This window comes from Psychroserpens jangbogonensis (genome assembly GCF_000797465.1).
GTDB classification, from domain to species: Bacteria; Bacteroidota; Bacteroidia; order Flavobacteriales; family Flavobacteriaceae; genus Psychroserpens; species Psychroserpens jangbogonensis.
Window position 1 is genome coordinate 1 of record NZ_JSWG01000011.1, and the last position, 57671, is coordinate 57671.

Genomic DNA, 57671 nt, shown 5'->3' on the forward strand with positions numbered 1-57671 from the left:
TCAGGACGGGTCAAAATGTTGCACAACGTGTTCGTGTATGGTTAGTTGCGTTGGCAAGCAACTAAATTAGTAAAAGAAAACGAACCAGATGAAATTCCGTAGGAATTTCCAAGTAGGCTAAAACCAAGCAATTGGTTATACACGTTGTTGGCAATAGTTATTTAATTTATGTACATTTTAGTGTTTTCATTCCTAAAATCTAAAACTATTTCTTTTTCAGAAATAAAGCTATTTGTTAATTGTTCATAATTGTTGTCAATTAGCTCGTTTCGTTTATTTAATTCTCGTTCGAAAAGTATAATTGATTTTAATTCAATGTCAATTATTGCTGTTAAATCTTTATCGTTCCAATTAACTTTTTCTTTATGCAACCTTAAATTTTCGATAAATTTGTAATTTAGTTCTGAATTTAATTTCAGAGTTTTATTTTCAAAATCCAATTTATTTAGTTTTTTTATTTCATCCATATCGTTAAATGATAAGTCATTAGTTGAAATTTTCATTCTAAACTCAATTAGTTTCGCAAGTTTAAATAGGTTATGAGAAAACATTGCATTTTCAATATTGTATATAAAACCTGATTCTTTATATGATTTTATTGTTTTATTTGCGGATTTCTTTGAGCTTATTTTCCATTCAGTTTTTTCAAGTTTAACCTTTTGTGAAGCTTCTTCTGCTAAAGTATAGTACTCTAACTTTATTTTTCTTAAATCATAGATTATTCTATTTATTTCTGAAAATTCAGTACTTCCATAATTACATTTTAATGCTAATTTCTGCAAATCTTCATAAGCAATTTTTAAAATCACTTCCCTTTCTAAATGATGAAGCCTTAAAATGTCATTTAATTTCTCTTGAATTGAATTAAGTTGTAGAGAAATGTTTTTCATATAAGTTTGTCCTACTGCAAGGCTCAAAAGTTGAAAAGCGATTAAAGGTGTAAAAAATGTACTACCAGCTTCTAAAAAGCCAGCAGAACCGCCAATTTTATTTCCATTCATTACAGCAGAACCTAATCCACCATCTTTTAATTTCATTAATAGTTCTGTATTCGTAGATGCTTTAAATAGTCCATTAGTTGCTTGAGAAGCAATTCCAACAGTTGCACTCGAACTAACCAAATTGGAAACAAAACCATTTATGTTTTTTAGGTCATTATCTTTTAACTCAACCGAATTCCAATTTTGAATATTTGTTATCGATGGAATAAGTTCAAAATGAAGTTGTTCATTATTTTCATTCGAAAAACCAAATGATGTCATTGTAGTATTACTTGTTTCATCTAATATTAGATTTTCCTGCACTGTTTTTTCAGCAGGTTTTTTTTTTTTGATACCTAATAAGTTCAAAATGTATTCTACAATTTTCATTGAAGTTCTCGGTTTTTAATTATTGCCAACTTCCTGCTAAACGCAGTTCGGCTTTGAAAACGAAGATACAAAAAGTGAAAGATAATTAGAATCGAAAATACTCTACCAAGTATTTTTGGAGCTAATTATATGTCTCGCGTAATAAATTTCCTTAAAAAAAAATTATAAGAGAGTCACTTTATTGTATCGAGAGTTTGAGAAGTCGGATCAAATTGCTTTTAGCAATGGCGATGGCTTACGTTTTCCCTCAATGGGCAGTAAAAGCTGTATTTGGCTATATAAACTTACTTGCAATTTGGTTTAGCAGGAAGATGGAATACATGTACCGAAAGGGTGGGAGCAACACAGTTGCGGAACCATTTTGGTCAGCTTTTCGCTGAATGTATTCCATCGGAATTGTGTATGGTTAGTTGCTTGGTTAAGCAACTAAGTTAGCAAATAAATCACAGATAGAATATTCCGCAGGAATGTTCGTAAGTCGGCAGTGACCCAGCAATTAATTATACACGTTGTTGCAAGTAGTATTTTTTCAATTCAATTTGGTTTTAGGATAGAAACTATACTAAATATTAATAAAAGGCAATCATAACAATAATTTATCAATCTGCATTGAATTTGGAAAATTGTGTTCCAACTATAAGCCCAAGTAAACCACCTATTACAAACAAATAGTTGAAATCATCACCTTTGCTATACATGTAAAATGAAGATATTATGCAGATAGCTAACATTATAAATCCAAAAATAATTTTATGTTTTGGTACAATCAATGCTGGTATAAAAACACCAATGTATCCACCAAAAATTGTAATCAGATAATTATCAAAAAATTCGGTTATTCCTTCAATAGGGCTAAAATAATGAAGTATTTTAGAGAAATAAATTGGAAGAAAAATTGATGCAACTAATCCCAAAGGAATTGCTATTATGTATAGTGTAGTTTTTTTCATAGTTTTTCCAAAGTCATACCTACATATGGTTAGAGTTTATTTATATTACTTGCAACAATTGGATATAGATATTAACTATATCCAGACATTCAAATCTAATAATATTTTAAAGATTATGGTTAATAATGAATACTGAAGTTGAATGAAATTGGAAAGGGTAAATTTGATTTCTGATTTTTAGTTGTCGTCTTTTATATCCCGTTTCTGGTTTACGGTATAAAAAATTGTTCCGACAACAATAACAATTGCAGATATAATGATAATAGAATTCAATTGTTTCAAATTTATATTTTCATTCAACAATGATGCTTCGTTAGATGCCTTATTAACCATAACATGCATACTAGGATCAATAATTTCGTAGGACGTTGACTTCATCATTGTTGAAAATTAAAATATAGTTGTAGAGACAGTATCCAGTGCTGTTTTTGGCTTTGCAAGTAGCTTGATAAAAATTAAAATCATAACCTTTTCCTTTTAAAAACTCTATATGAAAAAACTCATCTGTTTTTCCTTCCATAAGCTCTTTTAGAATCTTTAAGTTTTTTTTCACCGGTTTATCGATAAAAGCATTTTCAATTCTTTCTTGATTGGCTTTGTCGTTGTAATATTTAATTCTGTTTTGAGAATTTGCAAAGCGTTGGTTGCTGCGTTTTGGTACAAATTCTTCTTGTGTTAATGGATCTTTCATAATCTGTCTATGTTTACTGAATTCTCTTTTATAATAGTGTCTATTGCTTTGACCTCATATAAATAAATGTCTCCCATTTTCGTATAGGGAATTACTCCTGTTTCACGATATTTGACAATCGTATTGTTCGATAAATTGAAAATATTTTTCAAGTCACCATTGCGGTAATATTTTTGAGTGCTTTTTTGTACGATTTCGTTACTCATTTTCGATTGAATGTCAGCTAGTCTTTGGTAAATAGGTTGGAGCAGTAGTCTAATGCTCTCAACTGTTGGGATTCTGATTTCTTTTTGGTGTTCCATCATAATAGGTGAATTTAATTGTGAGTATTAGTCATTGTGTGGGTTTTTGAGATACTCAATGGTACCTAGTCGGTTCTTTCGATTTTGTAATATTTCGATTGCTTTGTCAATGAAAATTTTATGTTCTTCTATATTTGCATGTGATGTATGAACTGCTTCTGCATATTCCCGGTTAAAGGATTTAATTTGAACCCTATCTTTCGACGAGTTCTGATAGGTATAGTTATCCTCTAGAAATTTTTTCATATGAAGTCTATTGTTCGAATTGCTGGTTTCGTCGAATACGACTATTCTTTCTTCAATCATGATCCTTTGCAAGTGTGCAATACTTTTCTTATTAAGATTGAAATTACATATGATGTCTTTTTTAATTTTCTGTTTAATTTCTTCACCACCTTCCACTTCTAAATTTTTGAAATCAATATATCGTGCATTAGAATGAAGGGAAAAAACATAATTATGTAAATCACTTACTGCTTCATGATATTTATAGATGGCATAAGAAAGTAGGCCATATTCAAAATCCATTCGCGTTTCATAGTTGTTTAGATTTTTAGTAATAAAATTTAGATAAGTAAATTGATCTCTCTCCACGTTTGTCTCTAGGCTTTGGCCTTGCCTAAATTCATTGTATAAATCTTTTTTTGCATAAGGTGTTTCTTTATGACGTATTATAGGGGCTTTGATTTCTGAATACACTTTTATAATATCCGGTGAATGGATTTTGTATCCGTCGAGACCCTGTATTCGGTTCCAAATACGATCTATCAATTTTTGTAGGTACTCCTCATGATGTATCCCATTTCGTAATAGTTTTATTAGTAGTTGTTTCACATTTTCAACTTGATTCATAAAATAATTTCCATCAATTTCATTAACCCACTTATCGTTCAATAAATAAGCATTATTGATTTCCGAAAACCTAATTTTAAATTTTAATAAACTAAGTAATGCACTATTGGTTTGGTTTACATAATTCATAGTTAATATGTTTTTTTGGTAGTACTCAAAATTATTGCAATATTTTTAGATAAAGTATTGATTATCAAGTTCTATCGGAAATTTTAGTTCTTAATCAATTTTAAATTTCTTTTGCTACATGCTATTAAACATTTAAGTGCTATAATTATCTGAACATCCATTTTTTAATCTTAAAAGGTTTGCCAAGGAAGAATTCATTTTTTTAGCAACTAAAATCATTTCACAAAACTTTTTTTCAAATGTAGAATGCATCTAGTTAAAAGTTTATTGTTTCAAAGGTTTTAGCTGCTCATTTTGACAATTGTAGCACATAAATTATTTCATGAGTATTTATCTCGTAGTTTTTTCATATCCTCAAAAACAGACGAGTCTAAAACTTTGGCATAGTGTTGGGTTTGTTGAATATTAGAGTGTCCCATCATGGCTGATACATTTTCCAATTTAACCCCATTTCCCAGGGTTACTGTTGTAGCGAAGGTATGTCTAGAGACGTACCACGTGAGGTTTTTATTGATACCACAAACATCTGCAATCTCCTTTAGATAGGCATTCATTTTTTGATTAGATAATTTAGGAATGAGTCCTGTTTGTTTTCCCTCATACTTATTAAGGATTCGCAATACGGTTGGAAGCACTGGAACATTGGCACGTATTCCAGTTTTTACTCGATCCGCAATAATCCAAAGATCTCCTTCATTGTTTTTGATTAGATTTTTTTGTGTAAGACTTTGAGCGTCAATAGGAGCGTAGCCAGTATAGCAACTGAATAAGAAAATATCTTTTACTCTGTCTAATCTTTGAATATTGAATGACTTTTCTTCAATCTTATTCAACTCATCTTGGGTAAGATACGTAGCGTCCTTAACTTTTAATTTTCCGTCATATTTTGAAAAAGGGTTCTTCAAAATGAGGTCTAGCTTTATAGCAAAGTTACAGACGGTTTTAAAAGTCTTAAAGTATTTGAATACTGAATTGTTTTTGATTCCAACCTTACCCTTGTAAACACTTTCATATCTTAAATAAGATTCTAGATTATAAATGAAGGAACCAGTGATAGATTTACACGAAATATTATCCTTATTGTATGTTTTCTTTAGAAATAATTGGATAAGATCTTTAGCTCTGTTATATTTTTGAAGAGAAGCTGGTGATCGTTCTCCAGCCTTTACTTTTTTCTCGAAAGCTTCATTATGTATGTCAAATAAATCGATAAGTCCAATTTCTTTTTCCTTCTTTTTAGGTTTTCCAATGATTTCGGTTTTGATCTCTTGAAGATTAACTGCCAAATTATCTCGAACCTTTTCATTGATTTTTCGTTCAAACTTTATGGTCAAATTATCAATAGAAATCTTAATAATCTTCTCTTTTTCCAGCTTCAAAGTATTTCTGAGATTGTTAGTGAAATTCCATCTTTGCTCAGTGATACTCTGTCTTGTACTCATAGTAAGGGATTGATTTTGGTACTTAACTTTAGCATAGATTGGACACTGACCATTTTTCTTTGCTTTTTCACTTTTAATAAAATAGGTGATTTGTAACATTTCTTTGTTTTTAAATTAGACTTGAATTAACCTAAAAACATTTTGAACACCCAGTGTTTACAGCGAATTCGGAGCGAATTCTAAAAGTTCAGTTACCCTATTTTATGAAATTACCCAAAAATGCAATAGGGTAACTCATAGGGTAACTAAACTTTGAGCTTTTATGTGTCTTTTGAAAATAGACAAAAAATAAAAAACCCTTTAAACACTGTGTTTAAAGGGTTTTGTGAAATTTAAAGCTTCATTTGAAACTCGTTTCAGCGGAGAGTAAGGGATTCGAACCCCTGGAGGTGTGACCCTCAACAGTTTTCAAGACTGCCGCATTCGACCACTCTGCCAACTCTCCAAAGTGTCTCATTAGGTTTCCCTAATTGCGAGTGCAAATATAGAACGCTTTTTTAATTCTTTCAAATAAAACCTGATATTTTTAATACAATTTATATTGATATTGATTTTATTAATGATAATGGTTATTTAATTAAAAATTTCAAAGCTTATTTTTGCAATACTAATTTTGATTTACATGAATATTATCGATCATTTAAAATGGCGTTACGCTACAAAGAAATTTGATGCTTCAAAAAAGCTATCTGAAGAGAAATTGCAAATTGTAAAGGAAGCTTTTAATCTTACTGCAACGTCATTTGGATTGCAAACAGTGAGCTTAGTCGTTATTTCAGATACAAATATGCGCAAACAATTGCTAGAGCATTCTTATCATCAGAATCAGGTTTTAGATGCATCGCACTTGTTGATTGTTTGTATTCAAGACGACATTAAAGATACTGATGTAGATAACTTATTTGATTCTGTTGCCGATTTAAGACGAACTCCTAGTGATGTTTTAGAACCTTATAGAAAAGATTTAAAGACTATGATGCAGGATATGTCTAAAACCGAGCGTCAAGAATGGTCTGTAAAACAGGCCTATATTGCTCTTGGTAATTTGATGACTGTATGTGCGGTTGAAAGTATTGATGCTTGTCCAATGGAAGGATTTATTCCTGAAAAATATGATGACTTATTAAATTTAAAAGAGCACAATTTAAAATCGGTTCTTTTATTACCCATAGGATATAGAGCAGAGGACGATAAATTTGCTATGTTTAAAAAAGTCAGAAAAACTATTGATGATGCAGTTATCACTTTATAATTCTAAGAATTGTTTTGAGCGACCTTACTAATATCTTATATTTGTTTCAATCACTTTAATATTAATGCCATGAAAAAAATTGCCGTAATAATCCTACTTATAGTTAGCGTGAATCTTTCAGCACAAACTGATACTCAAAAATGGTTAACTGATTATAAAGAAGCGACTAAAGTTTCAGAAACACTTAACAACCCAATTTTGGTTTTTGTAACAGATAATACATCTGGAGAAAGCTATGATGTTTTGCAAGATCAAGTTTTTAATTCAGAAAATTTCAAGAGATATGCGTCAAGTTTTGTTCTTTTAAAATTAGATATATCAACTGATAGTTATAATAAACGTTTAGCTTTTCATTATACTAAAAGTGATGCTGTTCCAGCTTTAGTTCTTATAGATAAAAAGGGAAATACAATAGAAAAAGCTTTAACTGAAATAAATTCTAAAAACGTTTCAGAATTCATGACTTTTCTAAAGACTAAGACTAAATACTAGTATGCCAGGATTTGAATTATTTGGCGACTTAGAGCGCAAAGAAGTCAATGATGTATTAGATAATGGAGTTCTTATGCGTTATGGGTTTGATGGCATGAGAAATGGCCATTGGAAAGCAAAAGAATTAGAAGAAGAACTTCAAAACTCATTTAAAACCAACCACGTACAATTAGTGTCAAGTGGAACTGCTGCTGTGTCTGTAGCTTTAGCGTCTGCTGGAGTTGGAGCAGGAGATGAAGTCATAATGCCAACATTTACTTTTGTGGCTAGTTTTGAAGCTATAATGATGTTAGGTGCCATTCCAGTATTAGTTGATATAGATGATACACTTACCTTGGATCCAAAAGCCGTTGAAAATGCTATAACTGATAAAACGAAAGCGGTTATGATTGTTCAAATGTGCGGAAGCATGGGAAACATGAACGCGCTTCAAAAAATCTGTACAAAACACAATCTTTTATTTGTAGAAGATGCTTGTCAAGCTATAGGTGGGAGTTATGAAGGAAAACCACTTGGAAGTATTGCAGATCTAGGTTGTTTTTCTTTCGATTTTGTAAAAACAATAACCTGTGGTGAAGGAGGAGCTGTGATTACTAATAATCCAGAATATTATAAAAATGCTGATCATTATAGCGATCATGGTCATGATCATGTTGGTTCAGATCGAGGTGCTGAGACGCATCCATTTCTTGGGTATAACTTTAGAATTTCTGAATTGCATGCAGCCGTAGGTTTAGCTCAAGTGAAACGATTACCAGAATTTATAGCAATTCAGAAAAAAAATTATACCATACTCCGAGAGGCAATTACCGGAATTCCTGGTGTAACCTTTAGAAAAGTACCTGAAGGAGGAGAAGAAAGTTATGCGTTTCTAAACTTCTTTTTGCCAGATTTAGAAGTTGCTCGAAAGACGTCTAAAGCTTTAAAATCAAATGGTGTTGATGTGTGTTGGAATTACTACGATAATAATTGGCATTATATCAGAAAATGGGATCATCTTAAATCCCAAAAATCTCTGTTTCCTTTATCTTCAGAAATGAAACAAGCTCTGGAGAATCTTAAGAATAAATCATTCGAGCAATCCGATCATTACATTGGTCGTAACATATCCTGTTTGATAAAATTATCATGGACAGATGCAGAAGTGAAAGAAAGAGCCTCTAATATGGCGTCTTCTATTACAAAAGCCTTAGAGAGCTAAAGAGTTTTTATATCCAGCTTTAAATTATATTAAAAATTTAAACTGAATTAGTAATTTACATAATCAACAATTTCCAATCCATAACCAATCATTCCTACACGCTTAGTTTGTTGTGTATTTGAGATTAATCGTAGTTTATGAATGTTGAGGTCGTGTAATATCTGAGCTCCAATTCCGAAGTCTTTAGAATCCATTTCAATGCGAGGTGCTTTTACAATTTCACCTTCAACTTGAGTGTCTTTTAAAAGACTAAGACGTTTTAGCAAATTCATAGATTGTGATTGCTGGTTAACAAAAACAATTGCACCTTTTCCCGCATCATTGATAACCTTAAACATATCGTCTAATTTTTCATCTGCATTATTGGTAAGTGTGCCTAAAATATCATTATTTACTAAAGTAGCATTTACTCTCGTAAGTACTGGATCATTCTTAGACCAAGACCCTTTTGATAAAGCTATATGTATTTGATTGTTAGTTGTTTGTTGGTACGCTCTTAAACGAAAACTTCCAAAACGAGTTTCGATATTGAAATCTTCTTTTTTCTCAATTAGCGAGTCATGTTCCATGCGATAAGCGACCAAATCTTCTATGGATACAATTTTTAAATCAAACTTTTTAGCAACTTCCATAAGTTGAGGTAACCTTGCCATAGTTCCATCTTCATTCATGATCTCTACAATTACTCCAGCAGGTTCCAGACCAGCAAGTTTTGCGAAATCAATTGCGGCTTCTGTATGACCAGTTCGTCTTAAAACTCCTCCTTCTCTTGCTACAAGAGGAAAAATATGACCAGGTCGTGCTAATTCAAAAGGTTTAGTATTTGGATCAATGAGTGCTTGAACCGTTTTTGCTCTATCGCTTGCAGATATTCCTGTGGTAACTCCATTCCCTTTTAAATCAACAGAAACAGTAAAAGCTGTTTCCATAGGATCTGTATTGTTGCGTACCATCATGTTTAGATCAAGTTCTTTACATCTACTCTCTGTTAAAGGAGCGCATATAAGACCTCTGCCGTGCGTAGCCATGAAATTGATGGTCTCTGTTGTAATCTTACTTGAAGCTGCTAGAAAATCACCTTCGTTTTCTCTGTTTTCATCGTCAACAACAATAATAACTTTGCCATTTTTAATGTCTTCAATAGCTTCAGAAATGGTGTTGAGTTCTATTTTTGTTGAATTTTTAGTGTTTGTCATTGTTGTTAGCATAACGATAAATTAGAATTGCAAAGATATGGCTTATTTCTTCTAAGCTGAAAAGTCTTCAAATATTTTATTCCGTCTTTTGAAATATACCACTGGGTAAATTAAAAGTCCGAAAATACTCCATAAATTATGTGAGGATAATGTTCGATTAATAAGATTGTACATTTTTTTGAAACGGATGCTTGAAGCTATAGAATACACTAAAAATAAAAGCCCAGAAATAGCTGATAATTCTAAAGTAGCACTCTCCGCAGCTGGTAATTTGTTGTTCTTAAAAACGAAATGTGAAATGAATAAAACTACAGCGATAATAAAGAAAATCAAAGCATAATTTGAATACGTCTTGTAATCATTATAGGCAGTCTTTAAGCCTGCTGTATTTGAAATTTTCTCCTTATTAGTAGAACTGATAACAGTTTTATCACTTCTATTATTGATTTTTAAATCTTCGTTAATCTTTTTCTTTTGAAAAAAGTAGAACAGAAAATATAATGGTAAACCACCAACTGCAAAAACTAAGGCATTGGCAATATTGCTTTTGCCTAATTGTTTGTATAAATTAGAGTTGTCTATAAAGGATTTAATTAGAGTAAACAAATAAATAACTCCAACGACAATGCCACAAACAAACAAAGCTTGACCAGCAGAAGGGAAGCCATTATTTTTTAATATTGCTCCAGGTAGTATTAGTGTTAGCGCGATTGCGTAAAGAATAAAAGCTAATTTAGAATTCTCTTCGTATAAATACTTTAGACGAATTGATTCTTCATAACTATAATCTATAAGATTTCCTCCAAACTTTAATTCTTGTTCGGTAATTCCTCGAGATTCTAACAATTCTAAGGAAGAGTTTTTGAACTCAATTCCATAATCATATTGTCTATAATGCTTTAGAATATCAATTAATTTCTTATCGTCGTAACTGCTTAGTATTTGATAATCTTCAGATTCTTTTGGTAAAAGGTTTGTGTTAGTAATGAGCGTTTTACTTTCTATTCCAAATAGTTTTTTAAGAGGATTTAATAGGCCTTCAGATTCAAACAACTGTCTGTCTTTTGTAGCTCTTCTAGTAAGATAAATACTTAAAGGCAGCATAATAAGTGTTGAGATCCAGGTCGCAAAAACAGGATTTAATGTGCCGTCTAAGGAGCTGTTTTTAGCAAATATTCCAATGAAATGATAGGTCAAAAACAGTAATATAGCGATTACTAACGGTAGACCAATTCCTCCTTTACGAATTAAAGCACCTAAGGGCGCTCCAACAAAAAAGAGAATTATACAAGCGATGCCTAAAAGGTATTTTTCATGTAGTGAAATCACATGCTTACTTAGCCATTTTGTTGTTCCTGAAGCATTTTTCTTATTGGCAACTATAATTTGTCTTGTACTTGATGCTGTATTTGCGGCAAGTGTAAGTATCTGTAATTTGGTTGATGTTTTAAATAAACTGAAAATATCACCTTTAAAAATCGAATCTTTTTTTATTGTAATATTTTGATCTAGATTTTCGAAAGTTGAACGAGCGTAAAGGGTTTCAGAAAAATCTTTTAAGTTATTAGATTTCTTTTGATATAAACTATCAATCGTGTAGTTAAGGCTGCTTACATCAAGCATATTGTAACGATTGTCATAAGTTTTGTCATCTATGTCTACGTCATTTAATCCTTCTAAATCAACATTAATTGTGTATTCTTCAAAATAGCTTTTTGCGTAAGGTTTCTTGTTTCGCTGCTTAGGATCTTTACTGAAGATTTCTTCATAATAATGCCCTTCAAACAATACCAACTGAAGAATGTTTGAATTAGGATTACTCCTTAGTTCTCCAGAATCAGAGATAATGACTGTAGAGTTTCCAGCGCGACGAACTCCTTTTTTATGAATAACTACTTTATGAAGAAATTCACCTTTGTCTCCACTTTTCTTTTCTACTTTTATATTGTAATCTCCTATATCATTAAACTGACCTTCGGCAATTGCCATTGCTGGTTGAACTTTAGCAATATTCTTTCTTAAGTTATAGAAATTGTAATTCGCCCAAGGAATAACATTGTTTGAGAAAATAAAAGTTGTAATACCTAATAATACAATAAAAACACTTAAACTTCTCATCGCCCGTTGAAGCGAAATGCCAGTAGATTTCATTGCTGCAAACTCATAGTTTTCGGCAAATTGTCCGAAAACCATTATAGAAGCTAGTAAAATTGTAAGTGGTAATATTAAAGGAATAAGCGTAGGAGTAACGTATAACAAAAATTTAAGGATGACTCCAACGGCTAAGTCTTTACCTGCTAATTCGCTAATATATAGCCAAATAGATTGTAATACAAAAATGAGCATGAGTATAATAAACACGCTCAAAAAGGTTTTTAAGTAGGTCGTAAGTATGTACCTATCTAGTATTTTCATTGATGGTTGGCCTAATCGAGTCTATTTATATAATAGTCTCCATATTTACTTTTGTCAAATGTAAACAAGGTTTTTGAGATCGGCTCATTCGTTTTAAAAGAATTAACAGTTAACGTAGTTTTTGTCCCGTTTTTTCCAATTTCAATAAGATTATAAATATGTTTTGTATTGGCATCAATACCTAATAAAACTTGCTTTATCTCAGAGTTGGTGTCAATTGGACTTAATTTCACATATTGAACTTTTCTTCCTTTTACATCTTGAACGATATCCATCTCGTAGGTGTATCCTTCTTTGTAAAAGGATAACATCTTACTCGGTGTAATTGTAGTTTCTTCTTCGGAATTATCTGAAGAAATAGTTACTTCTTCATCTTCAGGACTAATTGTATAAAGTGTCTTTCCATCATAAATTTGTGAAATGCCAAGGATGTTTAAAACATATTTGTCTCCCTCGATAACAACGTCTCCACGAGTTTCTTGGTTAATATTTTCGCTTGTATTTTGAAGTACATATTTGAAGTCTATGGATATATTTTCATAAGAATTAGTCTTATCGTAAACTTCATTAAGTAAGGTTTCAGCATCTTGTGCAAAACCAAATGAACTTATTAAAACTACTATTACTATTACAATCTGTTTCATCATCAAAAATAAATGTTAGTTGTTATATAAACTACTTAATTACTATTCGTTTGCTAATAATTGATCGAGAGCTACAAAGTCAGGAACCAAAACTTGTCTAGCTTTACTGCCTTCAAATCCTCCAACGATACCAGCGGCTTCTAGTTGGTCAATTAAGCGTCCAGCTCTATTGTATCCTAGTTTTAGTTTTCTTTGTAATAAAGAAGCAGAACCTTGTTGTGCTGTCACAATAATTTCAGCAGCTTCTCTAAACAATTTATCTCTATCTGCAATATTATTATCAAGACTTGTGCCACTTTCTTCGCCAACGTACTCTGGTAATAAATAAGCGTCAGAATACCCTTTTTGTCCACCGATAAAATCAGTGACTCTTTCAACTTCAGGCGTATCTACAAAAGCACACTGAATACGAGTAATTTCGTTTCCAGAGGTATATAGCATATCACCACGACCAATCAATTGATCTGCTCCAGAGCCATCTAAAATGGTACGTGAATCAATTTTTGAAGTTACTCTAAATGCAATACGAGCTGGGAAATTAGCCTTAATTATACCAGTAATAACATTCACTGAAGGTCGTTGAGTAGCAATAATAAGGTGAATACCTATAGCACGAGCTAATTGAGCCAAACGAGCGATAGGAGTTTCAACCTCTTTTCCAGCGGTCATAATTAAATCGGCAAATTCATCAACCACTAAAACAATGTACGGTAAAAATTGATGGCCATCGTTCGGATTGAGTTTACGTGCTTTGAATTTTGCGTTGTATTCTTTAAGGTTACGACACATTGCATTTTTCAGCATTTCGTAACGATTGTCCATTTCAATACAAAGTGAATTTAAGGTGTTAATCACTTTTGTATTGTCTGTAATAATTGCTTCTTCACTATCTGGTAATTTCGCTAAGTAGTGACGTTCAATTTTATTGAATAAAGTAAGCTCTACTTTTTTAGGATCGACCAAAACAAACTTAACTTCGGCTGGATGTTTTTTGTAAAGTAGTGAAGTTAAAACGGCATTTAAACCTACAGATTTACCTTGACCAGTGGCTCCTGCCATAAGCATGTGAGGCATTTTGGCTAAATCAACAACAAAAGTTTCGTTGCTAATGGTTTTACCAAAAGCAATAGGAAGTTCCATTTCAGATTTTTGAAATTTCTGCGATGCAATAACAGAACGCATCGATACAATAGTTGCATTTTTATTTGGCACCTCGATACCAATTGTTCCTTTGCCTGGAATAGGCGCAATAATACGAATACCCAAAGCCGATAGCGATAAAGCGATATCATCCTCTAAGTTTTTAATTTTTGAAATTCGCACTCCAGCTTCAGGTACAATTTCATAAAGTGTAACAGTAGGACCAATGGTAGCTTTAATACTTGCGATACCAATTTTGTAGTTGCTTAGTGTTTCTACAATTCGGTTTTTGTTTTCTTCAAGTTCCTCTTGATTAATAGTAATCCCTTCAGTATCATATTTTTTTAATAAATCTAAAGGTGGAAATTCAAATTTACTAAGGTCTAGTGTTGGATCAAATTGTCCAAAATCTTCAACCAGTTTATTTGAAAGATTATCAGTTTCTGAAACTTCCTCTTCAATTGTTTTAATTTCAATATTTAACTCTGGTTCAGGTTCAGGCTCTGGTTTAGTAATAGTTACTTTAGGAGTTTCAGCCTTTGTTTCAGGTTTTGAATGTTTTTCTATTGTAGGTTTAGATTCTTCAATGTTTAGTTCAAAAGCCGACTTAATGTCTTCGGCTTCAGCAGATAAATTATTATCTAAAGGAACAACGATTTCCTCGTCTGTGCTTTTGGCAGAATTAATCTCGTCTTTTAATTCTTTATTGACGCTTTTAAAAAGTGATACAATAGCTTCTCCATTGACTTTAAAACGAATCGCTAAATACACAATTAAAATAAAAACAAGTAGGAGTATAGTTCCTATTTTACCTATATAATCCTGAAAGAAGCTATTCATTTCAAAACCTATAGTTCCTCCAAGTGAATCGTATTTGTGAGCAAAAAAGCCAAAGAATATTGAAAGCCAAATAGCGATAAGTGTTCCCCAAATCCAATGTCTTCTCAGCTTAGATTTGTTAATGTCTAATGTAACATATATACCAGAAAGGAATACTAATCCAGAAAAGATAAAAGAAGAAATGCCAAAGGCTTTATTGATAAATAAATCACTTACCCATGCACCAAGTTTGTTAAGCCAATTCTTGGCTTCGATATCTCTTGACGTTAATTCCGAAAGTGTGCTTTGATCTGCTTGACCAGTAAAGAAAAATGACAAGAAAGCGATAAACAATAAGACACCAATAATTATTAATAAACTACCCAAAATCAATTTTTGTTGACTAGATAATTTAAAACTTGGTTTCTTTAGTTTCGGCGTTGCTTTAGCTTTGCTTTTAGTCTTGGTTTTTTTCTTCGCCATTAAAGGTTTCTTAGTGTAAAACAAAAATACAAATTACTAACGTTTATCCTAACTTAAAAGTATTTAAACCTATTAGATATTAACGGAGTTATGAACCTTAAAAAATTTTTGGGATATAAATAACCAATGCAGCAATAGAAGCAGAAACAGCAGCTATAAATACGGCTCCAGCGGCAATATCTTTAATTCTGCCTATACTATCATGTCTGTCTGGATGAATAAAATCTGAAATGTACTCAACAGCTGTATTCATACCTTCTAAGCTCATCACTAAACCAATAAAGGCAATTTGAATGAGCCATTCTGTATTGGAAATGTCAAAATAAAAGCCTGCAATAGTTACTGCAATCGCAATAAAAACCTGAATCTTTATACTAGATTCAGTTTTCACAAGATATACAGCACCTTTAAAAGCATAACCTATGCTTTTTAATCGGTTAACTAAAAAGGAGTCTTTTTTAGACATGATTTACAGAGCATTGAGAGCAGCTTCATAATTTGGTTCTTGACCAATTTCAGGGACCTGTTCAGTGTACTTAACCAAACCGTCTTTGTCTAAGACAATTACACATCTAGAAAGAAGACCGTCAAAAATACCATTTGTCATTAAAAGACCATAATCTTTTCCGAAAGCTGCTTCTTTAAAATCGGATAACATTACAACATCATTTAAGCCTTCAGCTCCACAAAATTGCTCATGCGTAAAAGGTAAATCCCTTGAAATACATAATACTTTTGTATTCTCCAATTCACTAGCTTTTTTGTTGAAAGCTCTAACTGAGTTAGAACATACACCTGTGTTAACACTAGGAAATATGTTTAAAATTAATTTGTAACCTTCAAAATCTTTCATGGTTTTAGTAGAAAGATCAGTAGCCACTAATTTAAAGTCTATTGCTTTAGAATTAATTTCTGGGAGTGTGCCTGTTGTATATACAGGGTTTCCACCTAAAGTAATTGTTGCCATGTTTTATCTTGTTTTTAATGAATGTTAAAATTAAGTATTATTTAAACCTTAAACCCTAAGCTTATATAATATTTTACAATAGTTTAACAGATGAATTTTATGGATTTGATAATTGTCTAAAAGGAACCAACAATACCAATTTGATTGGCACCAAATCTTAAGTTCCATGAAACATGTTTTTCTTTATGAGGATAATCATAAGCTTTTTCACTGAATAAATATTTGTCTATACTATCAACAACTATTATACTAAGTGCTGTACTAAAAACAACATCTGTAATCCAATGTGCATCGTCAATTAATCTAGAAATAGGTGGAATAGCACCTACGGAATAAATACCAATCTTAACCCAAGTGTTTTCAAACTGTTTGGCAATAGCATGCGACATTGTAATTGACAGTGCTGTATGGCCAGATGGAAAAGAATGATACCTTGCTTGATTAGAGAACGGATCGAAATCTAAATGATCTAAATCTGAACCTGGACGTGCTCTACCAACAACAGTTTTTGTAATGGATTGTATTAATCCAGTAGTAATTGAAGATGAAATAATTAGAATGCTCGTTTTTCTAATCTTCTCATTTTTTGTTATTAACCCAAAACCATATAATCCAGCATTAGCCATAAAATAGTTTTGAGGGCTTCCAAAATACCATCCAAAATCTCTTAAAGCTTTAGGGAAGTCGTCTTTATTGTTTTGAAAAAAATCTCTTGTAGGATTATCGGCAACCGTAAGTGCAGCTGTTCCAACAAAGAGTATGCCTAATTTCGCAAAATCATCACCTTGCCAATGTAGTGGACGAGTAAATGAATGACCAACGCCTTTCAAGGTGTATTTTGTGTCGTGCTTAAGTAATGACCATACAGTTTCAGTGCTGTCGGAAGGTTTTATGGTGTTAAGGTTTTGTGCGTAAAAATGGTTTCCGCAAAAAGAAAATAGAAAGAATAAAACGGGTAATAAAAATTTCAATGATAAGCTGTTCTAGTGAATTGTAAAAGTAAAGAATAATAAATTGCTACTTCTTATAAAAAATGCTAAAAAGAAATATGAGTGTTCTAATTTTTTTCTGAGTAAGATGCTAAAATAAGCAGGTATGTGCATGTTAAATCTTTTTCATAGCTTTATAAAGTTATAAACCAACCAATTAATTATGAAAAATTTTATCCGCTTTTACTTTTTATTTAGTTTAATTACTGTAATGTTTTCTTGTTCTAATGATGATAATTCAGAAGAGAGCCAAATTAGAGATGGAGGAGAAATCTTTACTTCTCAATTAGTTACTATAATTTATAATGGAAGTTTGCAAGAGGAGTACACTGGTTCTTTGGGAGCTATTGATGTTAATTTAATAAAAACTACCGATAATGAACTTGTGTTTTTAGTGCCTTCTAATATTGAGCCTGGTAGTACGAGTTTGAAAATTCCAGGTTTAAATGGGTTGCGTGTCAACTACGATATCGTGGCAACAGAGCTTGTAGATTCACCAGAAAATACGGTTGACCAAATGTTAGCAAGGATGGATTTGTTTGTTAATGGTTTAGAGGAGCCAGATGCTATAGATTTATCGCTTTTCCAGTCGGCTTTTGTAGAATCTTTTGATGCGTTGAGCGATAATGAAAAAGAAGTAACAGCCAAATTTTATGTTGCAAATAGTAGTTTTATAAATGAAATTTTAGTGAGTGCTGAACTATCTAGATTTGCAAGCGCAAGTATGTCTAGGTCTATAAATACTAGTAACACAAATTTAATACTAAGGTTTAAAGTTTCTGGAGTAGCTTTTTCAGCAGGAGTAGCTCTTGCTATATTAGCTCCTGAGCCAATAGAGAAAGCTATGGGAGCATTAGTAGCAGCTTATGCTTTAAAAAAGTTTAGACAGTATAAAAGAGAAATAGACTCGCGTAACCTCAAAATTTTTAGCGCTAAAATTGATGGCATTGCTGCAGATTTTGAAAGAAATTCAAGCGCAAATAGTATTGAATTTGTTAATAATGAAGAAAAGACATTAAGTTTTGAAGTAGATCGCAGAGATTTCATTCCTTCTGATATAGATGAAGGTGTAGCCGGTATTATTGATTATGTTAAATCATTTGATATAGTTAGTGAAGCAATAATTAAGTTAAATCAGGTAATTATGTTTGTTAATGATAATGTGTTCTTTTCAAATATTAATCTTTTAGATAATTTAAATGAGAATGATTCAACATTAGAGACAGTAACTGTGACTTCAGAAGATTTTAATGGCTTTCAATTTAGTGTAACAGATTCAAATATCGAAATTTCTTCAATTTCTTTTACTAATGGAGAGTTGAAATTAACCCTTAATATTATTAATGAAAGTTTAATCCAAAATGGAGTTGTAAATACTAGATTAAAGTATAATTATAATGATGACTTTAATTCAATTTCAGGTGGTTTTGATATTTCTATTACTAATAACAATGACGAAAATAACTACCAAGAGCTAATCTTAGGAACGTGGCGTGCCAATTCTGTTCTGTACAATGGCTCTGAAATTTTTAATCCTAGTTGTTATGAAGAGTTAGTGTTTACTTCGTCTAATTTTACTGCTCAAGATTTGGGGACATGTGATGCGCCACAATCTGGAGGAGGTGATTACAGTATCACTGGTAATACTTTAACTGTAAATTTCACAGAAGGAAATGTTTCGGGTAGTGCGTCTCAACAAATTTTAGAACTTACTGATACTAATTTCGTTGTGAGCGAAGGAAGTGAATATGTCTATTCATATGAAAAAACAGATGTTAATATTTTTGGTGAATGGATTTTTGCTGAGAATTCAAATTGTGTTGTTTCAAATGGTGATACGTTTACGGATAATGGGTCTGGTGAACTTTTAACATTAAATGTTGATTATACTGTTGTATTGCCAGACGATTCAAATGGTAATTATTTGACAAATGGTTTTACTTTTGAAAATAATATTTTAACTATAAATTTAAGTTATCAAGATTTTTTCTCGCCAGCGTGTGAAGGTGTTAATTTTCAAACAGCCACAAATTCAATGACTTTAATTTATGATGAAGCTACAGATAGTTTCACAGGCACTTCCCAAAGTAGCAGGAATGATGTAATAGGATCAGATTGCACTAGGTATGGAGAGACTTGTACAGGTACAGTCTCGATGACACGTTAGCAATAGTAAAAGATAAAAAAAAACCTTTTCATTTCGAAAAGGCTTTTTTTTTTTATCTTAATTCAGCTCCTAATTGTTTTTCAAAATTAGTTTGAAGCTTGCTCATGATTTTATCAATCTGCTTGTCTGTTAAGGTTTTCTTTTCATCTTGAATCGTAAAGCTTACAGCGTAACTTTTCTTTCCTTTAGGAAGGTTCTTTCCTTGATAGACATCAAAAAGATCTACATCTTTTAGCAATTGCTTTTCAGTTTGCATTGCAATTTTATCAATATCTTCGAAAGTCACTTTTTCATCAAGTAATAAAGCAAAGTCACGACGTACTTCAGGATATTTAGGAATATCCTTAAACTTTATGTCGTTGTGTTCTGCAAGTTTAACAACGTTGTCCCAATCAAATTCTGCAAATAACACTTCTTGTGAAATGCCGAAATGTTTTAAGACTTTCTTGTTGATGATACCAAAATCGACCAATTTAGTTTTTCCTACAGATAAACTAATCCCTTCGCTAAAGACATCATTTTTAATAGGCGAGACTTTATATCTTGAAATCCCTAAGCGTTCTAAGGTGCTGTTTATAATTCCTTTTAAATAAAAGAAATCACTTTTTTGCACAGGAGAATTCCAGCGCAAAGTATTCTTGTTTCCTGTTAAAAATACAGATAGTCTTTTGTATTCTTCACGATTTCCATTGTAGTTATGATAAGTTTTTCCAAACTCATATAGCTTCAAATCATCTCTTTTTCTATTAATGTTATAGCTTACTGCTTCCAGTCCTGAAAACAATAGACTTTGACGCATCACACTTAACTCATTACTTAATGGGTTGAGCATTTCTATATTGTGCTCTTCTTTTAATTGCTCACTTAATTCAATATACTTAGGTGTTGTTAATGAGTTAGAAAGCATTTCGAAAAACCCTTGTGATGCCAATTGGTTCCCTATGATGTTTTGAAGTTTGTAATCTTCAAATTTTGAAGTATTTGAAATAGAAGCATTTAGTTTTTCAGTCGTACCAATATTATTATAGCCATACACACGTAAAATTTCTTCTATGATATCAGCTTCACGTTGCACATCGTTTCTGTACGCAGGAACGGTTAGACCTAATCCTGTTTCTGTAACGTTATTTACTTTTATATCTAAAGACGTTAAGATGCTTTTTATGGTTTCCTTCGGAATTTCTTCACCAATTAATTTCTTAGCGCTGTCAAAGCTCATGCGAACTTGAAAGTCTTCAATCTTATTCGGATAAAAATCCATCAAATCACTAGTGATATCTCCACCAGCGATCTCTTGAATTAACAATGCGGCACGTTTTAACGCGTATTCGGTAATATTCGGGTCGATACCTCTTTCAAATCTAAAAGAAGCATCTGTATTCATGGCGTGACGTTTAGCTGTTTTACGAATACTAACAGGATTGAAATAAGCACTTTCTAAAAAGATGCTCGTTGTACTTTCTGTAACACCAGAATTAATTCCGCCAAAAACTCCAGCAATACACATTGGTTTTTCATCATCGCAAATCATAAGGTCTTCCTCGTGCAATTCACGTTCTACTTCATCAAGTGTTATAAATTTCGTGCCTTTAGGTAAAGTTTTTACGACCACTTTGTTTCCAGCAATTTTAGCTGCGTCAAAAGCGTGTAAGGGTTGACCTAATTCATGTAAAACATAATTAGTGATGTCAACTATATTATTTTTTGGAGCTAAACCAATAGCTTTTAGTCTGTTTTGTAACCACAATGGAGAATCTTCTACCTTAATTCCAGAAATCGTAACACCACAATAACGAGGCGCTAAGGTTTTATTCTGAACATCAATATCTATTTTGAGAGTTCTGTTTTCTACATGAAACGAACTAACTGATGGTGTAATTAATTCCGTATTGATTTCTTGTTGTAACAAACCGGCTTTCAAATCACGAGCCACACCAAAATGGCTCATGGCATCAGCACGATTTGGAGTTAATCCAATTTCGAAAACCAGATCATTTTCTACGTCAAATAAATCGGCTGCTTGCGTTCCGACTTTTGTTTTAGATTCAAGAACCATAATCCCATCATGAGAAGCGCCTAATCCTAATTCATCTTCGGCACAAATCATTCCGTGACTTTCTTCGCCTCTAATTTTGCCTTTTTTAATAGTCCAAGCTTCACCTTCATCTGTGTATAAGGTTGTTCCAATAGTAGCGACAGGGACCTTTTGTCCTTTTGCAACGTTTGGTGCGCCACATACAATTTGTAAAGGTGCATCTTTTCCAATATTTACAGTAGTGATTTTTAAGCGATCTGCATTTGGATGTTGCTCACATGTAAGCACTTCGCCAACTACAATACCTTGTAATCCACCTTTAACCGATTGAAAAGAATCTATACCTTCAATCTCTAAACCTAAATCAGTAAGAAGCTCACCAGTTTGTTCAGCTGGCCAGTCTATCTTTAAAAACTGTTGTAACCAATTATAAGAAATCTTCATTTGTGTACTTTAATCAAGCGACAAAGATAATAATACTATGTAGTAATAATAATCGATAATTGTCTTTTCTTTGTAAGAATTATAAAATTGTTCTGACTATTAGTTCATTAATCTCCACATTATGAAATTTTCTCTTACTTTTTTTCTTGTTATGATGTTGTTTTTCTCTTGTAAAACGAAAGAGAGTAATGATTTGAAACTTGGTGTTTGGCGTGCAGAATTGCAGGTAACTCCAGATGAGGTGTTGCCTTTTGTATTTGAGGTAACCTCTCCACAATCTTTGAAAATTTTTAATGCTGACGAAGTGATTTTAGTGAATGATATCATATACTCAAATGATACTATTGTATTTAAAACTCCGGTATTTGAAGGTTATGTTGAAGCTGTTATTCGTAACGGAAGCTTAAAAGGAAGTTTTATAAAAGAAAGTTTAGATCGTGTAGTTCCGTTTTCTGCGGAATTTGGAAATAGTGATCGTTTTAGTTCTGAAACTAATGATACTAGACAAAATGTAGATGGAAATTGGGAAGTTGTTTTTAGTCCAGATATTGAAGCTGATAGATATATTGCTAAAGGAATTTTTAAACAAAACGGAAATAAAGTCACAGGAACTTTTAGAACCACAACAGGAGATTATAGATACTTAGAAGGAATTCTGGACGGAAACACAATGAAACTATCAACCTTTGATGGTGCTCATGCGTTTCTGTTTACTGCCAAAATTAAAGGCGGAACGATGGAAGGTATGTTTTACTCTGGAAATCATTGGCAAGAACCTTTTATTGGACAACGAAACGAATCATTTGAATTGCCAGATGCTAACGATCTTACATTTTTAAAAGAAGGATATGACACTTTGGAGTTTTCATTTCCTGATGCAGAAGGTAACATGGTGTCGTTATCAGATGACCGATTTAAAAACAAAGTCGTTATTGTTCAAGTAATGGGAACTTGGTGTCCAAACTGTTTGGATGAAAGTAAGTACTATTCAGAATACTATAACACTTCAAGTAATAAAGACGTAGAGTTTGTAGCATTGGCTTTTGAATATGCTAAAACTAAAGAAAAAGCTTTCCAAAGTATTAAACGTTTAAAAGAAGGTTTAGGTATTAATTATCCAATTTTATTAGCCCAGTATGGAACTTCAGATAAAGCTAAGGCACAAGAAAAATTACCAATGTTGAACCATGTATTGTCGTATCCAACATCTATTTTTATTGATAAAATTGGTAAAGTGCGAAAGATACATACAGGTTTTAATGGTCCAGCAACAGGTGATGAATATACCGAATTTAAAACGGAGTTTACGACTTTTGTTGACATGTTGGTAAGCGAGTAATAGTATTTTAGAGGTCTCTTACTTTTCTTAAAAAACGTTAATTAACAGTCTGTCAGTGCTTTTTAACGAAACGCTAACAACTGCCATCTACAATCCTGTCTAACTTGTAGACAACAAACTAAACAATCAATCAAAATGAAACAATTCAACACAATCCAATTATTGGTGTGTTTATGCCTATTCGTAGGTTTCCAAACAAACGCACAAATTAACACACCTAGTGTGAGTCAGAAAGCAAAAGTCTCACAACGCGTAGGAGTGTCAAACATTACAATTAAATATTCAAGACCAAGCGTAAACGGTAGAGATGTTTGGGGAAGTCTCGTGCCTTACGGTATGAATAACCTTGGTTTTGGCACATCTACTGCAGCACCATGGAGAGCTGGCGCAGATGAAAATACGACGATTACATTTTCGCATGACGCAAAAGTAGAAGGGAAGCCAATTAAAGCAGGAACATACGGACTTCATATCGAAGTTAAGCAAGATAATAAAGCAACCCTAATATTATCTTATGATACTGATTCTTGGGGAAGTTTCTTTTATGAACAGAGTAAAGATGCATTACGAGCAGATATAATAACTACAACAGTTCCGCATCATGAGTTGCTAACTTATGAATTTAATGAAGTGCTTGCGAATTCAGCAACAGCTACATTAGCTTGGGAGAAAAAAGGATTTCCATTTACAGTATCTTTTGATGTCACTAATATTGTATTAGATGATTGGAGACAGAAAGCAAAAGGACAACCAGGTTTTCAAAGACAAAACTGGGAGCAAGCAGCAAATTTCGCTCTTAATAATGGAGGTGATTTAAATGAAGCTTTAGGATGGATTGACAATGCTGTTGCAGGGCAGTTTTTTAGCCAGAAGACTTTTAATAATTTACAAATCAAGGCTCAAATTTTAAATAAACTAGGAAAAGCTGATGAGGCTACAGCTGCAATGGATGAGGCTTTGCAATTGGCTACTATTTTTCAAGTGCATCAATATGGTAGAACCTTGATAACAAATGGTGAAGCAGATAGAGCGTTTGAAGTATTTTCTTTGAATGTAGAAAAGAATAAAGATCAGTGGCCAGTACATTATGGTATGGCAAGAGCGTATTCAGCAAAAGGGGACTACAAAGCTGCATTAAAGCATTTGAGAAAATCATTAGAGAATGCTCCCAATGATGCTAGTAAAGATAGAGTTCAAGCTAATATTGATAAGCTTGAAAAAAATGAAGATATCAATTAAAAAAACGTTCAGATTTCGTTTTAAAGCTCAACTTTTTCAAAAAGTTGAGCTTTTTTTATCCGTGAATGCTTCCTGATTTTCCGTAACTTTTAATAACCTCTCCTTCAAATTCGACTAAATCTTTCCAGCGTTGGTCGACATCAATGTCTTTTCCGTATTTTCTAGCAAATGTTATAAATGTCGTATAGTGACCAGCTTCGCTAACCATTAAGTCATAATAGAACTTAGACAATTCAGGATCTTTGATCCGTTGTGAAAGCAACTTAAAACGTTCGCAACTTCTAGCTTCAATCATTGCTGAAAATAGTAAACGGTCAACCATACTTTGTAATTGATTCCCGCCTTTATTCATGAATTTATATAACTCATTGACGTAGCTGTCTTTCCTTTCTCTGCCTAATTTATAGCCACGTGTTTTGATGATGTTATGAACCATTTGAAAGTGCTCAAGTTCTTCTTTAGCTAGTTCTAGTAATTCCGTTACAAGGTCTTCGTATTGCGAATTATTAGTAATTATAGTAATAGCATTTGTAGCTGCTTTTTGTTCGCACCATGCATGATCAGTAAGGATTTCCTCAATATTCTCTTCAGCAATAGTTGCCCAACGTGGATCTGTTTCTAATTTAAGATGTAGCATGCTCATAAGATTCGCTTTTTGTAAATATAATTATAAGAGATTTTCTATTTGTTTAAATATATGTTGAGCACTTCTTATAGCGCCTTCCATTTTTCCTGACGCATAAGGGCTTGTTTCTGTGCCAGCAATAAATAAAGTATTGTCTAAATAGCTGTTTTGATATAAAGGATGGCCATTATTATATTGAGGCATTATGTAATCGTCGTATTCTGTGGCTGTATAATTCTCGTCTTTCCAAACTAATTCTTCGTATGAAAGAAAGTCAAGCACTTGGTCGCCATAATAACTTTGCAATTGGTTTAATGCTAATTTAAGCCGTTCTTCTTTAGAATTACTATGGAATGAATTATTCATAAAGCCAACAAGAGCGTGTTGAGTTCCGTCTGAACTAGAATGGTCGTAGAATTCTTGTAAAGGACTAACATTGCTATAAATTGTTCCGCTTGTTCGTTTTTCTTTCCAGAAAGGAGTCTTAAATGTAAATCCAACCTTAATTGATTCTCCCATCCAGGTATGAGTTTTATTCATAACATCAATTAATTCTATAGGTAAAATGGGCTCTATATTGATCGTTTTTTTAAATAAAAAAGGAGGAAGGGTTGAAATAACTCGCTTACACTGAAATTCAAGATTATTTGATTTAACTATAGAGGAATCCTCATTTTTTTGAATAGATTTTATGGTGCAATTCGTTATGATTTGACTGTCTTCCAATCCATTAGCTATAGCTTCAATTATGCTTTGTGTTCCTTTGTTGATACGAAAACTACTATGATTGTTATTCGGTAAATTAACTAATTGTGGAGGATTTGTCTTATCTGGTTCATAAATAGCAGTATTGCCATAATGTTGATCAAAGACATCTAATTTGAGGGCCTTTAAAAGTTTTAAAAGTTCTGAATGCTCATTTGTTAGCCAAGTTGCTCCCAATTCAACTGGTGCTTGGCTTTCGTTGTATTTTGTGTAAATACGACCGCCAATCCGATTTCTGGATTCTACAATTGTAACCGAAAGATTTAATTGCTTTAAGTAGTGAGCGAGAGTTAAGCCAGTTAAACCAGCGCCAATAATAAGAATATCTGTATGTTTGTTTTGCATGTTATGATATATAGTTCCAGATATTCTTGTATTTACTAAGCTGTCGGTAAGTCTGTAAAATAGTTTTATTTTCAACAGAACCTAAGGAAGGGTCACTATTTAAAATACGTTTGGCGTAAAACCGTGAGCTTTGTAAAATATCTTTATCCTTAATAATGTCTGCAATTTTAAGATTTAGAACACCACTTTGTTGAGTTCCCATGATGTCTCCTGGTCCACGAAGTCTTAAATCAACTTCTGCTATTTCAAATCCATCACTAGTTCTGGTCATTGTTTCAAGTCGTGTTTTGCTGTTTTGACTCAGTTTATGTCCTGTCATTAAAATGCAGAAACTCTGTTCGGCACCACGACCAACACGGCCTCTGAGTTGATGCAATTGTGATAAGCCAAAGCGTTCTGCGCTTTCAATCACCATTACTGAGGCATTTGGAACATTAACTCCAACTTCAATAACTGTAGTTGCGACCATAATTTGTGTTTGTCCTTTTACAAAACGTTGCATTTCATATTCTTTGTCTGCAGGCTTCATTTTGCCATGAACTATAGAGATTTGATATTTTGGCAAGGGAAAATCGCGAACAATACTTTCATAACCGTCCATTAAATCTTTATAATCTAGTTTTTCGCTTTCTTGTATTAATGGGTAGACGATGTAAATCTGTCTTCCTTTATCAATTTCATCACGAATAAAACGCAATACTTTAAGTCGGTTTTTGTCGAATCTATGAACCGTTTTTATTATCTGTCTTCCAGGAGGTAATTCGTCAATAATTGAGATGTCTAAATCGCCGTAAACAGACATTGCTAAAGTTCTAGGAATTGGCGTTGCTGTCATTACCAAAATGTGTGGAGGAGAGGTGTTTTTTTTCCATAATTTTGAACGTTGAGCAACACCAAATCGATGCTGTTCATCAATAATCGCAAGTCCTAAATTTTTGAATTTCACCTTATCTTCGAGTAGCGCATGAGTGCCAATTAAGATTTGTAAATCGCCATTTTCTAACGATTCGTGAATTTTTCGTCTTTCTGAAGCAGTACTTGAGCCAGATAGTCTTGAAATACTGATATTCAATTTATTACATAATTCACTTAATCCTTGGTAGTGTTGGACTGACAAAATTTCAGTCGGAGCCATTAGGCAAGCTTGAAAACCGTTGTCAAGCGCCATTATCATTGACATGAAGGCAACTATAGTTTTTCCAGAACCAACATCACCTTGAAGTAGTCGGTTCATTTGAGCATTGCTGCCTAAATCTTGTCTGATTTCTTTTAAAACACGTTTTTGTGCATTGGTTAAATCGAATGGTAAATGGTCTTTGTAAAAGGTGTTAAAATAATTTCCGACCGACTCAAAAGGGAATCCCTTTATTTTGGATTTATGAATTAGATTTTTAAGAATTAATTGCAATTGAATGTAGAATAATTCTTCAAACTTTAATCGAAATTCTGAGCGCGTTAAAAGCTCTTGATTTTTTGGAAAATGAATGTTAAAAAGCGCTTCGCTTTTAGATACTAATTTGAGTTCAGAAATTAGATTTTCAGAAAGCGTTTCTTTAAATCGTCCTTTAGTTTCTAAAAACAAACTTTGCATGATTTTGGTCAGTACGCGATTTGTAACACCTTTATTCGACAATTTTTCGGTAGAAGGGTAGATAGCTTGCATAGATGAGCGAAGGTTTTGTTCGTGTTCACTCAATAGTTCTAAATCAGGATGTGGTAGGCTAAAAGTGCCATTAAACCAGTTTACTTTCCCGAAAATCACATAAGGTGTATTGATTTTAATGCTGTCTCTTATCCATTTTTGTCCACGAAACCATACCAATTCTATTCTTCCTGTGTCGTCTTCAAATGTTCCTACTAGTCTTTTTCCTCTTTTTTGAGCGACCTCTTTAAATCCTATAACCTTTCCAACGATTTGAACCTCTGCGCTATTCCTCTGTAAATTGCTGATTTTGTAGTATTTAGTTCTGTCTAGGTAGCGATTGGGGAAAAGGTTAATCAAATCCTGGAAGGTGTGAATGCCTAATTCACTTCGCAGTAAGTCTGCTCGATTAGGGCCAACACCTTTAAGGTAGTCAATAGGAGTTTGAAGGTTAGTACTCATATTTTCAAAATTATCACTTTTTTCTAACCTTTTATTATCAATTTTATCTTTTCAGAAATATTATCACATATAATCTTTATATTGTGGAAAAATCAATAAAAATATGAAAACTAGTAATTTAAAAAAGAGCTTAGGAGTCCTTGTATTCGTAATGGGATTGTTATTTATTGTTAACTGTAGTAGTGATGATTCTTCTAGTGGTGACGCACAGCAATCAGGTATTGTTGTAACAGGTGCAATCGTCTCTTTTGGTGAAGTTGATGTAGAAAGTAGCTCTGCTTCTCAAAGTGTTCTTGTTAAGGGTACTAGTCTTTCGGCGGATTTGTCAATAACTGTTACTGCGAATTTTGAGATTTCTTTAGACGATGTGAGCTATACAAATCAGCTTAGTATAGACAAAAGCGAGGCTAATAGTGAGAATCAGACATTGTATGTGAGATTTTCTCCTTCAATGAGTGATTTGGGTCTCGTTACTGGCACTGTTTCAGTTGAGAGCAATTCGGCTACCACAAGGACATTGAATTTGAGTGGTACAGGATTGAGTATTACTCCATTGATCACTGTGAATACAATGAGTCTTAATTTTGATGATACTCAGGTTTCGGCTAATTCTTCTTCATTAACCCTTTTTGTAGATGGAGATAATTTAAATTCTGTAATAGATATAGCTACAACTGAAGGTTTTGAAGTTTCTTTAGATGGATCCGCTTTTTCAAGTGCGTTGCAAATTCCTTCTGAATCTGCAAATAGTCAGGCAACTGTATTTGTTAGGTTTGCGCCAATAGCTATTGGGAGTATTACAGGAACTTTGAATATTGTTAATTCTGAAGCTGATAACGTTGAGGTTTCGTTAGCAGGTGAAGGTACTCCCGTGATACATAATTACACTACTTTTAGTGATGAGCCTTTAGCTTTTGGAACTGGTTTTAGTCAGGCAGCAGAGCAGACGTTTACACTTCATTCAGATGTGTCTAATATTTCGCAAATAAAAATGTATATGCAAATTGACTGTCCTTCAACAGGTTGTGATGATTGGGATAGGTATGCTAATATAATGGTTAGAGATCCTGATTCTGGAGATTGGTATGAAATTGGGCGTTATATCACACCTTATTGGGTTGGAACTCAATTGTTGCCGAGAGGTTTAGAGTTTGATGTAACGGATTTCAAATCGTTATTAACTGGTAGTGTGGAAATAAGAATTTATATTGAAAACTGGACGGCTAAGGCTGATTTGGTTTCTATTGATTTTGACTATATTGAAGGAACGCCAGATTACGAATACTATGCGATTGCTGAGGTAATGCAATATAATGCGAATTCCTTAGAAGGAGTTCCTTATGGTGTCAATCACAATTTTGATTTAACAAGAACTGTTTCAGTTCCTTCGAATACAGAATCTGCACATCTTAGAACTGTTATTTCAGGTTGGGGACATGCAACGCCAAATGATTCAGATGGAAGACCTTGCGCAGAGTGGTGTTATAGAACACATGATGTTAAGGTTAATGGAGCTTCAATGTTTCAGCATAATATGGGGCCAATAGGCTGTGCTTCAAACCCTATAAATAATCAAAACCCAGGAAATTGGACGCCTGATAGAGCAGGTTGGTGTCCAGGAATGGTGGTTCCTCCAAGAATTGATCAATTTGCTACTTCTATGGCTGGAAACTCGTTTTCTTTTGAGTACGATTACGAAGATTGGGTTAGTGATTTGGCTGGTGGTGGCGCTTTTTACGCAACGTCTACTTTTGTTGTTGTTAAAAGTAATACACCAATTAATAAGCCTGTAGTTACCGATTAAATAAAATTAATTATTATACCAATAAAGCACGTTTTAGGCGTGCTTTTTTGATTTATTATAGTTTCAATTTTCATTAACGAGCATTTAAAATTTGTATTTTGGTAATATGTTTAATCGTAAGAAGTGTGTTGACAACAAAAATAAGTTATAAATGAGAGCATTAGTCATATCAGGAGGAGGAAGTAAAGGTGCTTTTGCGGGCGGTGTTGCGCAATATTTGACTAAGGATTTAGGCCGAAACTACGACATGTATTTGGGAACCTCTACTGGGAGCTTGTTGGTGCCTCATTTAGCTGCCAACGATGTTGGTAAGTTGTATAATGTTTTTACAAATGTAGAGCAGCGGGATATTTTTAGTATAAGCCCTTTTGTTCAACGTCAAAAAGGAAATCGTGAATACGTTTCCATTGATTTTGTGAATTCGTTATGGCAATTTATTAGAATGAAGCGAACGTTTGGTGAGAGTAAGTCTTTGAAACGATATATTAGACGAAACCTTACAAAGGAAGAGTTTGATAGAATTAGAAGCACTAAAGAGGATGTAGTTGTAACTGTTTCTAATTTATCTATGAATCGCGTAGAGTATAAGTCGATTAAAGAGTTTAGTTACGAAGAGTTTTGTAATTGGATTTGGATATCGTGTAATTATATTCCGTTTATGTCTTTAGCTACTGTTGATGGTTATGAGTATGCAGATGGTGGTTTGGGTTGTGTAATTCCAATTCGAGAGGCAATAGAGCGAGGTGCGACTGAAGTAGATGCGATTGTTTTAGAGTCTGAAAATATGAAAAATCAAAAAGTATTGGGTAAGAATCCGTTTTCTTTAATGTTGAGTTTGTTCGGACATCTTTTGGATCAAGTTGAAAAAAATGACATCACAATAGGTAAGTTGGCAGCTAAAAATAAGGGAGTAAAGCTTAATTTGTATTATACACCAACAAGCCTCACGGAGAACTCTTTAATTTTCAGTAAGCGTTTAATGGTAAAATGGTGGGCTCAGGGTTATGAGTATGCTAAAAGAAAACATGAAAAGCCAGTTTCCTGATAGTTTTTTACCAAATTTCAGAAACTTCTTCTTTAATAAATGATAGTGCTGCATCGCTTGGAGATCGCTTATCCATCATGTCGCTTAAAATGACTTCTCGTAGTTTGTCAGCTGAATCTACTCTGTCTGATAATGTAGCTTTTCTAATCATCTGGATCGTTGCGTTTTTTGCGGTAGAAGTAATGCTCCAGCACTTGTCTGTAACGTAGATTTGTTGTGCTAAATTATGGTCAAATTCTTGTTCAATATTTGCTATAAGTAATGATTCATAATCACCTTTATTTGAAGATGTTGGCTTTACCCTTAAGAGTAATTTAGAGGGTTTAGTTCTTTCCAAAAAAAGAGACATGCGCTCATAAGCTTGAAGTCGTAATGGTAGAGCTTCTTTTTGAAGGTCTTTTTGTACCAAATAATTCCTCCGGTTATTTTCATTTTCTACATGTTCTCTAAAAAATAAAAAAGCAATTGCTCCAGTAACTATTGCTGGTATGCAGTATAATAATAAGCCTAAGATATCTAATTCCATATTGGGTTTAAAGTGTTTTTAATTTGTAGTTTCTGATTGTTTCAAGTTACCACCCAAAAATATACAATCTTTTAAATCTTGCATAGAAGAAAAGGGAACTTTTGTTTTATGGTACATGTAAGTTGCACTTAACTCTTGAGATAAGTTGTGGTCATCTACATTAACTTCAACATCATCCATATTAAACTGACATGGATGTTCATGTCCAGCTGCATGTGTAATTTCAATTAATTCTTTTTTAAATGATTTAAAATACTGGGCTAATCGTTCAGATTTTAAGGGTGGATTTATTCCATTTTGAAGCCATTTACTTTGTGTCGCAATACCAGTAGGACAGCGGTTTGTATGACAAACTTGAGCTTGTATGCAGCCGATACTCATCATAGCTTCACGAGCTACATTTACACAATCTGCTCCCATTGCAAATGCCATAGCTGCCTTTGCTGGAAATCCTAGTTTACCACTCCCAATAAATACAATACGTTCTGATAAATCTTTGCTTTCAAATAATTTGTATAAATCGCCAAAAGCATAAACCCAAGGCAAGCTAACGTGGTCTGCAAAACTTGGAGGAGCAGCACCTGTGCCACCTTCGCCACCATCAACAGTAATGAAATCTGGACCTTTACCAGTTGCAATCATGATATCTGCAAGTTCTGACCATTGATCTAATTTTCCTATAGCTGCTTTAATTCCGACAGGTAAACCAGTTTGTTCAGCAATATCTTCAATAAAATCTACAAGTTCTGGAACATTTGAAAATGCTTTATGATTAGGAGGAGATAGAACATCCTTGCCAATTTCTACACCTCTAATTTCTGCAATTTCTTTTGTGATCTTTGCTCCAGGAAGAACACCACCTTTACCTGGTTTCGCGCCTTGTGATAGTTTTACCTCAATAGCTTTAATAAAAGGGTTGTCTTCAACTAGTTTTATCATCTTTTCCATTGAAAACCCACCATCTTCAGCTCTTACTCCAAAATATCCTGTTCCAAAATGAAAAACAACATCACCTCCGTTTTTATGATATGGAGACAAACCTCCTTCACCAGTGTTATGATAAGCATGAGCGATTTTAACACCTTTATTCAATGATTCTATAGCTTTCGCAGATAATGAACCAAAACTCATTGCAGAAACGTTTATAATAGAAGCAGGGCGATAAGGCTTGCGTCTTTTATTGTATGCTCCCATGACTTTTGCACAAGGAATAAAGGATTTGTCAATACTGTTAGGATGATTGGCACCAATTTTAAAGGGCATCATCGCATTATTAATAAAAATATGCTGATGCGCATAAATATCACGATCAGTACCAAAGCCTTCATAATTGTTTTCTTGCTTTGCAGAAGCGTAAATCCAACTACGTTCTATTCTATTAAAAGGTAATTCTTCTCTATTGTTAGCTACAAAATATTGACGCATTTCAGGTCCAATACTTTCTAGAAGATAACGAATATGTCCAATGATTGGGAAGTTATGACTAATGGTATGTCTTTTTTGGAAAAAGACATCTCGAATAGCAATTAATGCTAAAACAATTATAATCCATAGCCACCAAGGGATATTGGATAGTGTATCTAAAATTGATTCCATATTAGTATTGGTTTAAATAATCAAATGTCATTTGAGTTAATGCTCTGACGCCTAGTAATAAACCACTTTCGTCTATAAAAAAACTTGGTGTATGATGTGGGTGAAGTTCGGTATCGCCTATAGTCATGCCGCCAAGATAAAAATAAAAACCAGGAATCTTTTCTTGAAAATACGAAAAATCTTCACCAATTGTTTCAGCTTTAATCTGAACCACTTTATCTTCTCCAGCTGCTTTTTTTAGACTTGGTAACATGTCTCTTACTAAATCATGATTATTATAAGTTATTGCAGTTTGATTTCTGAAAGAAATGGTAGCTTCTCCACCATAAGCTTTAGCAATGGTTTCTGTCATTTCTGTCATACGCCTAATAATTAGTGCTTTCATGTCTGGATCTAAAGTTCTAACTGTTCCTATAAGTTCTGCCGTTTCAGGAATGATATTAAATCGAACACCACTGGTGATTTTTCCAACTGTAATTACAGCAGCTTCATTAATAAGTTTTGATTCTCGACTAATTATGGTTTGTAAACCGTCAATAATTTTTGCTGAAATTAATATAGGATCAACACCTAACCAAGGCGCAGCTCCATGAGCCTGTTGCCCTTTTACATTAATGACAAACCGTTCTACAGCAGCCATAGCGCCTCCTGGTTTGTAATGTATTTGTCCGACTTCAACCATTGATCTCAAATGCAAACCAAAAATGGCATCTACTTTCGGGTTCTCAAGAACACCTTCTTTGATCATTAATTTTGCGCCACCTTCTTCTCCAGGAGGAGGACCTTCTTCAGCAGGTTGAAAAATAAATTTCACAGTACCTTTAATTTTATCTTTATTCTTTGAGAGAATTTCAGCAACCGACATTAAAATTGCGGTATGACCATCATGTCCACAAGCATGAGCCACACCTGTTTCATTTCCTAAGTAATCAGTAGTGAAAGTAGATTTAAATGATAAATCACTGTCTTCGGTAACTGGAAGAGCATCAATATCTGCCCTAAGAGCTACTACTTTTCCGGGATGATTACCTTTTAAAATACCAACAACTCCTGTAATAGCAACACCAGTTTGTACTTCTAAACCCAATGATTTGAGGTGTAATGCTATTTTTTCTGCGGTCTTAAATTCTTGATTTGATAATTCTGGATGTTCATGAAAATCACGTCTCCATTCGATCAATTTAGACTCTATTTCAATAAACTGTGATTCTAAATCATTTTGAGCAAATGTGCTTGTAATTCCTAAGAGTAGAAACGCATATAGGGTTTTCATGGTTATGTTTTTTGTTTAAAAACCTAAATATATATCAAAAATTAGCCGCCGCAATGATTGTTTATAATTATTGATAAAAGCAATGCGTATAACCTAATGCAAATAGTTATTTTTATGGTTCTAAAAACGACAAAGAATTGGAAAAATATTTAAGCCAGCTAAATGAAGCACAATTAGCACCAACATTACAAAAAGACGGTCCAATGATTGTTATTGCTGGAGCTGGTTCTGGTAAAACTCGAGTATTGACTTATAGGATTGCTTATTTAATGAGTCAAGGTGTAGATTCGTTTAATATTTTAGCATTAACCTTTACGAATAAAGCGGCCAAAGAAATGAAAGGCAGAATTGCTGATATCGTTGGAGATGGTGAAGCAAAAAATCTTTGGATGGGAACATTTCACTCCGTGTTTGCTAAGATTTTACGTTTTGAAGGACATCATTTAGGCTTTCCAAGTAATTTTACAATTTACGATACACAAGATTCTCAAAAACTATTAGGCTCCATTATTAAAGAAATGGGCTTAGATAAAGATATCTATAAAACAAAACAGGTTTACAGTAGAATTTCATCATATAAAAATAACCTAATTACCGTTAAGGCATACTTAAAAAATCCAGAACTCATTGAAGCAGATACTGCAGCAAGACGTCCACGAATAGGTGAAATTTACAAAAACTACGTAGACCGCTGTTTTAAAGCTGGTGCGATGGATTTTGATGATTTGTTGCTAAGAACAAATGAGTTATTAACGCGTTTTCCAAATGTATTAGCTCAGTATCAAAATAAGTTTAGATATATATTAGTAGATGAGTATCAGGATACCAATCATTCACAATATCTAATTGTAAGAGCCTTGTCTGATCGTTTTCAAAATATATGTGTGGTTGGTGATGATGCGCAAAGTATTTATGCCTTCCGTGGAGCTAACATCAATAATATTTTAAACTTTCAGAAAGATTATGATGACGTTAAAGTGTTTAGGCTTGAACAAAATTATCGATCTACAAAAAACATTGTAGGAGCAGCAAACTCGGTTATAGAACATAACAAAACGAAATTGGATAAAATCGTTTGGACAGCTAACACTGAAGGTGAAAAAATAAAAGTAAATCGCTTGATGACAGATGGCGATGAAGGTCGTTTTGTAGCGAGTTCTGTTTTTGAAAATAAGATGCAACATCAGTTACCAAATAGTGATTTTGTTGTTTTGTATAGAACTAATGCACAATCTCGTGCTATTGAAGATGCACTTAGAAAACGAGATATTCCATATCGTATTTATGGTGGACTATCATTTTATCAACGAAAAGAGATTAAAGACGTCACAGCATATTTGCGATTAATATTGAATCCAGCAGATGAAGAAGCTCTAAAACGTGTTATTAATTATCCTGCTCGTGGAATAGGTCAAACAACTATAGATCGATTAGTAGTTGCAGCAAATGGCTTTGAGAAAACCATTTTTGAAGTGCTTCAGAATATTGATAAAATTGATATTAACATCAATAATGGAACAAAAAATAAACTACGAGATTTTGTAACACTTATTGAGAGTTACCAAGTTATGAATCAAACAGCAAATGCTTTTGATTTAACAGAACATGTGACTAAATCTAGTGGTTTAATTAGAGAGGTTAATAAAGATGGAACACCCGAAGGACAAGTTCGTTTAGAGAATGTTGAAGAATTATTAAACGGTATTAAAGATTTTGTTGAGGGTCAAATAGAACTTGCTGATGCAGGAGATACTTTATCAGAATTTTTAGAAGATGTTGCATTAGCAACCGATTTGGATGCAGATAAAGGCAATCCAGATCATGTGGCTTTAATGACAATTCATATGGCTAAAGGACTAGAATTTCCTTATGTCTATATTGTTGGAATGGAAGAGGATCTGTTTCCTAGTGCTATGAGCATGAATACCAGAAGCGAACTAGAAGAGGAGCGACGTTTATTCTATGTGGCTTTAACAAGAGCAGAAAAACAAGCGTATTTAACCTATACTTTATCTCGTTATCGTTGGGGAAAATTGATAGATGCTGAACCTAGTCGTTTTATTGAAGAAATTGATGATCAATTTGTAGATGTTTTAACGCCAATAAACGAACCTCGTCAAAACCCTATGTTATCTGCGGATATTTTTGGTGATATAGAACCCAATCGTATTCGATTTAAAAAACCAATTAAACGGAAACAAGAGGCAAAACCTGCAAAGTTTGTTGCACCTAAAAATTTGAAACCTGTTGCTAAATCTTCGGCTTCTAATGATAAAACGAATCTATTTGATGGTAAATTATCGGTTGGAAATATTGTAGAGCATACGCGTTTTGGTAAAGGTGAAGTATTAAAGATAGAAGGTAAAGGTCCTGATGTAAAAGCCGAAATTAATTTTGAAGTTGGAGGTGTAAAGAAGCTATTACTTCGTTTTGCGAAACTAGATGTTCTAGGCTAATTATCGTACCATAAAAACTGAATTGACATTTCCTTCATCATCATATTCTTTAACAGAATTATTTGGATCAAGAATCCAATTTCCATCTATTATAAATTTGTAATGATGTTTGCCTGCAGGTAATGGTAATCGATATTTCCAATACCCATTATCAGTTTTAGTCATTTGGAGGTCGCTTTCATTCCAATCGTTAAAAGATCCTGATAGAACCACACTGTTAGCTTCCTCATATCCTTTTAGAAGAAATGTAGCGTATTTCCCTACGTTTATTCGAGAGTTAAATTCACTAAATTCATTTTTTACCTTATCAGGATTAGAAGGATCTTCCATCCATTGTCCGTCAACTATAAAACGATAATCATATTCTCCAGGTTTCATCTGAACTTTTAGTTCCCAACCATTTTCAATTTTATACATTCTAAAGAGATGCTCATTCCATTTATTGAAAGAACCAGCCACAATAACATTTTGAACATCATCATGACCTCTTAATCTAAAACGCACATTTCCATTATCATCTGGATATGCTTTAGGGTACATTTTGAGATTGTAAACATGAAGATTTTCTCCGTTTAGATCTTTAGCGTCAACAGCATTGGGAGTATTCTTATTTGGTTCTGCCCAATACTCATTGTTTATAATGAACTTAAATTCCCAAGTAAATTCACCTTCAAATTTACTTACAGGTTTTCTAAGTTGGTAAGTGTCTTCATCAATTTTAGTCATTTTCCAATCATACTTTGACCAATTATTGAATTCTCCAGAAACCACAACATTTTCAACTGTTAAGTCGTCAAAATTAATTCTGTTTCCTGCTTTATCGTGTGATAAGGTTTCGTAATCTGATCGATGAAAAGTAAATACAACATCTTCATTTTCAATAGTATATCCTTTTTGATTTTGAGCAAAAGAAGAGTGTATCGTGATAACGAATAGGAGAATGATTGTATATAAAGACTTTATTGTCATTGCCTGTATAATGGATTCTTTACAAAGTAAAGCTTTTCTTTTTTATAATTTATAATTGTACGTTGTTGCCTAAAAAATTCATAACCTAAAATACCATCAAGCCTAGTTCCAAAAGCTTTATTCAAATGGTTGAGGTTTGTTAAAATGGTTTGCATAGGACCAAAGTAAATAGACTCCGTCAATTTAACACGATACAATTTTCCTGCCAAAACCTCAATCTTTTTTCCGCTAGCACCAATTAATTGCATTCGTCGCTTTGGGAAAAATTGTTTCAAAGCCTCTTTGTTAATTTTTTTATTGAGTTGATTGTATTCAGCTGCTGTATCCAGTCCAAATTTTAATGTTTGTCCATCTACAGACGCTTCAATTACAATAGTGTGTTTTTTTAATTTGAAATCGACACTGTCAATTAGTTTTTCTAGGTAAACAGAATTGTCAAGTTTTTCTCCTTTAGCATTTACTTTAGAGAGTGTAATTTGATTAAGGTGCATGTCTATAAAGACTTCATAATTTTTTAATATATCATAACCAATAATTCCTAAGAGATGCATTTTTTTACTGATTTCGATATGTGATAAATCAATAACATCAGAAAGCATGTTTTGAATGACTAAATCTTTTATAATAAATTCTCTTAAGCGTTTTTCTAATGGATTGTCAATAAAATCAATAACTCCAGAGGTTTGCTTTAACGCATCTAAATTAGAATTTTTGCCCTTAAAATGGTTCTTATTTAGAATTAGGGTTTCAGAACCTGTATCAATAATAAAATTCCCTTTTTGATTTAGCAGTTCTGCTTCTATAACAATAAGATGATCTATAAGCTTAAACGGAATCCTTGTTGTGTAACTATTTAATAATTCAGCTTGTGGAAACGAAAGTATTTGGTTGCTTTCTTTATTAGAACCAAATAATGCTAACGTACTGAATAATAATATGTAAAAGATGTTCCGCATATTATATAGACGTTTTTATTAAAGAGATGTTACAGTAATTTATTCTAAATGTGTTTCCGTAAACAGTTTTAATTTGGTCCATGTATCGATTAATTCTAAACCAATCCAACCATGACCAGCATCTGGATAAAGTGTAAATTCATTTACAACTCCTAATTGAGTAAGTTTTACTTCCATATCGACACCTTGACTCACTGGAATTAAAGGATCTTGTCCACCATAAAACAAAATGGTAGGAGGAGCTGAGGCAGTCATTTGATGAAACGGACTTACGAGTTCTAAAAATTCTAAAGAAGGATCAATACCATAAACCTCAAACAATTCTTGTAGTAATGGATCTTCATTTTCTAAATATGCTGGATCAGTAAAGTTTGTTGGACCTACAATACTACAAACCATACTCGTGTTGCTGTCTTCATCGTAAGCATAACTCCAAAGCATCGCTATATGTGCACCTGCACTTGTACCAATAAAGCCTATATCATCTGAAATCACATACTCAGACTGATTGTTTTTTAGAAAGCTAACAATTGATGAAATATCATCGATTTGCATTGGGAAGGGCGGATTGTTTTCAGTTGCTAATCTATAATTGACATTTACTACAGCTATATCTGGAAAATCTTGAAGCATTAGATTTTTTAGTAAATCCATTTCTGATTTATCGCCAGAAGTCCAGCCACCACCATGAACCAAAATCATGATCTTTGTAGTTATAGTTCTTCCAGCTGGCAAATAGATATCCAAAACTTGATCGCCATCATTACCATAGGGAACATTGAGTTCTTGTCTAAATTCTAAAGCCGTTTCATCTTCAAGATCATTAGGTGTAGATGAATCATCATCAGAGCAAGCAACTAAACTAATTGAAATAAAAAGAAATAGAAACGTGTATTTAATGGTCTTCATAATGAAATAATTAATTACTTTGTAAAGTGTAATAGCAATATACATATTTATGGCTGAATTAATTCGGATTTATGAGGAGAACCCTAACCCAAAAGAGGTTAGAAAAGTTGTTGATGTGCTTAAGCGCGGAGGATTAATTATTTATCCTACTGATACAGTTTATGGTTTAGGTTGTGATATTACAAATATCAAAGCTTTAGAGAAAATAGCGAGAATTAAAGGTGTCAAATTAGAGAAGTCTAATTTTTCATTTATTTGTCATGATTTAAGCAATTTAAGCGACTATGTAAAACAGATAGACACTACAATTTTCAAAATCTTGAAGCGTGCACTTCCAGGTCCTTATACATTTATTCTTCCTGGTTCTAAAACCTTACCACATCCTTTTAAAAAGAGAAAAACTGTTGGTATCCGAGTACCAGACAATAGTATAGCTTTAGAAATTGTACAACAACTTGGTCATCCAATTGTGTCTACCTCAATTCATGATGATGATGAAATAATAGAGTATACGACAGATCCTGAGTTGATTCTTGAAAAATGGGATAACCTTGTGGATCTTGTTATTGATGGAGGTTATGGTGATAACGAACCATCTACAGTTATTGATTTATCTGAAGATGAGCCTATAATTATTAGAGAAGGGAAAGGAAGTTTAGAAATTTTTTAAGCATAAAAAAAGCCCAATCATTTGATTGAGCTTCTTTATTTATTTTCTTAGAATTAATTACCAGCAGATAAGCTTTTCATTTCTTCTTCAACCATTTGGTAGAATTGATCAATTTTGGGTAATACAACGATTCTTGTACGTCTGTTTTTTGCTCTATTTTCAGCAGTATCATTTTCTACTAATGGCACATAATGACTACGACCAGCAGCAATTAACTGTTGTGGATTCACTTTAAGTTCTTCAAGAACACGAACTACAGATGTTGCACGCTTCACACTTAAATCCCAATTATCAATTAACACACCTTTAGAGTAAGTTTTGCTATCTGTGTGAGATTCTACCATAGCTTCAAAGTTTGGTTTGCTATTGATTACAGCAGCCACTTTAGCCAATACATCTTTTGCTTTAGTAGTTACATTATAGCTTCCACTCTTAAATAATAATTTATCAGCAATAGAAATAAATACGACACCTTTCTCAACATTAACTTCAATATCTGGATCATCGATACCAACTGCTTTTTTCAAGCTAGATACGATTGCTAAGGTTACGCTATCCTTTCTAGTCAAAGCATCTTGCAAACGCGTAATTTTAAGATCTCTTTCTTTTAAGCTTTCTAAAGACTTTTCTAGGTTTTCCGCTCCTTTTTGAGTCAAGGTCGTTAAGTTTCCTTTAGTATCAATTAAATCTAGGTTGGTTTTACGTAAATCAGATAACTGATCTTTCATTGTTTCAACACGAGCTTGTGCGGCTGCATTGTCAGATAAACAGCTATTCAATTTAACTGTTGCAGAATTCAATAAGTCTTGAGTTTCTTTTTGCTCTTGTTCGAGTGCCATAAATTCTTTCTTAGAAACACATGAAGTCAAAATGAACATCCCAGCAACGCTTAATAGCATTAATTTTTTCATAATAAAGTTTAATAATTAGTTGTTGTTAACTTACCAAAATTAGATAAAAGAAAACATGTAAGACTCTTCTTTAACTAAACTTTTAACAGTTTTATGAACAATTAATAAATAGAACGTTTTCTTATGAAGTAAGACCAGACAATAGATTTCGTTTTGTAGTAGTTTTTTTTCTTCGGAAGTTGTTTGCGTTTCTTCAAAAGATGATTTAGGTTAGCGTAAAAGCTGAAGTGCGCTTTAAAAATGGCTAGAAAATGTCCAAATTTTAAACTCAATAGAAACTTTATACCTGCAATTCCATCTAAAACTAGTCGGATAAATATAATTCCGAAAAGGAAACCATCAGCGTTTTTAGTAATAGTAAACAAGCTATTTCTAAAGTTGAGATATGTTTTCTTCGGATGTAAAGCACTTAATGTTGCGCCTCCAACATGATAAACTGTTGATGTGCCAATATATTTTGTAGAAAAACCAGCATTAAAAGCGCGCCAGCACAAATCGATTTCTTCAAAATGCGCAAAATAGGTTTCGTCAAATCCTTTTAAAGATTCAAACGTAGATTTTCTTATAAAGAAGCAAGCACCAGAAGCCCAAAAAATAGTTTTGGTATCGTCGTATTGCCCTTTGTCTTCTTCAATAGTATCAAAAATTCGACCTCTACAGAAAGGATAAGCATACTTGTCAATAAATCCACCAGCAGCTCCAGCATATTCAAAATGAGACTTCTTTTTGAAATCTAAAATTTTGGGTTGAATGATTGCCGTATTTGAGTTGGACTGAAATTCTTCTATAATAGGAGTGAGCCAATTTTGTGTCACTTCTATATCGCTGTTAAGCAAACAAAACACATCAGCTTCAATATGTTTTAAAGCATCGTTATAGCCTTTAGCATAACCACCATTAACTTCATTTTGAATAATATGTACTTGAGGGAATTGTTGTTTTAAGAGATTTACAGAATCATCAGTTGATGCATTATCTGCCACATAAATATCAGCCTCTTGTGAATATGTAATAACTGAAGGTACAAACTGCTCAAGCAATTGCTTCCCATTCCAATTTAATATGACAACAGCTATTTTCATTTATAATCAGGAATATCTTTTAAAAACTCATATCGTTCGTTTTCAAAATCCATGACACAATAATAATGATTAATTCCGTTAGTGACCATCAAGTAACTTGCATTTAAAGTTAAGTTATATCTCGCAATCTGGTCAAAAGCAGTTTGATCTATTTTAATTTTATGCGATTTACATTCGACAATAAGATGGATACTTCCGTCAGAATTAAACACTACAATATCATAACGTTTTGATAAGCCATTAACTTTGAGTTCTTTTTCAACATTAATTAAAGATTTTGGATAATTTTTATGCTGAATTAAATACTGAACGCAGTGTTGACGTACCCATTCTTCAGGTTGTAAAATGATGAATTTTTTACGAATCTCATCGAAAATAGAAACTTTATTTTCGTTACTTTTGAAACGGAATTCAAACTTTGGAAGGTTGAGTTCGTGCATATAAATAAGTTCAGTTTTTTTCAAAGTTAACTTACAATACACAAATACCAAAAACCAAACGCATTTTTTGGATTTTGAATCTATAAATTTGGAATTTTACACGCATTGGAAGACGTAAAGCAAATTGTTGCAGATATAAAAAAAGGTCAAATCAAACCCATTTATTTTTTAATGGGAGAGGAGCCTTATTATATTGATGCGATTTCAGATTATATTGAAAAAAATGTCCTTGCTGAAGAGGAGAAAGGTTTTAATCAAATGGTCTTGTATGGTCGTGATGTTACCATTGACGAGATTGCAAGTAATGCTAAGCGTTATCCTATGATGGCTGAACGTCAAGTGGTCATTGTAAAAGAAGCTCAAGATTTATCGCGCACGATTGAAAAATTGGCGAGCTATGCCGAAAACCCACAACCAACAACCGTTTTAGTATTAAATTATAAATACAAAAAGATAGACAAACGTAAAGCTTTGTACAAGACATTAAAAAAGTCTGGTGTTGTTTTTGAAAGCAAGAAGCTTTATGAAAATCAAGTATCAGACTGGATTCGTCGTGTGCTTTCTGGACAGAAATATACCATTTCGCCGAAAGCTTCACAAATGTTGGTAGAGTTTTTAGGAACTGATTTAAGTAAAATTAATAACGAATTAGAAAAGCTTAAGATTGTTCTTCCAGAAGGCACACAAATTACTCCGGAGCACATTGAAGAGAATATAGGAATAAGTAAAGATTATAATAATTTTGAATTGCGTAAAGCCGTTGGAGAGCGAAACAGTTTAAAGGTATTTAAGATTGTAAATTATTTTGCGAACAATCCAAAAGATAACCCAATGGTAGTAACGGTTTCGTTACTATTTAATTTCTTTTCTCAGTTATTGCATTTTCATGGATTGCATGATAAAAATCCGAGAAACGTAGCGTCAGCCTTAAAAATCAATCCTTATTTTGTAAATGAATATGTGACTGCAGCTCGGAATTTCCCTATGAGAAAAGTGAGCGCTGTTGTATCTATACTTCGTGAGTTTGATGTTAAAAGTAAAGGCGTTAACTCTAATGCTGTGCCTCAAGGTGATTTATTGAAAGAGCTTTTGGTTAAAATATTATGTTAAGTATTTATTCTTCGACTTCACACTAAACTAACACCTTCAGAAGGTTATCTTGGTTCTTAGACTATTTTGATTTGCCATAAAACAGTCAATATTTGTCTATAGTAAAATTAATAGTATTTTTATAAAGCTATTAATCAATTCATTTTAAACCATCACACCTTACTTATGAAATTAACAAAGACTTTATTGACTAAATGCTTTTTAGTATTAGTTATGATTTTTCCTGCATTTACACCTTATGCTCAGAATTCAAAAAATTTCGATACAAACGCTTACTATAGATTAACAACAGAATGGCTTGGAGAAGGAAAATCTCTAGATGTAGTAAATGATGCTAACGACAATAAATTAATTTTAGCTAAAACTGATGATTTCACAGGGCAATTATGGAAAATCACACCTTTAGGAAATGGTTTTTTTCGCTTGACAACAAAATTTAAAGGCGAAGGAAAATCATTAGATGTATATAATGATGGTAAAAATAATCGCTTACAATTGGCAAAAACAGCAAAGGTGTCTGGCCAGTTTTGGAAGATTCAATTATTAGGAAATGGATATTATCGCTTAACTACTCAATGGCAAGGTGATGGAAAATCGTTAGATGTTATTAATGATGGCAAAAACAATAATGAAGTACACCTTGCTAAATCAGCAAATCATACTGGACAATATTGGAAAATACAAGAGGTCATCCCAAATTCCCAATTTCAATCGACCACTTCAAGACAAAACACGTTGAAACAAGGTCAATCACTAACTAAAGGGTCAAGTTTGATTTGTCCAAATAAAAGCTATGAACTTAAATTCCAAACGGATGGTAACCTCGCATTTTATGGAACTAACGGTCGCTATATTTGGGATTCTAAAACCAATGGTATTGGAGAAACTTGTAAATTAAAATCTAGTGGGAATCTTGTGATTCTGGATAAGGCTAAGAATGTAGTTTGGAGTTCAAAAACAAGTGAGCATTTTGACCAAAGGTTTGCTTCAAAAGAGTGGAAGCCCGTAAAGTTAGTGGTTAATGATGCTGGGTTTTGTGGATTGAAAAGCGCCACAGGAAGAGAGGTTTGGTATTGTAACTTAAATAAAACTACTAATAGTGTAACAACTACGTGGAAATTAAAACCTGGAGAGTCACTAAAAAAAGGGTCTAGTTTGATTTCTCCTAATAGAAATTATGAACTTAAATTTCAATCTGATGGGAATCTCTCATTTTATGGAGCTAATGATCGCTATATATGGGACTCTAAAACCAATGGTGTTGGAGTAACTTGTAAATTAAAATCTAGTGGAAATCTAGTGATTTTTGATAGAAGTAATAACGTTATTTGGAGTTCAAAAACAAGTTCACATTTTAATCAAGGGTATGGAACAAAAGAATGGAAACCTGTGAAATTAATAGTTACTGATGCTGGATTTTGTGGATTGAAAAGTGCGACAGGCAAAGAGGTTTGGTATTTAACCAATAATAAAAGCAACACAACCATAAATAATGTACCTTCTAAATTGGTTTTAAAATCTGGTGAATCACTTAAAAAAGGGGAGAGCTTAACATGTCCAAATAGAAGTTATGAACTTAGGTTTCAACTTGATGGCAACCTTGCGTTTTATGGACCTAATGGTAGTTATATTTGGGATGCTAAAACCAATGGTAAAGGTGAGACTTGCATTCTTCAAACAGATGGAAATCTTGTGATTTATGATAAAGCAAAGACTGCTGTTTGGAGTACTGAAACTATGGTATATTTTAATCCAAAGTATGGAACAAAGCAATGGAGAGCTGTAAGATTAGTCGTTAAAGATTCTGGATTTTGTGGTTTAAAAAGTGCAACAGGACAAGTGGTTTGGACTTGTGTGAAATAGTATAAATCTAATTTACAATTGTTTGATGATTTTGATTTGAAGAGCTTTTGAATACTTATTATCTCAAGTATTCATTCTTCTACTTCACACCAAACTGCCAATTCATTACCAGAAGGATCTAAAAAATGAAACCGTTTTCCGCCAGGAAACGAAAAAATATCAACTGATATTTCACATCCATGATTAATGATTTTTTGTTTTATTTCTTCTAAGTTTTTATGAAGCAATACAATTAAAGCTCCATTAGTAATGGGGTTGTCAGTTTTTTCAAAACCGCCAAAAACACCACTATCGGCAAAAGACGTATAGGTTGGGCCATAATCTGTAAAGGTCCAGTCAAAAGCATTTGTGTAAAATGTTTTTGTTTTTTCTAAGTCGTTAGCTTTAAACTCGATGTAGTTGATGTGGTTGTCTTTGGTATTCATTTTGCTGTTTTTATCTTTGTTGATTTAAATAGTTAGGTCTAACTTAATAAAAGAAAGCATCACTTTATAAAGAACTGCGATATCTCATCATTATTTTATGAGAATCAGTGGTTTTTTGATGATAATACATGATGTTTTTATCTACTGTAAGAGTAGGAGCTTCAATTAAACTGGAGATCGTTTCTGAAAACAAAATTCTTGGTACCGAAAATTTGGATGATGAGTTTGTTCTAACAGCAACGCAGATTTCAAAAACGGTATCTGAAGTAATTTGTCCTTTCAAATATCTAGTGAAATACAACTCAAGATTATCGCTCGTAATACAAGGTGCATAATAAATATAATTAGCATCATTGATATTTTGCAGTATTGAAGCAGAATTTGAAAGTTTACTAAATGTTGTAGAGTTGTCTTTTTGTGCAACACCTATGGTCGTTTCACAAGGCCCTTCACAAGCTGTATCATCGAAACGAGCGTTAATAAAGTACAAATTTTGCCCATCTAGACTTATTCCGTGGTCCATTATTAACCAGCCTGGAGTATTCATATTAAAGTCTCCTTGAACTCTTCCAATATCACTCATGTTTCCTGCACTAAATGTCCCATGAAAAAGGTTGTTCAATTCATTAGGGTAATCTCTTGTTGATGTCCAATAAAAGTTGCCGTCAATATCCATATCAGCAACGGCATCTAAATGTGGAGTTGTTGTTTGATTCGCACCTGTTAATTCTCCAACATAATTAAAGGTTGAGTCGTTAATTCTAGTGGCATAATATAGCTTTGTATTTATGCCATCATTTAAATTATTAAAGAAAAAATAGTTTCCATTTGGTGAGATAAATGGTTCCATTGCATCAAAGTTTAATCCATTAATTGTAACTTCAGTTTCGGTTCCAAATTGTGGATATACTACTTGTGAATCATTACTGTCACTATCATCTGATGAACATGCGATGATGATTAGTGAGATACATAAGATTTTAAAAAGGGTTTTCATAGATCATTTGATTTTTCAGCAAACTCTTTAAACTGATTCATCCACTTTAGACTCTGTTCTTTAAATTTACTTGGAAATAATTTTGCTACTAATTTAACCAGAACACCATTAAACTTAGTGTACTCAACCTCTGATATGTATTGAGTTTTATTCTGGTTGATGGATTTAAAACTTGTGGTCTGCGTATTGGTCATATGAATGTGTTCATAAAGCGCAATTTTCTTGTTTGGTAAATCAGATAATAGAATAGTTTCTAATAATTCAATTTTCCTTTTTTCTTCAAGAATTATTTTTGATTTTGCGCCTTCTGAATTCGGTGTGCCGTTTATAAGTTCGATACTTTTAAAACCATCTTGCCATTCTTTGAATTTAGTTTCATCTTCCCAAAGCGCTATTGTTTTTTCAATAGGTAAATCAATGTCAACTTTACAAGTGTATTTCACAATCCTATTTGTTTTTGAAACGTTGTTTTATTTTCCTTTTGGTTTGGCATCAAAACTAACCATCCATTGGATGCCAAATTGATCTGTAAACATTCCGAAATATGAATCCCAAAATGTTTTATTCATTGGCATTGAAACTTTTCCATTTGCAGAAAGCTCATTGAATAGCCTTTCTGCTTCTTGTTGAGAATCGGTATTTATAGATACTGAGAAATTATTGCCTTCAGTTACTTGTTTTGCCCATTCTCCACCTGTATCAGATCCCATTAGAACAGTATTTCCAATTGGTAAAGAAATGTGCATGATCTTATTTAATTGAGAATCATCTACTTTACAATTTGGATCGTTTTGCGGCATATCTTTAAATTTACTTACGTAAGCAAAGTCTACACCAAAAGCATTCTTGTAGAAATTAAATGCGTCCTCACAGTTTCCTTTAAATGTTAAATATGTATTTACTGTTGTCATAAGTTCGGTATTAATATTTTATGTTGTTGAGTAAAGATGTACAAGGTATTGATGATTGTTCTCTTCGCTCGTGTATTACAATTGTATGGAACTATAATAGTAAAAAAAAAAGTTTAAAATTCTGGACAATAATTTATTGGAGAATAGAATCCTTCATCAATTCCTATTTTTACATTGTTCAATTCGAAACAGCTTAAAAAACCTCCTACATTAGCATTAATTTGCCAAGCATTAAACAATCCAAATGATGCACCTATCCCTTCATAGAAATAGTGATCATTACTTAGTTTGTATTTGGTTATATAATTAGAACCAATTTGAATGGAATCTATTTCGGTAACTATATCATTATCATAATTCCATTTATAATTTAATACCTCTCCAAGGTTAATATTAAAATCAGCATAGAGTTCTTCAGTGTTTTGGTCATTATGAACAAAATAAACTAAATCAGAATTTTGCCGCATTGCTGCAATATATTTTATATCATAGAATGTTGATTGAAATTCAGGAAGACCTACAGGACTAGAATAGGACTGGTGAAATATAGAGTCAAATTGCTTATAATACATTTTCTTGTATTGTACCTCATTGATAAGAGTATCTCCTTCAAAGTAATACAATAATTTCCTTCTTCTAGTTTCTAAGATATCATTAGCATTATCTAAATTTTTAACACTTCCATTTATATACCACTTGTTTGATTCAGAAACCATTATAACTGGGTCATTTATAGTATTTTGATTATTTGATTGAGAAACGTTGTTGCTCGAACAACTTACAAACACATATACTAATAGTATAACAATATTTTTTTTCATGATCGTAACTTAAATGATATATCAAATCAGTTGATTAAAGATATAAATTTAAATTAGAATGGGAGTGAAGCAATAGTTATCCTCGATATAAACAACAGTAATCAATCACTAACTTTATAATTCCCGGGTGTAAATTCAAAAGTTTTCATTAATCGATTCCAAGTGTTACTTTGTGAGATTGCTAACGTTAAAAAACACACTTCTTCTTTGGTAAAAAAATCTAATAAGGAATTAAAAATATCATCTAGAATTGGTTTACGATCTAATTTGGTAAGGATGTCTGTGAAATTTAGTGTTGCTCGTTCTCTTTCAGAAAAATAAGGTGTTTCTTCCCAAACACATAAAGAGGATAAACGCAGTTCAGTCTCACCAAGATGTTTTAATTCCTTATGGTGCATGTCCACACAATAGGCACAGCCATTCTTTTGAGCTGTTCTCAATCTGATTAGTTCTATTAATTTCCTGTCTAATGAAGAATTAATAATTGAATCTTCAATAGTTCTTAAGTTTTCAAACATTCCATTGGGAATATCCTGATATGTAATTCGTTCCATAAATATGTTTTTAGTTATGAAGCAAATTTATAGATCGTAAGTGTTTTATAAATTAAGGTATCTTAAGAAAAGAAATTATTTAGTGTGTCTTCTTAACTCGCTTAAATATTCAGGAGTAATTTCGAGGTAAGACGCAATCATGTATTGAGGAACTCGTTGAATAAAATCAGGTAGTTTTTTTTACAAAATCGGTATACCGATCTTTACTTTTCATTTGAAGAAAAACATCGTTTTTTCGAAGATTAGCAATTAGCATATTTTCAGTAATAATTCTAAATAATCGTTCGAACTTTGGGTTTTCAATATACAATTCTTCTAAAGTTTCTTTTGAAAGATAAAGAACTTCAGTTTCCTCAAGGGCTTGTAGATATTGGCTAGATGGTGTTTTTTTTATAAAACTTTCCATATTTGTTACCCACCAATTATCGATTGCAAATTGGGTGATTTTTTCATTTCCTTTAGTATCTATATAATAGGAGCGAACGACTCCTTTTAAAATAAAGTAATTGTATCTGCATACCGAGTGTTCATTTAAGAGGAATTCTTTTTTTTGAAATGTTTTAGTTTTTAATTTAGAATAAAATAAATCAATTTCGGAGTCATTGAAAACGACATACCTATTAAAATATTTTTTGATTTGTTCTTTCATTAAAACCTCAAGTGACTTATTATAGCCAATGTGTTAGTGAATTTTTGCTTCGTTTATGTGTTTTATTGGCTAGGTCTAAATTAGTAAAAGAAAACGAACCAGTGGGAAATCTGAAGAGTTTTTCGATTAGATGAAACCCTTTCAATAGATAATAAACCTTGTCTTCACAACTATTAGTTTCTAATTTGAATTAATTCACTTTCTAATGCTTCCTTTGATTCTTGTTGTGAAGAATTTAAAACTCCATCTAATAAATTATTCGATTCATAAGGATCGATATCTAAATCATACATTTCTTGATTACCATTTGAATCAGTAAATAATTTAAATTGACCGTTACTCAAAACCCAGCTCTCAGTAGTGCCATCATCTTTTTCTGAGTATTGAAAATTGCGATGTGTATTAGTTGCTGATAATAGGGATTTAAAACTTTTACTATCGTTTATAGATGGAACAGTAATTCCTGATAGCTCAGCAATCGTTGCAAATAGGTCTGTACTTGTTATTAAATTGTCATCTGTGACACCAAATCTTCCAACATTTGCTCCTGAAACAATTAAAGGTGTATTAATGCCACCTTGATATAATGATCCTTTTGCAGTAGTGCTAGAGTACGGTAATTGTGCCACTTGATTGGGAGTACCATTGTCACCTACAAATATTATAATAGTATTATTTCTTTCATTTTCTGGAATGTTGTCAAGCAAACGTCCAATTTGAAAATCCATGGCTTCAATAGCAGCTAAATAGTATGGTAAAGGTTCCATCCCATCAACATAATCTGGTAGATTTCCTTGAGAATGCATTTCAGCAGGAGGTGCATGAAAAGGAGTATGTGGTGCAGTATAGGCTAACCATAAAAACCAAGGTTTGTCTTGTGAATCTATCCAATCTATTGATAAATCTGTAAACTTTTCAGTTATGTAATCTGTTTCAGTCGTTTGCTGATCATTATTTAAAAGTGGCCATTGATAGTAACTCTGAACACCTCCACCAACTAGACCAGCATAATAATCCATACCAAAAGTTTCAGGATTCATTTGATTCAATCCGTTTCCAGAAAGATGCCATTTGCCTATAACTGCTGTCGAATAAGAATCATTAGTTTGTTGCTTAATATACTTTTGTAATATAGTTTCTGAATTATTTAATTCATCATTAGCCCACTTAACACCAGTTCGATATCCATATTTTCCAGTAAGTATTGACGCTCTTGTTGGAGAACATGTAGAATAAACCCAGCAATTACTGAAGGTTATTCCAGAATTTGTAAAATTATCAATATTTGGCATATTAGGTTTTAAGTTACCTTCAGAAAAACCGTTGGTAGCATCTTTTCCCATGTCGTCAGCTAAAATGAATAAAATATTTGGTGAAGAAGGAGTAATTGTCTCATCATCTAGATTTGTAGTTTCAGTTTTATTGCACCCAAAAAACACTATCAGACATATTAATAGGAGGTAGCTAGTTGGCTTAAATCGTTTTATCATAATTAATCAGTTAGTAGTGGAATTGTTCCAACTTAGACTAGTAATAATAGAATTGGTTTAATTGGATACCATGTGATAATGATTATTCGTAAATGAGACTACATATCTGTTAACTAATTTCCATTATTTCACCATCTTCTGGAATCAAAACTTTATTTGCTAATTGCTTATTTGTCAATATTTCTTTTAGTTCTGTTCTAGTTAATGGACAATGGTTTATAGATTCCATATGATTTGCAATGACTTTTCCTGACGAGTTTTTCACAAATGTTAGAATATCTTCAACATTCATAATAAGCTGTTTAAACAAATCAAACTGAGCAGCACCACAAGCTAAAACACTAATCTCTGGTTTATAGTTCTTTAAAACTTTATCGACTGAATCTGTATAAATTGTATCGGAACTTAGATAAATTGATTTTTGATTTGGTAGTTTTAAGTAGAAGCCAATTACATTTCCCATTGGTTTCGCGACAAATCCGTAACCATGTCTAGCTGGAATTCCTTCAATTGTTCCCCCTAAAAAGGATTGTTCTTCCCAGTATTTTAATGTTTGAACAACATTTAATCCTTTCTTCTTAAATGCTTTTTCATCCTTAATGCTGCAAGTAACAGGGATGTTTTTTTGAATTAAAAATTCAACACCTTTATTGTCAATATGATCTGGATGTTGATGTGTTATCAAACAATGAGTTACTTTATCTAGTATTGGTTTTACATTGTTGGGCATGGGAACTGTTGGATTCTTCCTTGCTTTATGCCTAAAAAGTGTAAAAGTTGGCATAATCCCTTGTCCTCCAAGCATTGGATCGATTAGTATTACCTCATGTTCCGTTTCCAGAATCATAGTTGCATTTCTTATATGATGAATTTTCAACATTTTGAATCATTTTATATTTAATACAAAAATCTAACAAAAAGCAAACATTTTCATTGATTCAAATCAAGAAATCCGCTTTCGAATTCGACTTAAAGTTTCGGCAGTAACATTTAAGTATGATGCAATATGGTATTGAGGAATTGACTGTAACCATTCAGGTCTATAGATAAATAGTTCTTTATATAACTCGTCAGGTGTTTTTGTAATCCGGTTATATTCTAGCATTTCTTTTCGTTTTAACAACTTTTGAAATGACGAATCAATAAAGGACTTACCGCATTGATATTTTTTTAATAAATCAAAAAAAGGCTGCCTTTCAATGCTCAAAATTTCTACAGAAGAAAGACACTCTTGATTTTTATTGGTTTTAGAATTTTGACTAAATGTCAATAAATCAGAAATGAACTGTGGTTTTACGTAAAAATTAATATTCATTTCTTTTTCTTCATTTGAATAATACTCTCTTACTATTCCTTTATTGAGAAACCGAAGTTGTTTCTCTTTAGTCTCTGCTTGGAGTAATAAACTACCCTTTTTATAATCTTCTATTTTAAATAAAGAGAATAGTTCTTCTAATCCATGCTGATTTAATGGGTATTCAGTTTTAAAGAATTCTGAAATTTCTGAGAAGGTAGTCGCTTTTAACATCTTGCTGTTTTACGCTTTACACCAATTCTCCCTTTGGTGATAACCTTATCTATATAGTCAATTGCGAGCGGTACTTTACAAGCAGTTCCTCCAACGTCCACGGTGACTTTTCCTATTTTTTTTGCTACTTCTTTTGACTTTTTAGTCAATTCTTCCACATAAGTACCAACAGCAATCACAAAACCATTCATGGTATAACGTACCCTGTTTTTGGCATTATGAATATCTTTTTCTACTGTGTCAAGTAATTTAGTGTAAGCAATGGTATCCAGTTTTTCATCTTCATTTACTGCTGCATAATAAGCCAATGTTCCCCATCCAGCAGAAGCAACAGTCTCTTTATCCGATTGAATCCATTTTAGGCCCAATTCAAAGCCATGTTCTGTTTCAGCGGCAATCCAGGGCACAGCGTACTCACTCAAATAGGACCAGTAAGCTTGGTCTACCCATAATTCAAGTTGTTCCTTGGTGATTTGCTTTTCATCGGCCATTAAACCAGCCAAGTACATCGCATCATAGTTTCCCGTTGCATATAATTCTAAAGAGAGCTCGTGATTCTTCTTAGTTTTTTTTAGAATCTTTTTTAGGTCCTGAACTTTAACTCCAAATAGTGGCTCTATAGCTCCATGTTTTATGTACGTACTTTTGGTTTGCTCATTTCCGTATTTTTCAAGCTCAGATAAAATTTCTTTTGTTGTCATAATTTTTATCGTTCGTTGTTCATTATATCTATTTATAAATACCCTAATTCTTCAATCTCTAAACCAAAATCGTACTGTAAATCTTCATGTAATCCGGACACAAGTTTTTCTGCTAAAGCCAGTTGCCTGTTGTAGATATTGATTAATGTAGTATTGTTTCTAATGGTAGGCTTAAAAACTTTAAGCTTCGTACAAAAATAGAGAAGAAGTTCCGCTTCAGTTTCCTTCTTTAATGAATATCGGGCATACTTTTTAATGTTCCGTAAAATCTTTCGAACGCTCTTTTTAATATAAAAATAACTATTGATATTTATCACTTCAAATTGTTCGTCTATCTCCGTTTTTACAGTTTCTATATAGCCAGATTCATCATGAGCTTCAAATAATAAATAGGTGAGGAGCTCTTTATTCTCTTTCTTAAATTTTGAGAGTCTTAAACAGAGTTGCATAAGGTCGTCAGTAGAACGATGTTGTAACTCTTTTTTTATGGTAACTACAGAAACTGCTTTCAAATTTTATAATGTTTTCTAATGGTTTGTTTTACTCTAATAAGTCGAATGACACCAATTATAAGGATGATTGGTGATATAATTAACAATGCAATTCCGAAGGCTTTTAATTCTGAAAAGAATTCAATTTTAAGAACCGTTAACCCTGTACCTAAAAATACTATGAATGTTCTAAAGTAAGCCAAAAAGGTTCGCTCGTTGGCAAGTTTTGTACGCTCTATGGCTAACCAATCTCTTGTAATTAATGTGTTTTGTTGATCCATGAATTTAATGACCTTTTAAAAGGTTTACACTTACTGTTGCTAAGTCGCTATTTGGAAATCTTGAAAAATAATTTGGATCTGGATGTAAGCCTGCTTCTTGAGCTACCTTATTGAATACATCAACTTCTAAGATGTATTGATCACTATAGCCATGAGTAGCATCGTATGCTGTTGCTGCTGTTTGCCCAATATTTTGTGCAACTAATGTTGGACTAACCGTATGTAATTCTATCATTAGCAATCCAAAACGTTCTACATAAGGCTTCCATTTGGTTAAATGTTCTAATAATGAGTCTTCAACTAAATTATTACTTAAACGTTTCCCTAGACTCGCATAAGCTCCAGAAGAATCACTAACTCTATTGGTTTCTGTTTGAGGAGCTTCCCAAATACGATTATGATCTAAAAAGGTACGAACGTTAAGCAAATCTTTAAGTTCTATATTATAATCTTCTTTTAAATCTTGAGCTAAAATATCTGGTCTTCCAATATCTCCCCAAATGACTTTGGCCCAAATATCTGCTTTTATCAAATTCCCTCTAGTGACCTTTAAAGCTGCCTGATTAAAATCAGCTCCAACCAACAATAATGGATGGTTGTCAAGCATTTTGCCACGTTTTGTTTGGTACTCTATCACATCAAAAATGTGTTGAATAAATGCACCATTGCCGCAACCCATATCTAGAATTCCTTTTGGCTGGTCTTCAATTGGTTTATTGAATAATTTTATGATGACCTGATCAATAACTTTAAAATAGGTAGAATGTGCACCACCACTTCCCCATACATTCATTTCACGATGTACATGTTTTTCAGTTTCATCTGGAGAATCAGTTTTTAAAACATTTGAATTTCCAAAGATTAAATCGTCCAAATGAATAAATGTTGGTAAATAAGAAACCGTTACTCCATATGCACTAGCACGTTTAGCAAAAAACAAACCTTCATTAGTAAATTGATATGTATTTTTCTTTTTAGTGAACCATCCTAAATGCGAAAAGAAATTTAAAATTCTTTTAAAACTCTCTGGATTCTTGTGATATTCTTCGGCCGTAAAAGAGGCTTCCATGAAATACTTATGAAACAACCCATTCATACCTAATCGCACAATAATAGGAGCGATGATAGCACCTTCAATATGTTTTAAGACTTGATATTCTACTGACGCCTCATCAGAAACGTCCATGCCATAGTTAGCTTCAAAAGATTTGAAGACCTTTTCTAAGGCATTAAATGCATCAATTCCGATGGGTTCGTTAGATAACTTAACGGTGTATTTTAATAAATTCACAGCGTCTTCGTAATGAGGAACCAATTGAAATGCGTGAGCACTTAAGTCATTAGTTTCATAAGACACCGTATTACTTTTATTATCTAAATGCTGAATTAACCAACCTTGCGAAGATAAAATCCGTAAAGCGACATTGAGATAGCCATCATTAGCATTAAACTCTGAAGTCAATGCATCCAAAGTGACTTGTTTTTGTTCTAACAAATAGGTCAATACGCCTTTTTTGTGAAGAGCATGAGCAGATGTCGCTGTCGCAATTCCATCAAGATGTCTAAAGATAGAGCCTCTTAATTTCTGTTTGTCCGGTTTTGAAAGCATAGTTGGTCTGTTTCCTATAAATATAAAAAATCCATCACAAGTGTGATGGATTTTTAAGTTATAATAGCAATTTTTTTCTGTCAATGAATTAAGTCGATCACTTTCACTTAGGAATCTACTGTACTAATCATTTAGAATTGACCGCAATGTTTTATGTCTTATGGTCTCTAAATCCTTTACTTCATACGGGATTTCTTTTAAGATACATTCAAAAGCTGTAATTCTAGCACTTGTCTTTCTATTTGCTTTAATGACTTTCCAAGGCGCATGTAATTGAGTTTTCTCAAACATGGTTTCTTTATAACGAGTGTATTCATCCCAAAGAGACAAGGCTCTTTTGTCTACGTCACTATATTTCCATTTTTTAATTGTGGAGCTTATGATATCTTTAAAACGATGTTCTTGTTCCTTTTTGGATATAGAGAAATATAGTTTTAGCAAATAGATACCTGAATCTTGAATCATTTTTTCAAACTCATTGACTTGACCCATAAAAATATCATATTCAGTTTTAGTACAAAAGTCATTTACAGGTTCTACAACAGCTCTGTTATACCAGCTTCTATCAAAAAACACGATTTCTCCATTATTGGGTAAACGATTAATATAACGCTGAAAATACCATTGTCCCATTTCTGTTTCATTAGGTTTTGGTAAGGCTTCAACTCGAATTGCCCGAGGAGGTAAGTGCTGAATAATTCGTCTTATTGCGCCACCTTTTCCTGCAGCATCGCGTCCTTCAAAAAGCACTACAACTTTCTTATTGTTACTCGCAACCCACTGCTGAAGAATTAGCATTTCTTCTTGAAGCTTTTCAAGACGTTTTTCATACGTCACATTTTGAATCGCTTTTTTGATATCTATATGGTTTTGACGCAGCAATGCTTCAAGACCTTTTTTTGAATTTAACGTTAGTAAATCTTTTTCAGTCATAATATTAAATCTATTGGTCAAGTTGAATTGTATTTCTAAAATAACGCTGAACTACGTTAGGGTCAGGTAATAATGCTTTGCAACTATTGCCTTTGTTGTCATAGTCAAAGAGACTTAAGACATATTTGATACTCTCTAGTCTGGCTTGTTTTTTATCATTTGATTTAATGACAACCCAAGGTGAGAATGAATTATGTGTGCGAGAGAACATTTGATTCTTATGAATTGTAAAATCATCCCAAAGCTCTTGACCTTTTTCATCGACAGGACTAAA

Annotated in this window: 54 protein-coding genes and 1 tRNA gene (1 of these 55 running past the window's edge); 12 read left to right on the plus strand and 43 right to left on the minus strand. The window is 32.8% G+C overall.

Translation table 11 applies throughout. The features are described from left to right. Positions 1-161 precede the first annotated feature (161 nt). From RH81_RS11215 to RH81_RS11245, 7 genes are all read right to left on the minus strand, one after another. Positions 162-1370 carry a hypothetical protein gene (locus tag RH81_RS11215; protein ID WP_033960434.1) on the minus strand — a complete coding sequence of 403 codons (1209 nt, stop codon included), beginning with the start codon at positions 1368-1370 and terminating at the stop codon, positions 162-164. Positions 1371-1969: 599 nt separating this feature from the next. Further along, positions 1970-2320: a hypothetical protein gene (locus RH81_RS11220; protein ID WP_033960435.1), complete on the minus strand. Its 351-nt coding sequence runs from the start codon at positions 2318-2320 to the stop codon at positions 1970-1972. Positions 2321-2669: 349 nt separating this feature from the next. Next, positions 2670-3011: a hypothetical protein gene (locus tag RH81_RS11225; protein ID WP_033960436.1), complete on the minus strand. Its 342-nt coding sequence runs from the start codon at positions 3009-3011 to the stop codon at positions 2670-2672. Next, positions 3008-3316 (minus strand): MerR family transcriptional regulator, encoded by a 309-nt coding sequence (locus RH81_RS11230; RefSeq protein WP_033960437.1) that lies wholly within the window; start codon positions 3314-3316, stop codon positions 3008-3010. Before RH81_RS11230 ends, RH81_RS11225 begins: the two co-directional genes overlap by 4 nt. A 24-nt stretch (positions 3317-3340) precedes the next feature. Then, on the minus strand, positions 3341-4294 hold the full coding sequence (locus RH81_RS11235; protein WP_033960438.1) for a hypothetical protein: 954 nt from the start codon (positions 4292-4294) through the stop codon (positions 3341-3343). Between the two features lie 320 nt (positions 4295-4614). Further along, positions 4615-5835, minus strand: coding sequence for a site-specific integrase (locus tag RH81_RS11240; protein WP_033960439.1), 1221 nt, complete (start codon positions 5833-5835; stop codon positions 4615-4617). Between the two features lie 261 nt (positions 5836-6096). Continuing rightward, positions 6097-6181: transfer RNA gene (locus tag RH81_RS11245), tRNA-Ser, on the minus strand. Between the two features lie 177 nt (positions 6182-6358). Between RH81_RS11245 and RH81_RS11250 the strand changes: the two genes are divergently transcribed. The 3 genes from RH81_RS11250 to RH81_RS11260 all read left to right on the plus strand — a co-directional run bounded on the left by RH81_RS11250 (position 6359) and on the right by RH81_RS11260 (position 8681). Further along, positions 6359-6988: an NAD(P)H-dependent oxidoreductase gene (locus RH81_RS11250; RefSeq protein ID WP_033960440.1), complete on the plus strand. Its 630-nt coding sequence runs from the start codon at positions 6359-6361 to the stop codon at positions 6986-6988. Between the two features lie 69 nt (positions 6989-7057). Next, on the plus strand, positions 7058-7480 hold the full coding sequence (locus tag RH81_RS11255; RefSeq protein ID WP_033960441.1) for a thioredoxin family protein: 423 nt from the start codon (positions 7058-7060) through the stop codon (positions 7478-7480). A gap of 1 nt (position 7481) precedes the next feature. Continuing rightward, positions 7482-8681, plus strand: coding sequence for a DegT/DnrJ/EryC1/StrS family aminotransferase (locus RH81_RS11260; protein WP_033960442.1), 1200 nt, complete (start codon positions 7482-7484; stop codon positions 8679-8681). A gap of 47 nt (positions 8682-8728) precedes the next feature. Here RH81_RS11260 and ribB read toward each other — a convergent pair whose 3' ends face one another. From ribB to RH81_RS11295, 7 genes are all read right to left on the minus strand, one after another. Then, positions 8729-9877 carry a 3,4-dihydroxy-2-butanone-4-phosphate synthase gene (gene ribB, locus RH81_RS11265; protein ID WP_033960629.1) on the minus strand — a complete coding sequence of 383 codons (1149 nt, stop codon included), beginning with the start codon at positions 9875-9877 and terminating at the stop codon, positions 8729-8731. A gap of 51 nt (positions 9878-9928) precedes the next feature. Beyond that, positions 9929-12292 carry an LptF/LptG family permease gene (locus RH81_RS16785; protein WP_081988299.1) on the minus strand — a complete coding sequence of 788 codons (2364 nt, stop codon included), beginning with the start codon at positions 12290-12292 and terminating at the stop codon, positions 9929-9931. 11 nt (positions 12293-12303) lie between these two features. Continuing rightward, entirely contained in the window at positions 12304-12936 is a 633-nt protein-coding gene (lolA1, locus tag RH81_RS11275; protein ID WP_033960444.1) for an outer membrane lipoprotein periplasmic chaperone LolA1, read from the minus strand. 42 nt (positions 12937-12978) lie between these two features. Beyond that, the gene (locus RH81_RS11280) at positions 12979-15378 is read right to left on the minus strand and encodes an FtsK/SpoIIIE family DNA translocase (RefSeq protein WP_033960446.1); all 2400 of its coding nucleotides are present in this window, start codon (positions 15376-15378) and stop codon (positions 12979-12981) included. A gap of 97 nt (positions 15379-15475) precedes the next feature. After that, on the minus strand, positions 15476-15844 hold the full coding sequence (locus tag RH81_RS11285) for a diacylglycerol kinase (RefSeq protein ID WP_033960447.1): 369 nt from the start codon (positions 15842-15844) through the stop codon (positions 15476-15478). A gap of 3 nt (positions 15845-15847) precedes the next feature. Beyond that, positions 15848-16345 carry a thiol peroxidase gene (tpx, locus tag RH81_RS11290; protein ID WP_033960448.1) on the minus strand — a complete coding sequence of 166 codons (498 nt, stop codon included), beginning with the start codon at positions 16343-16345 and terminating at the stop codon, positions 15848-15850. A gap of 116 nt (positions 16346-16461) precedes the next feature. After that, entirely contained in the window at positions 16462-17316 is an 855-nt protein-coding gene (locus RH81_RS11295; RefSeq protein ID WP_033960449.1) for a phosphatase PAP2 family protein, read from the minus strand. A gap of 181 nt (positions 17317-17497) precedes the next feature. On the opposite strand from RH81_RS11295, the gene RH81_RS11300 reads away from it, so the two are divergent. Continuing rightward, positions 17498-19501, plus strand: a complete 2004-nt coding sequence (locus tag RH81_RS11300) for a lipocalin-like domain-containing protein (RefSeq protein ID WP_033960450.1) — start codon at positions 17498-17500, stop codon at positions 19499-19501. A gap of 52 nt (positions 19502-19553) precedes the next feature. Here the strand turns inward: RH81_RS11300 and pheT are convergent, their stop codons facing one another. After that, the gene (pheT, locus tag RH81_RS11305; protein WP_033960451.1) at positions 19554-21980 is read right to left on the minus strand and encodes a phenylalanine--tRNA ligase subunit beta; all 2427 of its coding nucleotides are present in this window, start codon (positions 21978-21980) and stop codon (positions 19554-19556) included. 121 nt (positions 21981-22101) lie between these two features. Here pheT and RH81_RS11310 point away from each other — a divergent pair, with 121 nt between their 5' ends. Next, the gene (locus RH81_RS11310) at positions 22102-23319 is read left to right on the plus strand and encodes a peroxiredoxin family protein (RefSeq protein WP_033960452.1); all 1218 of its coding nucleotides are present in this window, start codon (positions 22102-22104) and stop codon (positions 23317-23319) included. 135 nt (positions 23320-23454) lie between these two features. After that, the gene (locus RH81_RS11315; RefSeq protein ID WP_033960453.1) at positions 23455-24558 is read left to right on the plus strand and encodes a DUF2911 domain-containing protein; all 1104 of its coding nucleotides are present in this window, start codon (positions 23455-23457) and stop codon (positions 24556-24558) included. A gap of 55 nt (positions 24559-24613) precedes the next feature. Here the strand turns inward: RH81_RS11315 and RH81_RS11320 are convergent, their stop codons facing one another. Genes RH81_RS11320 through recG form a run of 3 tightly spaced genes read right to left on the minus strand, consistent with a single transcriptional unit; the run spans position 24614 to position 28397 of the window. Then, positions 24614-25195 carry a MiaE family protein gene (locus RH81_RS11320; protein WP_033960454.1) on the minus strand — a complete coding sequence of 194 codons (582 nt, stop codon included), beginning with the start codon at positions 25193-25195 and terminating at the stop codon, positions 24614-24616. A gap of 30 nt (positions 25196-25225) precedes the next feature. Further along, on the minus strand, positions 25226-26293 hold the full coding sequence (locus tag RH81_RS11325) for a flavin monoamine oxidase family protein (protein ID WP_033960455.1): 1068 nt from the start codon (positions 26291-26293) through the stop codon (positions 25226-25228). Between the two features lies 1 nt (position 26294). Continuing rightward, positions 26295-28397, minus strand: coding sequence for an ATP-dependent DNA helicase RecG (gene recG / locus RH81_RS11330; RefSeq protein WP_033960456.1), 2103 nt, complete (start codon positions 28395-28397; stop codon positions 26295-26297). Between the two features lie 103 nt (positions 28398-28500). Here recG and RH81_RS11335 point away from each other — a divergent pair, with 103 nt between their 5' ends. Further along, positions 28501-30201 (plus strand): peptide-N-glycosidase F-related protein, encoded by a 1701-nt coding sequence (locus RH81_RS11335; protein ID WP_241478986.1) that lies wholly within the window; start codon positions 28501-28503, stop codon positions 30199-30201. Positions 30202-30352: 151 nt separating this feature from the next. Continuing rightward, positions 30353-31246 (plus strand): patatin-like phospholipase family protein, encoded by an 894-nt coding sequence (locus RH81_RS11340; RefSeq protein WP_033960457.1) that lies wholly within the window; start codon positions 30353-30355, stop codon positions 31244-31246. A 7-nt stretch (positions 31247-31253) separates the two neighbouring features. Here RH81_RS11340 and RH81_RS11345 read toward each other — a convergent pair whose 3' ends face one another. From RH81_RS11345 to RH81_RS11355, 3 genes are read right to left on the minus strand one after another with little or no spacing between them, the layout of a single operon-like run. Continuing rightward, positions 31254-31772: a DUF7935 family protein gene (locus RH81_RS11345; protein WP_033960458.1), complete on the minus strand. Its 519-nt coding sequence runs from the start codon at positions 31770-31772 to the stop codon at positions 31254-31256. Positions 31773-31790: 18 nt separating this feature from the next. Beyond that, positions 31791-33368, minus strand: a complete 1578-nt coding sequence (locus tag RH81_RS11350; protein WP_033960459.1) for an FMN-binding glutamate synthase family protein — start codon at positions 33366-33368, stop codon at positions 31791-31793. Position 33369: 1 nt separating this feature from the next. Continuing rightward, positions 33370-34641 carry an amidohydrolase gene (locus RH81_RS11355; RefSeq protein WP_033960460.1) on the minus strand — a complete coding sequence of 424 codons (1272 nt, stop codon included), beginning with the start codon at positions 34639-34641 and terminating at the stop codon, positions 33370-33372. Between the two features lie 137 nt (positions 34642-34778). Here RH81_RS11355 and RH81_RS11360 point away from each other — a divergent pair, with 137 nt between their 5' ends. Further along, entirely contained in the window at positions 34779-37097 is a 2319-nt protein-coding gene (locus RH81_RS11360; RefSeq protein WP_033960461.1) for an ATP-dependent helicase, read from the plus strand. Here the strand turns inward: RH81_RS11360 and RH81_RS11365 are convergent, their stop codons facing one another. From RH81_RS11365 to RH81_RS11375, 3 genes are read right to left on the minus strand one after another with little or no spacing between them, the layout of a single operon-like run. After that, positions 37098-38066, minus strand: a complete 969-nt coding sequence (locus RH81_RS11365) for a glycogen-binding domain-containing protein (RefSeq protein WP_033960462.1) — start codon at positions 38064-38066, stop codon at positions 37098-37100. Further along, positions 38063-39022 (minus strand): pepsin/retropepsin-like aspartic protease family protein, encoded by a 960-nt coding sequence (locus RH81_RS11370; RefSeq protein WP_033960463.1) that lies wholly within the window; start codon positions 39020-39022, stop codon positions 38063-38065. The genes RH81_RS11365 and RH81_RS11370 overlap by 4 nt, the downstream gene beginning before the upstream one ends. Positions 39023-39061: 39 nt before the next feature. Then, positions 39062-39931, minus strand: coding sequence for an alpha/beta hydrolase (locus RH81_RS11375; RefSeq protein ID WP_033960464.1), 870 nt, complete (start codon positions 39929-39931; stop codon positions 39062-39064). Between the two features lie 49 nt (positions 39932-39980). Between RH81_RS11375 and RH81_RS11380 the strand changes: the two genes are divergently transcribed. After that, positions 39981-40601 (plus strand): L-threonylcarbamoyladenylate synthase, encoded by a 621-nt coding sequence (locus RH81_RS11380; protein WP_033960465.1) that lies wholly within the window; start codon positions 39981-39983, stop codon positions 40599-40601. A gap of 53 nt (positions 40602-40654) precedes the next feature. Here RH81_RS11380 and RH81_RS11385 read toward each other — a convergent pair whose 3' ends face one another. The 3 genes from RH81_RS11385 to RH81_RS11395 all read right to left on the minus strand — a co-directional run bounded on the left by RH81_RS11385 (position 40655) and on the right by RH81_RS11395 (position 43034). After that, the gene (locus RH81_RS11385) at positions 40655-41512 is read right to left on the minus strand and encodes an OmpA/MotB family protein (protein WP_033960466.1); all 858 of its coding nucleotides are present in this window, start codon (positions 41510-41512) and stop codon (positions 40655-40657) included. A 101-nt stretch (positions 41513-41613) separates the two neighbouring features. Then, the gene (locus RH81_RS11390; RefSeq protein WP_033960467.1) at positions 41614-42594 is read right to left on the minus strand and encodes a glycosyltransferase family 2 protein; all 981 of its coding nucleotides are present in this window, start codon (positions 42592-42594) and stop codon (positions 41614-41616) included. Continuing rightward, a complete protein-coding gene (locus RH81_RS11395; RefSeq protein WP_033960468.1) occupies positions 42591-43034 on the minus strand; it encodes a type I restriction enzyme HsdR N-terminal domain-containing protein in 444 nt (147 codons plus the stop codon). Before RH81_RS11395 ends, RH81_RS11390 begins: the two co-directional genes overlap by 4 nt. Before the next feature lie 105 nt (positions 43035-43139). On the opposite strand from RH81_RS11395, the gene holA reads away from it, so the two are divergent. Continuing rightward, on the plus strand, positions 43140-44144 hold the full coding sequence (gene holA / locus RH81_RS11400; RefSeq protein WP_033960469.1) for a DNA polymerase III subunit delta: 1005 nt from the start codon (positions 43140-43142) through the stop codon (positions 44142-44144). Positions 44145-44309: 165 nt separating this feature from the next. Further along, on the plus strand, positions 44310-46007 hold the full coding sequence (locus RH81_RS16555; protein ID WP_052172536.1) for an RICIN domain-containing protein: 1698 nt from the start codon (positions 44310-44312) through the stop codon (positions 46005-46007). Positions 46008-46078: 71 nt separating this feature from the next. Here the strand turns inward: RH81_RS16555 and RH81_RS11410 are convergent, their stop codons facing one another. The 16 genes from RH81_RS11410 to ppk2 (RH81_RS11485) all read right to left on the minus strand — a co-directional run. Continuing rightward, positions 46079-46432: a VOC family protein gene (locus RH81_RS11410; RefSeq protein ID WP_033960470.1), complete on the minus strand. Its 354-nt coding sequence runs from the start codon at positions 46430-46432 to the stop codon at positions 46079-46081. Between the two features lie 64 nt (positions 46433-46496). Further along, positions 46497-47429: a hypothetical protein gene (locus RH81_RS11415; RefSeq protein WP_033960471.1), complete on the minus strand. Its 933-nt coding sequence runs from the start codon at positions 47427-47429 to the stop codon at positions 46497-46499. Further along, positions 47426-47872, minus strand: coding sequence for an SRPBCC family protein (locus RH81_RS11420; RefSeq protein ID WP_033960472.1), 447 nt, complete (start codon positions 47870-47872; stop codon positions 47426-47428). The genes RH81_RS11415 and RH81_RS11420 overlap by 4 nt, the downstream gene beginning before the upstream one ends. 27 nt (positions 47873-47899) lie before the next feature. Further along, a complete protein-coding gene (locus RH81_RS11425) occupies positions 47900-48340 on the minus strand; it encodes a VOC family protein (RefSeq protein WP_033960474.1) in 441 nt (146 codons plus the stop codon). 113 nt (positions 48341-48453) lie between these two features. Beyond that, complete coding sequence (locus RH81_RS11430) at positions 48454-49161, minus strand: hypothetical protein (RefSeq protein WP_033960475.1); 708 nt, start codon at positions 49159-49161, stop codon at positions 48454-48456. Between the two features lie 101 nt (positions 49162-49262). Next, entirely contained in the window at positions 49263-49715 is a 453-nt protein-coding gene (locus RH81_RS11435) for a carboxymuconolactone decarboxylase family protein (RefSeq protein WP_033960477.1), read from the minus strand. Positions 49716-49881: 166 nt separating this feature from the next. Beyond that, positions 49882-50364, minus strand: coding sequence for a Crp/Fnr family transcriptional regulator (locus RH81_RS11440; RefSeq protein WP_052172537.1), 483 nt, complete (start codon positions 50362-50364; stop codon positions 49882-49884). A 173-nt stretch (positions 50365-50537) separates the two neighbouring features. Next, entirely contained in the window at positions 50538-51854 is a 1317-nt protein-coding gene (locus RH81_RS11445; RefSeq protein WP_033960478.1) for a sulfatase-like hydrolase/transferase, read from the minus strand. Positions 51855-51963: 109 nt separating this feature from the next. After that, positions 51964-52734, minus strand: a complete 771-nt coding sequence (locus tag RH81_RS11450; protein ID WP_081988301.1) for an MBL fold metallo-hydrolase — start codon at positions 52732-52734, stop codon at positions 51964-51966. 63 nt (positions 52735-52797) lie between these two features. Further along, positions 52798-53382 (minus strand): Crp/Fnr family transcriptional regulator, encoded by a 585-nt coding sequence (locus RH81_RS11455; RefSeq protein ID WP_033960479.1) that lies wholly within the window; start codon positions 53380-53382, stop codon positions 52798-52800. Next, complete coding sequence (locus RH81_RS11460; RefSeq protein WP_033960480.1) at positions 53376-54083, minus strand: DNA alkylation repair protein; 708 nt, start codon at positions 54081-54083, stop codon at positions 53376-53378. The genes RH81_RS11455 and RH81_RS11460 overlap by 7 nt, the downstream gene beginning before the upstream one ends. Positions 54084-54115: 32 nt before the next feature. Beyond that, positions 54116-54595, minus strand: coding sequence for a hypothetical protein (locus tag RH81_RS11465; protein ID WP_033960481.1), 480 nt, complete (start codon positions 54593-54595; stop codon positions 54116-54118). Further along, positions 54592-54855: a DUF202 domain-containing protein gene (locus RH81_RS11470; protein ID WP_033960482.1), complete on the minus strand. Its 264-nt coding sequence runs from the start codon at positions 54853-54855 to the stop codon at positions 54592-54594. The genes RH81_RS11465 and RH81_RS11470 overlap by 4 nt, the downstream gene beginning before the upstream one ends. A 4-nt stretch (positions 54856-54859) precedes the next feature. Further along, a complete protein-coding gene (locus RH81_RS11475; protein ID WP_033960483.1) occupies positions 54860-56464 on the minus strand; it encodes a class I SAM-dependent methyltransferase in 1605 nt (534 codons plus the stop codon). Positions 56465-56587: 123 nt separating this feature from the next. Next, entirely contained in the window at positions 56588-57397 is an 810-nt protein-coding gene (gene ppk2 / locus RH81_RS11480; protein ID WP_033960484.1) for a polyphosphate kinase 2, read from the minus strand. A gap of 10 nt (positions 57398-57407) precedes the next feature. Then, positions 57408-57671, minus strand: partial view of a polyphosphate kinase 2 gene (gene ppk2, locus RH81_RS11485; protein ID WP_033960485.1) — the 3' portion only. It continues 591 nt past the right edge of the window; the window shows 264 of its 855 coding nt (coding positions 592-855); its start codon lies beyond the right edge, outside the window; its stop codon occupies positions 57408-57410.

What these genes read in the sequence shown, in the direction of transcription:
- RH81_RS11215 (WP_033960434.1), bottom strand. Translation starts at nt 1,370, where the DNA reads ATGAAAATTGTAGAATACATTTTGAACTTATTAGGTATCAAAAAAAAA.
- RH81_RS11220 (WP_033960435.1), bottom strand. Translation starts at nt 2,320, where the DNA reads ATGAAAAAAACTACACTATACATAATAGCAATTCCTTTGGGATTAGTT.
- RH81_RS11225 (WP_033960436.1), bottom strand. Translation starts at nt 3,011, where the DNA reads ATGAAAGATCCATTAACACAAGAAGAATTTGTACCAAAACGCAGCAAC.
- RH81_RS11230 (WP_033960437.1), bottom strand. Translation starts at nt 3,316, where the DNA reads ATGATGGAACACCAAAAAGAAATCAGAATCCCAACAGTTGAGAGCATT.
- RH81_RS11235 (WP_033960438.1), bottom strand. Translation starts at nt 4,294, where the DNA reads ATGAATTATGTAAACCAAACCAATAGTGCATTACTTAGTTTATTAAAA.
- RH81_RS11240 (WP_033960439.1), bottom strand. Translation starts at nt 5,835, where the DNA reads ATGTTACAAATCACCTATTTTATTAAAAGTGAAAAAGCAAAGAAAAAT.
- RH81_RS11250 (WP_033960440.1), top strand. Translation starts at nt 6,359, where the DNA reads ATGAATATTATCGATCATTTAAAATGGCGTTACGCTACAAAGAAATTT.
- RH81_RS11255 (WP_033960441.1), top strand. Translation starts at nt 7,058, where the DNA reads ATGAAAAAAATTGCCGTAATAATCCTACTTATAGTTAGCGTGAATCTT.
- RH81_RS11260 (WP_033960442.1), top strand. Translation starts at nt 7,482, where the DNA reads ATGCCAGGATTTGAATTATTTGGCGACTTAGAGCGCAAAGAAGTCAAT.
- ribB (WP_033960629.1), bottom strand. Translation starts at nt 9,877, where the DNA reads ATGACAAACACTAAAAATTCAACAAAAATAGAACTCAACACCATTTCT.
- RH81_RS16785 (WP_081988299.1), bottom strand. Translation starts at nt 12,292, where the DNA reads ATGAAAATACTAGATAGGTACATACTTACGACCTACTTAAAAACCTTT.
- lolA1 (WP_033960444.1), bottom strand. Translation starts at nt 12,936, where the DNA reads ATGAAACAGATTGTAATAGTAATAGTAGTTTTAATAAGTTCATTTGGT.
- RH81_RS11280 (WP_033960446.1), bottom strand. Translation starts at nt 15,378, where the DNA reads ATGGCGAAGAAAAAAACCAAGACTAAAAGCAAAGCTAAAGCAACGCCG.
- RH81_RS11285 (WP_033960447.1), bottom strand. Translation starts at nt 15,844, where the DNA reads ATGTCTAAAAAAGACTCCTTTTTAGTTAACCGATTAAAAAGCATAGGT.
- tpx (WP_033960448.1), bottom strand. Translation starts at nt 16,345, where the DNA reads ATGGCAACAATTACTTTAGGTGGAAACCCTGTATATACAACAGGCACA.
- RH81_RS11300 (WP_033960450.1), top strand. Translation starts at nt 17,498, where the DNA reads ATGAAAAATTTTATCCGCTTTTACTTTTTATTTAGTTTAATTACTGTA.
- pheT (WP_033960451.1), bottom strand. Translation starts at nt 21,980, where the DNA reads ATGAAGATTTCTTATAATTGGTTACAACAGTTTTTAAAGATAGACTGG.
- RH81_RS11310 (WP_033960452.1), top strand. Translation starts at nt 22,102, where the DNA reads ATGAAATTTTCTCTTACTTTTTTTCTTGTTATGATGTTGTTTTTCTCT.
- RH81_RS11315 (WP_033960453.1), top strand. Translation starts at nt 23,455, where the DNA reads ATGAAACAATTCAACACAATCCAATTATTGGTGTGTTTATGCCTATTC.
- RH81_RS11320 (WP_033960454.1), bottom strand. Translation starts at nt 25,195, where the DNA reads ATGCTACATCTTAAATTAGAAACAGATCCACGTTGGGCAACTATTGCT.
- RH81_RS11325 (WP_033960455.1), bottom strand. Translation starts at nt 26,293, where the DNA reads ATGCAAAACAAACATACAGATATTCTTATTATTGGCGCTGGTTTAACT.
- recG (WP_033960456.1), bottom strand. Translation starts at nt 28,397, where the DNA reads ATGAGTACTAACCTTCAAACTCCTATTGACTACCTTAAAGGTGTTGGC.
- RH81_RS11335 (WP_241478986.1), top strand. Translation starts at nt 28,501, where the DNA reads ATGAAAACTAGTAATTTAAAAAAGAGCTTAGGAGTCCTTGTATTCGTA.
- RH81_RS11340 (WP_033960457.1), top strand. Translation starts at nt 30,353, where the DNA reads ATGAGAGCATTAGTCATATCAGGAGGAGGAAGTAAAGGTGCTTTTGCG.
- RH81_RS11345 (WP_033960458.1), bottom strand. Translation starts at nt 31,772, where the DNA reads ATGGAATTAGATATCTTAGGCTTATTATTATACTGCATACCAGCAATA.
- RH81_RS11350 (WP_033960459.1), bottom strand. Translation starts at nt 33,368, where the DNA reads ATGGAATCAATTTTAGATACACTATCCAATATCCCTTGGTGGCTATGG.
- RH81_RS11355 (WP_033960460.1), bottom strand. Translation starts at nt 34,641, where the DNA reads ATGAAAACCCTATATGCGTTTCTACTCTTAGGAATTACAAGCACATTT.
- RH81_RS11365 (WP_033960462.1), bottom strand. Translation starts at nt 38,066, where the DNA reads ATGACAATAAAGTCTTTATATACAATCATTCTCCTATTCGTTATCACG.
- RH81_RS11370 (WP_033960463.1), bottom strand. Translation starts at nt 39,022, where the DNA reads ATGCGGAACATCTTTTACATATTATTATTCAGTACGTTAGCATTATTT.
- RH81_RS11375 (WP_033960464.1), bottom strand. Translation starts at nt 39,931, where the DNA reads ATGAAGACCATTAAATACACGTTTCTATTTCTTTTTATTTCAATTAGT.
- RH81_RS11380 (WP_033960465.1), top strand. Translation starts at nt 39,981, where the DNA reads ATGGCTGAATTAATTCGGATTTATGAGGAGAACCCTAACCCAAAAGAG.
- RH81_RS11385 (WP_033960466.1), bottom strand. Translation starts at nt 41,512, where the DNA reads ATGAAAAAATTAATGCTATTAAGCGTTGCTGGGATGTTCATTTTGACT.
- RH81_RS11390 (WP_033960467.1), bottom strand. Translation starts at nt 42,594, where the DNA reads ATGAAAATAGCTGTTGTCATATTAAATTGGAATGGGAAGCAATTGCTT.
- RH81_RS11395 (WP_033960468.1), bottom strand. Translation starts at nt 43,034, where the DNA reads ATGCACGAACTCAACCTTCCAAAGTTTGAATTCCGTTTCAAAAGTAAC.
- RH81_RS16555 (WP_052172536.1), top strand. Translation starts at nt 44,310, where the DNA reads ATGAAATTAACAAAGACTTTATTGACTAAATGCTTTTTAGTATTAGTT.
- RH81_RS11410 (WP_033960470.1), bottom strand. Translation starts at nt 46,432, where the DNA reads ATGAATACCAAAGACAACCACATCAACTACATCGAGTTTAAAGCTAAC.
- RH81_RS11415 (WP_033960471.1), bottom strand. Translation starts at nt 47,429, where the DNA reads ATGAAAACCCTTTTTAAAATCTTATGTATCTCACTAATCATCATCGCA.
- RH81_RS11425 (WP_033960474.1), bottom strand. Translation starts at nt 48,340, where the DNA reads ATGACAACAGTAAATACATATTTAACATTTAAAGGAAACTGTGAGGAC.
- RH81_RS11430 (WP_033960475.1), bottom strand. Translation starts at nt 49,161, where the DNA reads ATGAAAAAAAATATTGTTATACTATTAGTATATGTGTTTGTAAGTTGT.
- RH81_RS11435 (WP_033960477.1), bottom strand. Translation starts at nt 49,715, where the DNA reads ATGGAACGAATTACATATCAGGATATTCCCAATGGAATGTTTGAAAAC.
- RH81_RS11440 (WP_052172537.1), bottom strand. Translation starts at nt 50,364, where the DNA reads ATGAAAGAACAAATCAAAAAATATTTTAATAGGTATGTCGTTTTCAAT.
- RH81_RS11445 (WP_033960478.1), bottom strand. Translation starts at nt 51,854, where the DNA reads ATGATAAAACGATTTAAGCCAACTAGCTACCTCCTATTAATATGTCTG.
- RH81_RS11450 (WP_081988301.1), bottom strand. Translation starts at nt 52,734, where the DNA reads ATGTTGAAAATTCATCATATAAGAAATGCAACTATGATTCTGGAAACG.
- RH81_RS11455 (WP_033960479.1), bottom strand. Translation starts at nt 53,382, where the DNA reads ATGTTAAAAGCGACTACCTTCTCAGAAATTTCAGAATTCTTTAAAACT.
- RH81_RS11460 (WP_033960480.1), bottom strand. Translation starts at nt 54,083, where the DNA reads ATGACAACAAAAGAAATTTTATCTGAGCTTGAAAAATACGGAAATGAG.
- RH81_RS11470 (WP_033960482.1), bottom strand. Translation starts at nt 54,855, where the DNA reads ATGGATCAACAAAACACATTAATTACAAGAGATTGGTTAGCCATAGAG.
- RH81_RS11475 (WP_033960483.1), bottom strand. Translation starts at nt 56,464, where the DNA reads ATGCTTTCAAAACCGGACAAACAGAAATTAAGAGGCTCTATCTTTAGA.
- ppk2 (WP_033960484.1), bottom strand. Translation starts at nt 57,397, where the DNA reads ATGACTGAAAAAGATTTACTAACGTTAAATTCAAAAAAAGGTCTTGAA.